This window comes from Pseudoalteromonas mucoides, assembly GCF_049257175.1.
Classification (GTDB): Bacteria; Pseudomonadota; Gammaproteobacteria; order Enterobacterales; family Alteromonadaceae; genus Pseudoalteromonas.
Genome location: NZ_JBMMUC010000022.1, coordinates 1 through 57,671, shown reverse-complemented (window position 1 = coordinate 57,671; position 57,671 = coordinate 1). Strand labels below are relative to the sequence as shown.

Below are 57,671 nucleotides of genomic sequence, written 5' to 3'. Positions count from 1 at the left end.
AGTATTTACAGTCTTCTGGGCAGGCGCCTGTTTTAATAGAGAGCAGAGTCGATATTTGCACTTCATTCGGGTTAAAGTTAGCGCGATGAACTGACGCAGCTTTAAATAATAAATCATTAAATGGCATCTCAAAAAGTGCTTTTACCTCTTTGTGTGTCCAATCGTGGCGAACGGCTGCAAACTCCATAATTCTCTCTTTTTATTTTCATGACGGTGGATATTGGCTTAGTCTACGACTTGGCGTAACATTGTCAACGAAACGAAGCGCAAATAAGTTTACCAATGAACAAAAAACAAACGATAGACCTTGATTTTGATCGTCAGCACATTTGGCACCCCTATACATCTATGACGCAGCCTTTGCCGGTATATCCGGTAACCCACACTCAAGATAATAAAATTTACTTAGCAACCGGTGAGTGTTTAATTGATGGTATGGCATCGTGGTGGAGTGCTATTCACGGCTACGGTCACCCTGTATTAAAAGCCGCTATGCATCACCAAATCGATACAATGAGTCATGTTATGTTTGGTGGTATTACCCATCAACCTGCTATTGAGCTATGTAAAAAGCTGGTAGCAATTACGCCAAATAGCTTACAAAAAGTATTCTTAGCAGATAGCGGCTCTGTAGCCGTTGAAGTTGCCATCAAAATGGCCTTACAGTATTGGTTAAGCCAAGGCATTACAACAAAGCAAAAACTCATGACTCCGCTTAAAGGCTATCACGGCGATACCTTTGCTGCGATGAGTGTGTGCGACCCAATAAATTCAATGCATTCCTTATACAGCGGCTTTTTACCTGAGCATGTATTTGTACCAGCCCCTGTTAGTCAATTTGGCCAGACTTTTGATCACCATGAGGCACATCAATTAGCTGAGTACTTCGCTGCTCACCACCAAGATGTAGCAGCATTTATTATTGAGCCTATTGTGCAAAATGCTGGAGGCATGAACTTTTATCACCCTGAGTATTTAAAAACAGTTCGCCAATTATGCAGTAAGTATGACGTTTTATTGATTTGCGATGAAATAGCCACAGGATTTGGCCGTACAGGTAAAATGTTTGCCGTTGAGCATAGCCAAATTGAGCCTGATATAATGTGCATAGGTAAAGCACTTACTGGTGGCACAATGACGCTTTCAGCGACACTCACCACGGACAAAATTGCTATTGGTATAAGTGAAGGAGAAGCAGGTGTATTAATGCATGGCCCTACGTTTATGGGTAACCCACTGGCCTGTGCGGTCGCTTGTGCAAGCATTGACTTATTAATCGAACAGGATTGGGCAAAGCAGATTGCACTTTTAAACGATGCATTAAGCTCCTTGCATAAATGTACTGAGCTAACTCACGTTAAAAATGTACGTACACTAGGTGCTATTGGTGTTGTTGAATTAACAGATGCTGTGAACGTTGAAAAAATTCAAGCTTACTTTATCAGTCAAGGGGTATGGGTACGGCCATTTGGTAAACTTATTTACTTAATGCCACCGTATATCAGCACAAAAGCAGACATAGACACCCTCAGCAACGCTATTTATTGTGCGATAGAGGGCAGCCACTTTAAATAGCTTAAAATTATCATGTTTGAATGGCTTACCATTCAAACATGTAAGCCATTTTGCTGATCATACGAAGTGGAATATTATGTTCATTGCGTTTTGCATATAAGTGTTGCATCGATTTATCTTTCACCTCGCCTACAATCACTTCTTTGACTTGATACCCAAGGGCTACCGCAGCTTGACTATAGGCGATGAATTCCCATTTTTTTATATTGGTGTTATCTACAATAACCAAGGGAATTGACTGCGAAAGCGCATTTATAAAGCGCGCTAAATTTAAATTATGAAATTGTGATAATTTAAATTTATCAAACTTATACTCACCCTGCTCATTATAAAAATAATCGTCAGTTGAGCATATCAAGTATTGGCTTTGATCGCCCAGCACGAGCTCATCAGCAAGGTTTTGCGCATAATAAGACTTACCTGAGCCTGGTAGTCCGCGTAAAATAAAAACTTGTTTCATGGAACCTATAATTGTTAGTTGGTTAATTAGCTAGATTATCAAAAACCTATAATGCCACAAAAGCGACATTAATCGCACATTTAAGAGACATTAATTTACAATGGTGATTAATAATCCGCCGCTTTATAAAAAAATATCAAATTTCGACAAAAAAAGCATAAAGAAACGACAAAGAGTTGCATCCACATGTTTTTTTATTTTCCGTTCAAAGGTAAGATACATGGTTCAAGTGCAACAAAGCACACATTTATTAATGTAGGCAACTTATATCATTGGAGTGAAGATGAGCCACTTAGCGATTTCAGAGCTATTAAAAGGCAAGGTTGCGGTAGACAGCCAAGTAACAGTAAAAGGCTGGATCCGTACTCGCCGCGATTCAAAAGCAGGAATTTCATTTTTAGCCGTTCATGACGGCTCATGTTTTGACGCAATTCAAGCGGTAGTGCCTAATTCACTGAATAATTACGAAGAAGTGACCCGCTTAACAGCAAGCTGCTCTGTATCAGTCACTGGTGTACTGGTTAAATCTGAAGGCAAAGGTCAGTCATTCGAAATCCAAGCGAATAAGGTTGAAGTATTAGGTTGGGTAGAAAACCCAGACTCATACCCTATGGCTGCTAAACGCCATAGTATCGAATACCTACGTGAACACGCCCATTTACGCCCGCGTACTAACATTATTGGTGCCGTAACACGTGTACGTAACTGTTTAGCACAAGCTATTCACCGTTTTTATCACGAACAAGGTTTTTACTGGATCAGTACACCTATCATCACGGCAAGTGACTGTGAAGGTGCTGGTGAAATGTTCCGCGTGTCTACGCTTGATATGCAAAACTTGCCGCGTACAGATAAAGGCGATGTTGATTACAGCGAAGATTTCTTCGGTAAAGAAGCATTCCTTACCGTATCTGGTCAGTTAAATGGTGAGACCTACGCATCTGCGATGTCTAATATTTATACATTCGGCCCTACTTTCCGTGCTGAAAACTCAAATACATCTCGCCACCTTGCTGAGTTTTGGATGGTTGAACCAGAGGTTGCGTTTGCAGACCTTGAAGATATTGCAAAGCTTGCTGAAAACATGCTGAAGTATGTATTTAAAGCCGTACTTGAAGAGCGCCGTGATGATATGGAATTTTTTGCACAACGTGTAGAAAAAACAGCTATATCGCGCTTAGAAGAGTTTGTCGAAAAAGACTTTGCTCAAGTTGATTACACTGACGCTGTTGAAATACTAAAAGCTTGCGGTAAGAAATTTGAATATGCCGTTGAATGGGGTGTAGATTTACAATCTGAGCATGAACGTTACCTTGCAGAAGAACACTTTAAAGCACCAGTAGTTATTAAAAACTACCCGCGTGATATTAAAGCATTCTACATGCGTCAAAACGAAGACGGAAAAACGGTTGCTGCTATGGACGTCGTTGCACCTGGCATCGGTGAAATCATTGGTGGTTCACAACGTGAAGAACGACTAGATGTACTTGATGCACGTTTAGACGAAATGGGCCTTAACAAAGAAGACTACAGCTGGTACCGCGACCTACGTAAATACGGTTCAGTGCCACATTCAGGTTTTGGTTTAGGCTTTGAGCGTTTAGTTGCTTATGTAACGGGCATGGGCAATGTACGTGACGTTATCGCCTTCCCACGTACCAAAGGCAGTGCAACTTACTAAATAAGTAATTTGTTTATTTTAAAAACCAGCTCATTCAGCTGGTTTTTTTATATTCAAAATTCAGATTTAACCAAACGGCTAATCAGCATGGTACAAAAAAGTCACCTTAGGTGACTTTTAAAATAATAGCTTAAACATCACTAACCAATAATTAAATCATCTTGCTGTAATAGCTTAGCCGTGTTTCCAACAATGTCTTCAACAGATAGTGCATTGATCAGCTCAATACCTTCAGCTTGTTGCTGGGCGCTTAATGGTACATACGGTAAACGAAATACTGGGTTAACCGCCGCTGTCATCATCAATGCAGTGTTGATTGCAATTGGATTAGGCTCACAGAATAACCAATTCATTAATGGCTGTAATGAATGATTGAGCTCAACGTTTTTTGTATCCATTAATTGGCGGAACAACCCTGGTATTAGGTTCGATGTGACTGAAATTACACCATGTGCTTTATAAATATGACGAGCATCATGAGCTTCATCATCATTACCTGACCAACATGCTATTCCTTGTTGCTCATAATGTTCGATACGTTCATTACCACCACACTCTTTAACACCAATAAAGTGCTCATGCTGAGCTAAAGGTTCAATAATATCGGGGGTCAAGTCTTGCCCTGTACGCCCTGCAACATTGTAAATAAATGCAGGTCCAATCGCCAACACTCGTTTAAAGTGCTCTTTAACACCCGCAATTGATGTACGACCATAATAAGGGTTAATTTGCAGCGCTGCATCCATACCGCTAGCAAAACCATACTCCGTTGCTTTTATTGCTTCACGGGTATTATTGCTTCCTGTATTACCTACAATAATTAACTTATCTGAATATTTATTAACGCTGTGCGCAATAAGCATCAAATGCTCTTCCCAATTCATTAACTGGCCTTCACCGGTTGTGCCACCAACAACAATGCCATCAACGCCACCAGCAATTTGCTGCTCAACTAATTGATCATAGGTTGCAAGGTCAATTTCACCCGTTGATAAGTAAGGGGTTTTAATTGCTGTGATAAGACTTGCTTGTTTAATTTGTTCTAGGCTGCGCATAAAAATATATTCTTAAAAAAACTTGCCGTATTTGTAACATAAATGAACTTATTTTGGGAGTTTTGCAAAGCCTAATTAATAAAATAACTTGTGTTATGACCAAGTGTAAGACAAAATAAAACAACTGTACAAATAAATAGTACCATTGTTTTTTTACTTCGAGTATCAATTTATGCGTTTATCACGATTTTTAGCAACCCATTTTTATCACAGTGAAGAGCTTTGTCAGGCCCTAGCAATCGACGAAGACACGCTCTTACTATGGCAGGAGTCGGGACTATTTCCTAAACCCAGCTATTGCATTAAAAATCAGCTAAGTTGTAGCTCATATTCCGGCCTTTATGAATGTGAAGAGTACGACGACTATTATCCGCGCGGATGTGTTAATTGGGGCCAAGGATTAGCAAAACAAAAAATAACGTCATCCAGCCAAGCATTTAATTACTTTGCTCAACAATATATGGCCGCACTGAATAAGCTTGCGCAGCAAGGTTTTGAGTTTAACGAGGAATTATTTGGTAGTGAAATTGAAGAACACTTGCAACAAGTGTGGCAACAGTTTTTATGTAGTAAGTATGGTGTGTTAACACAAAACGGTTTAATTGACGAAATAGCGGCTGTTGATATTGGCCGTTTAGTGGTAGACGACATAACCGAGCTTCGTACTAAAGCGTGTCTTAATCAAGATGAGCGTACACAACTCCACCCCGCTATGAAGTTATTAAACCGCGCATTGAGCCATGGTGCTGATCATGAAAAGCAACATACTTTGCGCACGCGATATATTGATGCGCTCGTGCTCAAATACGACTTATCAGTAAAATAATTATAACCAAATAATAGTAAAGCAAATAAGAGTGCATGGCGTTAAATCATGGTTACCTTTTCTTAATGATTAGTTTATTCACAGTCGCTTTGTTTAAGCACTATTTTGCCTTAATTTTTGAGTACAACCAATAGTCTAAGCTGACAAAGCGGCCGCCACCGGTAAAAAATAAACTGAGCAACATAACAAAATAAATTGCTGAAAATTCGATACCATTATTCAAAATAACAGGGGTTCCTGTTTCGTAAAGGTACTCAGGATAGCCATGTTCGTTAACTAAAGTTTTAATACTCTCGATACGTTGCTGTGCCTCGAGAGAATTGGCTAGACTGTCTTGTGCACCAGGTATAGACAACCAGTCTAATACTTGTGCTGCACTCGTTTGTGGGTTTGTCGGGGTTATAGCAAACCAACCATTGCTCCAATGTACTGTGGTTGCTGCTACCACCATTGTGAACATAAGTGGGATTGTAATAACGCGAGTAAATAAGCCAAGTAATAATAGCCACCCTCCTAAAAACTCACTCCAACCGGCTAAAAAAGCAAGTAAATCAGGAAACGGTAAACCGAGACCCCATTGTTCATTACCAAACCATGCAACCACATCTGGCGATGCTAAAAACAAGTCACTAAGCCCGGCAGAATCACTACTTAGGTTAAGTTTAGAATAGCCGGCGATGATCATCACTGGAGCGAGAATTAATCGAAATAATAATGAAGGTATGCCATCCAATATAGCTAGTTTTTTAATTGAATAATTATAGCTGTTGAGAAGTGTATTTATCATAGCGGTCGCGCCTTTTTAACTTGTGCTAATAACAAGACCGCTATGAAGGAGAGATTATTTCAGTTAAATTTTACGGGCAACCTGCAATGCTTCATAGATTGCACGTTTTGCATCTATAGCGGCAGCCAACTTTGCACCACCAATAACATGCACCTTGGGGTTTTCACTAAGCGAACTTAATTCTTCATTATTCGAAACCTGCCCTATACAGGCAATAACAGTGTCAACAGCTAATACTTGCTCTTCACCTGCGACACTAATAGTTAAGCCATGCTTATTGAAGCTTAAATATTGGCAATCCGCAATTTGTTTTACGCTATGCTGTTTAGCAACTTGGCGATGGATCCAGCCGGTTGTTTTACCTAAATCACTGCCAAAGCGCCCTGCACTTCGTTTGAGCATATACAATTGACGACTATCTTTGTGCGGCGATGGTTCACATTCAATACCCCATTGTGACTTAAACTCACTAATAGATTGCTCGCGTTTTTCTGTTAAAAAAGCGACCATATCAAAACCAATACCTCCAGCGCCTAATATTGCAATTGATTGACCTAACTCTACCTCACCTCTGATCACTTCATCATAGGCATAAACACGTTTACCATCAGTGCATTCAAAGGAAGCTTCTCTAGGTCTTACACCTGTTGCGAAAACAATATCATCGTAATCTTCTAGCATCTGCTGAGAATATGCTTTTCCTAATTCAATTGTGACGTTCAAACGTTCAAGCTCATTGATAAAATAGGTCAGTGTATGGTTAAAGTCTTCTTTTCCTGGGATACGCATTGCTAGGTTAAACTGCCCCCCCATGTCAGCCTTCTTATCAATAAGGGTTACTTGATGACCTTTTTGCGCTAAATAACAACTAGCAGATAGTCCTGCAGGTCCCGCTCCAACCACCAACACATTTTTTGCTTTACTGGTTTTGTGCAGTGGGTAATCTAGCTCAAATCCGGCTTGTGGATTCACTAAACACGTTGCGCGTTTACCTTTAAACACATGATCCAAGCAGCCTTGATTACAACCAATACAAATATTTATTTGCTTGCTTTGTTGGGCTTTATATTTATTAAAAAAGTCAGGATCAGCAAGTAATGGTCTTGCCATGGAGATCAAATCAGCCTCACCTGCATTTAAAATATCATTAGCTATATCAGGAGTATTAATTCTATTTACCGCGATTACAGGTAAGTTAACAGCTTCTTTTAAACGTTTAGATGCTTCTTTAAAGGCGCCTGCTGGAACCATGCTAGCAATGGTAGGTACCCTTGCTTCATGCCAACCAATACCTGTGTTTAATATGTCTACACCCGCTTGCTCTAAAGCTTTTGCTTGAATTACTACTTCATCAGGAGTCGAGCCATTAGGAATTAAATCAACCACAGATAACCTAAATATAATTAAAAACTTATCACTCACTTTTGCTCGTACAGCTTTTACGGTGTCGATTGCTAATCGCATTCGATTTTCTAAGCTGCCACCGTATTCATCAATGCGTTTGTTTGTATGAGGAGCCATGAATTCATTAATTAAGTAACCTTCTGAACCCATGATTTCAACACCGTCGTAGCCTGCTTTTTCAGCAAGTTTTGCTGAGTGAGCAAAATCTTTGATGGTTTTTTTTATTGAGCCCAATGACATTGCTTTTGGCTTGTACGGATTAATAGGCGCTTTAATTGCACTCGGTGCTTGATTAAAGGGATGATATGCATAACGCCCTGCGTGTAATAACTGTAAGCAAATTTTTCCACCATGTTGATGCACAACATCGGTGTATGCTTTGTGTTTGAGCACATCATAAAAATTATTAAATGAAGACGATATAGGTGTTAATTTACCTCTTAGGTTAGGGCTGTAACCACCAGTAATGATCATACCTGTGCCGCCTTTCGCCCGTGCTTCGTAAAACGCTTTTAAACGCTTTCGATTGTGCCAACCTTCTTCAAGGCCTGTGTGCATCGAGCCCATAACTAAACGATTGCGTAATTGTGTGTGCTTTAATTGTAATTGTTGTTCTAACATTCTGTGCCCCAATCAACTGGTCTAACCTCTATACATTAGTGAATTCTGCTTGATTGGCAAGCAATAAGCAACAAATCAGGTAATAAATGTAAAATTTGTCAATAAGTTTAGGTTAGTTTTGCCTTTCATAAATACTTAGTTACGATTTAACAGTTAAATTATTTTTTATTCTGAGCTAAGATGGTGCTAGTTATAAGCTGTACCAAATTAAGGATTTATTTTGATAGCAAAGGTATTTAAAGGACTTTGGACTGGGTTAAATTTTTCCCGCCGTTTAGTTCTCAATTTATTATTCGTATTACTTGTTATTCTTTTTATCGTTGCAATAACAAGTGATGAGGATGAAATTAAAGTTGCAGATACGTCTGTATTACGGTTAAACCTTAACGGACCAATCGTTGAAGAGAAAACCTATGTCGACCCTGTTGAAGCTGCGATTAATGATGCCACTCTGGGTAACGAAGCTCCGGCTGAAATACTACTCGATGACATTATTGAAGTCATTGATCAAGCGTCTAAAGACGAGCGAATTAGCGTAATGCTGCTTGATCTTCAAAAAATGCCCAGTGCACACCTTAATAAGTTGAAACAAATCACTGACGCTATTGAACGTTTTAAAGCGCAAAATAAACAAGTTATTGCAACAGGTTATTATTACACCCAAGCGCAGTATTACATTGCCGCTCATGCTGATGAAATTGCTATGCACCCTTATGGTGGAGTAGCAATTGAAGGTTATGGCATGTACCCACTGTACTTTAAAGATGCCTTAGAAAAACTTGCCGTTACCCAACATATCTTCCGTGTTGGTACGTTCAAGTCAGCTGTTGAACCCTTTATTCGTAATGATATGTCTGATGCAGCAAAAGAAGCTAACCGTGTATGGTTAGGTGCTTTATGGCAAGAATATAAGCGTGATGTTGCAGCAGTACGCCCTTTTGATGAATCAAATTTTGATGAAACGATGGATGAGTTACTTACAAAAATGCAAGCGGTCAATGGTGACTCTGGTAAATACTCATTAGAAAATCAGTGGGTTGATTCATTAAAAACCAATCAGCAAATTCGTCAACAGTTAATTGATATTGTAGGCGCTGAAGAAACCGGTAAGACATTCAATCAAGTGTCGTTCCATGAATACTTATCGTTAGTTAAACCACCTATGGAGTTTGACAATCCAATTACTGAAAAGGTAGCCATTGTTGTTGCTAAAGGGACTATTGTGGATGGTGAGCGAAAAGCGGGTGAAATTGGTGGTGACTCAACAGCTGCCCTACTTCGCAAAGCACGCTTAGATGATAAAGTAAAAGCAGTTGTGCTACGAATTGATTCAGGTGGTGGTAGTATGTTTGCCTCGGAAGTAATTCGTGCCGAGGTACTTGCTCTTAAGGCCGCTGGCAAACCTGTCATCGCTTCAATGAGCTCGGTTGCTGCATCTGGCGGTTACTGGATTGCCTCTGCCGCTAATGAAATTTGGGCTGCACCAAGTACAATTACTGGATCAATTGGTGTATTTGGTAGTTTTATGACATTTGAAAACAGTATGGCTAAACTTGGCGTATATTCTGATGGTGTCGCAACCACTGAGATGGCTGGTTTATCAATCACTCGCCCACTAAACGAAAAAATGGCCCAGGTCATTCAATTAAGCGTTGAAGATGCTTATCGTCGCTTCTTAGATGTTGTAGCCGATGCACGTGACATGACACCTGAACAAGTTGATAGTATCGCACAAGGGCGTGTTTGGATTGCCTCACAAGCACAAGAGCTTGGCTTAGTAGATAAGCTAGGTAACAAGCAAGATGCCATTGAAGCGGCTGCAGCTCTAGCAAAACTCGACTTTTATGAAGTTAAAACGATTAAACATAGCTTAACACCACAAGAACAAATGATGCAGGACATCTTTGGTAATGCCTCTGTTAAAGCATTTATTGGCAACTCAACTACCACCCAAAGTGTGCTGGCGAGTCAAACGGATCTAAACTCGATTGTGAAAAAGTTAAGTGCCGAACTAAATGACTTAAAAGATTACAACGATCCTCAAAATATTTATTCTCGTTGTTTAGTGTGTAACGTTATTCAGTAAATCAGTCCTTCTCGACTGTACTCTATACCAACACAGGTTATACTAAGCCCAGTTTTTTTACTGGGCTTTTTTATGAAACGTAAACGTATTTATATCGCTTACACTGGCGGTACCATAGGAATGAAAAAATCAAGCCGCGGCTATATTCCTGCAGAAGGCTTTTTGACCGAAACAGTGGCTAATAACGCAGAATTTAACCGTGATGAAATGCCTCTTTTTGACATTCACGAATATTGCCCTTTGATAGATTCCTCTGATATGTCTCCTGAACATTGGCAGCTCATTGCCGATGATATTAAAAATAAATACCAAGACTATGACGGTTTTGTTGTACTTCATGGTACTGACACCATGGCTTATACCGCGTCGGCATTATCTTTTATGTTTGAAAACCTCACGAAACCTATTATTGTGACCGGCTCACAAATTCCATTGTCACAACTTCGCTCTGACGGACAAGTTAATTTACTTAATGCCATGTACTTAGCAGCTAACTACCCGATTGCTGAGGTTAGCTTGTTTTTTAACAACCAGCTTTTTCGAGGTAATCGAGCTACCAAAGCACACGCAGATGGCTTTGATGCATTTGCATCCCCAAATTTAGACCCTCTCGCGCTCTCTGGTATCAACATACAATTATTAAAAGGGCAACTTAGCCCCTATGTTGAAAATGAACTGCAAGTAACCAACATAACGCCACAGCCTATTGGTGTTTTATACCTCTACCCAGGTATCAGCCACGCTGTAGTCAAAAGCTTGGTTAACGACAACATAAAAGCATTGGTGTTATTAAGTTTCGGTGTAGGAAATGCCCCTCAGGACCCTGAGTTTTTAGACATACTATCTACTGCCAGTAAACGTGGTATGGTCATTATTAACCTGACTCAGTGTTTAAAAGGTCATGTCAATATGGGGGGCTATGCGACAGGAAACGCCTTATTAAATATTGGGGTAATAAGCGGCTATGATATGACATTAGAAGCATGTTTAACAAAGCTACATTACTTATTTAGCCAACAACTTGAAGTGGAAACCATTCGCCATTTAATGCAAGATAACTTACGTGGTGAACTGAGCCGTTAGATAGCACGGTTAGAGACACAAAAGGCACGCTAAATCGCGTGCCTTTTGTTTTTAGTACTGGTTAAAATTAGCGAAATACGCGGCGCAAACCAACCAGCGGAAGCAATAATAACGTATACCACGGGAAGCTTGCAGATTGACGCTCATAGGTCTCTGTTTCAGGATCTGAACATTGATCTATCTCCCCATCAATTGGGGTTAGCTTAACCGCAACAGCAACACTTTCGTATTCAATGTCACCATTAATATCTGTTACAACACCGCCTAATGAATCCGTTTTTTCAACCGTTTTGGTTGCAACACCAAAGATTTCATTGTTGTTGTTGATAGACTTAGCTTCAGAAACCACATATTTATAACGTGTCTCACCGTCGTCCTCATAACAAGGGAGCAAGTCGTTTATATTTGTGATTGAGTCTTCACCTATCTTATACAAGAAACCTTCACGGCGACGAGAACCAATATTAAATACATCAGTCTCGCCTTCACCTACAATATATCCGTTATCATTTATATCATTAGCAAATGAGCTTGAACTATTAAAGTAATCGGTAGGAAATACCGTGCTACCCGATGCGATATCATGATAGAAAAATTTATAACGATTAGCGCCTTCTATAGGGCGCACACCATAGCCAACCACAACATCATTTTCATTTATTGCTAACGCTTTACCATTAAACCAATCGTCTTCCTGGTCAAGCATTTCGACGATTTTTCCATCTTTATAATAAACTGGCAGTGTTCTAATCGTGCTAGAGCTATCGTTGTCTCGGACATCTGAAGTACCAGCGACTGTACCATTGCTATTCACTGCGAGTGCATTACTTGTGAAGGCAAAGTCATCATCTTCTTCTGGTGTAAGGCCTAAACCCAGTTCTTGCGTATCAATCACATTAAAATTAGAGTCTAAAGACCATTTTACAGCTCGTAAATCAAATAAACGTGATGAACTTCCTCTATATAGTGCTTCAATACATACACTGACTAGTTCATCTTCACCGTCACAGTTATCATCGATATCTTCTTGCCTATCAACTGGGATCCCCGTTGAAACCTGACCTACAACTGTATAACCTGTATTAGTTTTAACAATATCAGTGGCAGTACTAATACCACCATATTCGTCAAACCCTGGCGCTAGTGGAAATGTAACACCCGAGTCAGACACAACGACACCTCGTGAAATAAACTCACGCTCAAAATGAGTCTCTTCATCATTTTCACCATCAGGTGTAAACAATACTTTTTCATAAGGCGCGCTGCCCCAACCGACTGATACACCATCTTCTGCAATGGCGTTATAAATGTTACTGGTTGAACGGGTTAAGCCATCAAAATCTACAGAGCCAATATCAAACAATACTTGTTCTTGCGCTGGTGAACCATCCTCTGAAAACCTTATCGCAGCATGACTGGCAAGCTTTTGATATTCAGAATTAGTAGCCAGACCAGTCAAAAAAGAAAGCATGAAGCTGTTTGCATCAGGGTTCGTTGCCGCGGCGTTTTTATTTTGTATATCATCAAGTGTAAAAGTAATTTCTTTATCAATGTCCTTAAAGTAATCTTCTCGCTCACGATAAGCACTTTCAATTAAACTATCTGTAAAATCAATATAACTAACATCAATAGGTAAATTATATAAACCATTTACCCAGCCAATAATATGGCCGTTTTCACTTACGTCTGTAACATATCTATGTTTTGCTTCATCAAATGAACCAAGTTCAGTTAATTGGTAAGTAGCACTTAAAGCTGATGTGCTCATCGTCGCTAAAATACTGGCAGCGAGTAATTTATATTTCATTTTAGTCCTTACTACTGATTCTTTAAATCTTCAAGTTCTTCCCAGCGCTCTAACGCGGTTTCAAGGTCAGACTCAAGTTGTGCTAAATGGTTCAATGCTTCAGACGTAATGTTTGCGTCTTGTTTGAAAAAGTCTGCATCATTAACAACCGCTTGCTGATCATCTATTGCTTGTTCAAGTTGCTCAAGCTTACTGGGTAATTGTTCTAATTCAAGCTTTAATTTGTAAGAGAGTTTATTGCCCTTACTTTCGTCATTTTTAGCTGTTTTAACCGCAGGCTTTTCTGCTTTTTTAACGGGTGCCGCCGCTTGCTTTTTTTGTTCTTGCGCTAGGTAGTTTACATAAGCTTCATAATCACTATAACCACCCACCATATCAGTAATAATACCGTTGCCTTCAAACGCCCAAACACTGGTACATGTATTGTCAATAAACTCACGGTCATGGCTTACAATAAGCACGGTACCTTGATATTGATTAATAATATCTTCTAATAATTCGAGTGTTTCGATGTCTAAATCATTGGTTGGCTCATCCAGTACCAAGATATTTGATGGTTTTAAGAATAACTTAGCAAGCAATAATCGGTTTTTTTCGCCACCAGACAATGCTTTAACTGGTGTACGAGCACGCGCAGGTGGAAATAGAAAGTCTTGTAAGTAACCCAGTACATGACGCGAACGCCCGCCCATCATAACTTCCTGCTTACCTTCAGCAACGTTATCTTGCACTGTTGCTTCTTCATCAAGCTTTTGACGATATTGGTCAAAATAGGCAAACTCTAAGTTTACGCCTTGTTTGATATCACCACTATCAGCAGCTAAATCACCAAACAATAATTTTAATAGTGTCGTTTTACCAATACCATTTGGACCAACCAGTCCAATTCTATCGCCACGCATTACCAATGTAGAAAAGTCATTTGCAATTACTTTATCTTTGAAAGCATGATGAATGTGCTTCGCTTCAAATACAAGCTTGCCTGATCTATCCGCAGTTTCGATATTAAAGTCAGTTTTACCTACCTGCTCTACACGTTGCTTTCGTTCAACACGTAATTGCTTAAGTTCACGTACTCGCCCTTCATTACGCGTACGACGTGCTTTGACGCCTTGTCGGATCCACGCTTCTTCTTCAGCTAAACGCTTATCAAAAAGCGCATTTTGTGTTTCTTCAACTTTTAAATCATGCGCTTTTTGCTCAAGATAAGTCGCGTAATCACCTGGGTAAGAGATTAATTTACCTCGGTCTAAATCTAAAATACGCGTCGCAACAGCACGAATGAATGCACGGTCATGAGAAATAAATACAATTCCGCCCTTAAACTCTTTTAAAAATTGCTCTAACCACATAACACTGTCCATGTCTAAGTGGTTAGTCGGTTCATCAAGTAATAATAAGTCGGGCTCACTTACAAGAGCGCGAGCTAATGCAACTTTACGTAACCAACCGCCTGAAAGCGATTCAAGTTTTGCTTCAGGTGAAAGTTCTAAACGAGTGAGAACAAGCTGAATACGGCTATCGAACCGCCAACCGTCTGCTGCTTCTAACTGATTAGATAAGCGCTCTAATTGATTTAGTAACTTATCGGTGCATTCAGTTTGTAGTTGAGTACTGACATGATGATAATCAATAAGTAAGTTTGCAATTTCAGGCATACCTTGAGCAACATAATCAAAAACAGTGCCACTGGCGCCCTTTGGCGGATCTTGCTCTAAACGAGAAATTTTGATGCCGCCTAGCTGGTTAATTTCACCATCGTCTAAAATAACTTGGCCATCTAACACTTTTAATAAGGTTGATTTACCTGCACCGTTACGACCAACTATACACACTCGCTCACCGGTTTCTATCACCGCATCAGCATCATCTAATAATGGGTGTGTACCATAAGCTAATTGCGCTTTTGAAATTCTGATTAAATCCATGTTGTTTATGTACTCTTTTATGCTGTTCGCGTAAATAACTGACGCACTTGTTGCGCAGTAAATGGCCAAAATAACATTTGACCTTTTTCGCTTTTTAAAACGGGTATACTGATTTGATATTCTGCAATGAGCTTTTCGTCACTCATTATATCCACCAGCTTTAAATTCTGCTCGTCTTGCAATAATGGGACGATTAACTCATGGGCTTGCTCACACAGGTGACAGCCATCAGTATGGTATAAAGTCCAATTAGCCATGCGTAATTAACCAGCTATTATGAATTTGCTTATTACGTTTAAAGTCTGGCGATAATGTTTGCTCTGAAATATTAACCGCTTTGAGCCCTAATCCGATTAAGCCAACCTCATCCATCGCAAAACCACGTTTGTTATTTGAAAATATAAGCGTGCCTGATGGGCTAAGAATCTTTTTCACCCAGGTTAGTAACTTGATATAGTCTCGCTGTACATCAAATGCATCTTTCATACGCTTAGAGTTTGAAAATGTAGGCGGATCTAAAAAGATCAAATCATACTGGCTTGTTGCATATTCTAACCATTTTAGACAATCAGCTTGCTCAAAACGGTAGCGAGTATTACTAATATTGTTCAACTCAAAATTATCTTGCCCCCACTTTAAGTAAGTTTTAGATAAATCAACAGTCGTAATCGCTTTAGCACCACCAAGTGCGGCATGCACAGAAGCAGTTCCGGTATAGGCAAATAAATTCAAAAAGCGTTTATCTTTGGCATTTTGTTGAATATAGCGACGCGCTAATCGGTGATCTAAAAATAAACCTGTATCTAAATAATCAAACAAATTAACTTTAAACTTAGCACCAAACTCTTCAATTACTTGAGTCCGGTTTTGCTTAGCCATTGGGGTGTATTGCTCTTCCCCTTTTTGTTTTTTACGAACTTTTACAGCGATATTTTCTGGGGCAATTTTAAGTTGCTGAGCGGTTAAAGTGATCACATCTTGCAGGCGCTTATGCGCTGTTGCATCATCAATCTCTTTTGGTGCGGCATACTCGAAAATAACAGCTGAGTCACCATATACGTCTACAGCCACGTTATATTCTGGGATATCTGCATCGTAAACGCGGTACGCTTGCACATCATTTTGCTTGAGCCAGTTTTTTAAGGCTTGTTTATTCTTTTTAACACGGTTTGCAAAAGACATTGAGCCTTCAAAATTAAGCGCAGGCTTATCTTCACTTGTTTGACTGACTTGTTTGTCGTCTAACTGATATAAATTTAGTACCACATCAAGCGGTCCATTTTTAAATTTATAACGTTTAAGTTTAACTAATTTTAAAAGCTTAAACAGGCTTTCATCCATGCCCAAAAGAGCCAGCTTCCAATTATTAAAGTGCTTTTTAAACCCTGTGCCTAAACTACGATGTAAATCAACCAACTCTGCCATTGAACCTATACGTTCACCATAAGGTAAGTTTGAAATCACTACACCAGGTAATTTTGCAACAGATGTCAGCTTAGTGGCATCACTTTGCTTAAATTTAATTATATCACCCAGCTCTGCGCGTTTTGCATTATCGACGGCTTTACTTAACACCTGCCCGTCGTAATCATGACCAATTAGCCATAATTTAGGATCTGTAATTTGAGCAATCAGCTCTTCTCTTAATGCATTGAATTTCGCAACCCGAAAACTGGGTAATCTTTCAAAGGCAAACCCTTCACGAAATAAGCCAGGGGCTTCATTTCGAGCCATACCTGCGGCTTCAATTAAAATAGTGCCAGCACCACAACATGGATCAAATAAAGGTTGTTGCACATTATCAAGCCAACCACTGCGCTTAATAAGTGCTGCAGCTAAGTGCTCTTTAATAGGTGCTTTACCCTGTCCTTCACGGTAACCACGTTCAGACAAACGCGGACCAGAATAGTCGATGTACATTGCCACACCTTGGCGAGATAAACGCGCTACCACACGCACGTTAGCATCTTGCTTATCAACATTAGGACGCTGTTCATATAAATCATTGAAATAATCAACAATCGCATCTTTGATCACAAGGCCAGAGAACTGTGTGTTTTTCAATGAATCATTCGTGCCATTAAAATCAACAGCAAAAGTCTGAGTCGGCCCAAACCATTCTTGCCATGGTTGTAAACGGGCAAATTTGTACAGGCTATCTTTGTCATTAACGCCTTCTTTTTCTTCAATCAACATCATAACGCGGGTCGCGAAACGGCTCATTAAACATACTTTTTGTGCTAGTGTTGTATCCGCGTCAAAACGCACAGAGCCCACTGTTTGCTTGGTGACAGTAGCCCCAATTTCAGTAAGTTCATCAACCAATAAATTTTCGATTCCGATAGAAGTAAGCGCGATAAATTGCAAAGTAAAAACCCTTAGTAGCTAATTACGCGGGATTATAACATAGGTTGGCAGACAAACACGTGATAAAGGGGTTAACAGTAAAAAATTTGCTTAGGCTGTTTTACTATTTTGTGCGTGGGTATAAATTGGGTGTACTCGATTATTAAGAACACGAATAGCTTCAAACTGGTTCAAGCTCAGATTTTCATCTAGTTGATAATGCTCAGACAAACTAATACACAAGGATGCGTCATCACTGTGGTCGATTATTAAAAACTCACCCACTTGAATACGAGATTGTAATTTAATTATTGCCTCTACACTTGGCTCATGGCCTGTGTAAGGTTCAAAAAACCAACTTTTAGCAAGAACAGGTTTTAAATGAAATTTTGCCGCTGTCGCATTGAGTGCTATCTGACAAAGCTGAGCTGCTTGCCATAAATTAAAACCCTCAAGGTATTGGTAGACTTGCTGATAAAAAGCAGCATCTTCTAAACTAAAATTAGGCTCAGATAAAACGCTGTCGGTAAGCTGTCGGAGTTTATAAGGCGTGCACAGTTGCATATCTTGGTCTAGGTCGACCAATAAGCGATTATTTGTAGGACAAGCTATCCATTTCCATTGTTTTGATGCTTGTAACATGTGCTTCCCCATTGCTCCTAAAATTTACTGCATGAATGAGGATTATAGCGGCTTTTGACCATTTAATAAATATTTTATTAGAACATTTATTGAACGATCAAAAGCTTAGATAATTGATCCTTATAAGCCTGAGAGGATCGTTTTTACCAATTGTGGGCCTTTATATATAAATCCTGTGTATACCTGTACCAGATCAGCCCCGCTGCTAAATTTCTCCTTTGCACTGGCAGCATCGTCAATCCCACCTACCCCAATAATAGGCAGTTTCCCTTGTGTAAGACGCTTAAGCTCTTTAACCACGTGGGTTGAGCGTTCACGTACTGGCTGGCCAGACAGACCTCCAGCCTCATTAGCGTATTGTTGTCCTTGCACTGCTGTACGCTCAAGAGTTGTATTTGTGGCAATCACACCATCGATCTTATTATTGATCAAAGACTCACTAACTTGACCAATTTGCACCTCATCCAGATCCGGTGCAATCTTAACTAACATAGGTACTTGCTTATTATGTTTCGAAATTAAATCAAGCTGCTCGTTTTTAAGACTTTGTAATAAGTCATCAAGTGCCTCACCATATTGTAAATCACGTAGCCCTGGGGTATTCGGTGAAGAAATATTTACCGTAATGTATGAGGCATGTTCAAAAACTTTACGCATACAGTGAATATAGTCGTCTTTACCTTGCTCATTTGGGGTATTTTTATTTTTACCAATATTGATCCCCAAAATTCCATCGTATTTAGCGGCTTTAACATTGTTCACCAAGTTATCAACGCCTTTATTATTAAAACCCATACGGTTAATAATTGCGTTTGATTCAGGTAAACGAAAAATACGTGGTTTATCGTTACCCGCTTGCGGGCGAGGTGTAACAGTACCTACTTCAATAAAACCAAAACCCATTTGCGCAAATGCATCAATACACTCTGCATTTTTATCAAGTCCTGCTGCTAAGCCTACAGGATTTTTAAACGTTAAACCCAAAAAATCAACTGGGTGATCAGCCACTGATTGCGACCACGCTGCACTAAATGGTGTATTAGTAAAGCGGCGTAAATTATGTAATGCAAACTCGTGGGCCCATTCCGCATCACGGGTGAACATAAAACGGCGAGCAAGATCATAAAACATTAAAAAATCCTCTATATAAAAAAATACCCCAGACTAGGCTGGGGTATTGTAAGCTATTAACTCATTATTATCACGTTAGAAAACGCGTAAGTTATTTTGCCGGTGTATCACAATTATGGCTAAGTAACATAAGTTCACGCAATGCGACTGAGAACTTGGCAAAATCATGACTTTGCGAAGTTTTAAACTCAGCTAACATTTGCTCCCAACGTTTAAGTAATAAATCTTGACTGTCCATCCAATGATCAATTTGACTATCAACGTCTTTGTCATCACCTTCAAAGCCATTAAGTACCACTTCAGCAAGTGTACGTTGTTGCCAATCAAGCTCTTCACGGTACGATGCACGAGCAAGGGCTTGCCAATGATTTGCCACAGGCTGGTTGGTTATTTGGTCTAAGAACCAATGTAATCCCATACGCGCACCTAGCTTGAAGTAAGTGTTAGACACCATATCAATATTGCGTCCAGAATTATTCGCTACCTCTGCTAAATCCATCACAGAGAACAAGCTTGATAGTGCAACAATACGTGTTGCTAAATCAGCAGGTACGCCACTTTGGGTTAATTTTTCTGCAGATTGAACTAAACGCTCGCTTTCTTTTTCTACCATATAGCTATTTAAATTTTCGCTTAAATCGCTAAATGTAGGTGCAAAGAAGGCAATGGTTTGTTCAATATTTAACGCTTTATTACGATGACGTAAGAACCAACGTGTAGCACGGCGAACAGTACGGCGAAGTTGGTATAACATTTCTGTTTGCACCGCCGCAGGGATCTTATTATCAAGCGCTACAATTGCATCCCATGTATCACTCATTTGGAAAATTTCATTCGCAACAGAATAACACAAGGCAATTTCAGCTTCGTTTGCACCTGTTTCTTCTTGCATGCGCACCATGAAATTCAAGCCCATATCGTTAACAATATTGTTGGCTAATTTAGTGGCAATGATCTCTTTACGAAGTGGGTGATTATCCATTGCGTCATTAAACTTCTCTCGCAGTGGAGCTGGGAAAGAGTTAACTAAGAGTTGACGATAATACGGGTTTTCAGTGATCTCTTCTGTTACTAGCGATTCTTTTAGCACCATTTTAGAATATGACACTAACACTGATAACTCTGGACGGGTTAAGTCTTTTCCAGCGGCCGCGCGCTCAGCAAGTTCTTCGTCTGTCGGAATGAATTCAATAGCACGATTAAGTTTGCCATCTTTTTCAAGGGCATGAATAAAGCGTACTTTCTCTTTAAGAGTTGAAGAACCTTTAGATTGAGTAATCGACAGCGTATGTGTTTGGCGATAACAATCTTCTAATACTAATTCAGACACCTCATCGGTCATAGAGTAAAGTAATTCATCACGTTGTTTACGTGTTAAATCACCCGCCGTTACTAAACCATTCAGTAAAATTTTAATATTAACTTCGTTATCTGAGCAAGCAACACCGCCAACGTTATCAATAAAGTCAGTATTAACACGACCACCTTTAGCTGCAAACTCAATACGCCCTAATTGGGTCGCGCCTAAGTTACCGCCTTCACCCAATACTTTAGCACCTAATTCACCACCATTAATGCGCAGTGCATCATTGGCGCGATCGCCTACATCTGCATCACTTTCTTTGCTACTCTTAATGTAAGTACCGATACCACCATTCCAAAGTAAATCAAATTCCATCATTAGTGATGCTTTGATCAACTCATTCGGTGTCATGCTGGCTTTTTTAGTGCCCAACATTTTTTTCATTTCAGGGCTTAGGCTAATTGATTTAGCTGCTCGAGAGAATACACCACCACCGGCAGAGATTAAATCTTTATTAAAGTCTTCCCATGATGAACGTGGTAAGTTAAATAAACGCTCTCGTTCTGGGTAAGTAGCAGCTGCATCTGGCGTAGGATCCACAAAAATGTGCATATGGTTAAATGCCACTTGCAAGCGGATATGCTTAGATAACAGCATACCATTACCAAATACATCCCCCGCCATATCACCAATGGCAACCACTGTAAAATCGGTTGTTTGGCAATCAACATCCATTTCGCGGAAATGACGTTTAACCGACTCCCAAGCACCACGGGCTGTAATACCCATTTTTTTATGGTCATAACCTACTGAACCGCCTGATGCAAACGCATCACCCAGCCAGAAGTTATATTCATTCGCAATGCCGTTTGCAATGTCAGAGAAAGTTGCTGTGCCTTTATCAGCAGCAACCACTAAATATGCATCATCTTCATCATGACGAGTTACATCAACCGGCGGCACAATTTCACCTTGAATGATGTTATCTGTGATATCTAATAAACCACGGATGAAGATTTTGTAGCATTCTTGGCCTTCTTTGAAGAATGCCTCACGCTCGCTCGGCAATTGCTTACAAACAAAACCGCCTTTAGAACCAACAGGTACAATCACTGTATTTTTAACTTGTTGCGCTTTAACCAAACCAAGTACTTCAGTACGGAAATCTTCACGACGGTCTGACCAGCGTAAGCCACCACGAGCAACTTTACCACCTCGCAAATGAACACCTTCCACGCGCGGTGAGTAAACAAAGATTTCGAATGCCGGTAATGGTAATGGCATATCTGGGATCAAGCTAGGTTTCACTTTAAACGAAACATAGGATTTAAACTGACCAGTCTCATCTTTTTGGAAATAGTTAGTACGTAACGTGGCAATAATCATATCAACATATAAACGTATAATACGGTCATCATCTAGGTTAGCGACATTCTCAAGTTCAAGGTAAATTTGCGCAGCAAGCTTCTCGAGTGTTTTTTCACTCGCAGGACTTTTAACAGAAAACTTTTTAGCGAATAGATTTACAATCTGCGTAGCAATATGCGGGTAATTTGCAAATGTACTTTCAATATAAGTTTGCGAGAAAGTAACACCAATTTGGCGCATGTATTTAGCGTATGCACGTAAAATAGACGCTTCACGACCTGTTAAACCACCCATTAGCACTAAGCGATTAAAGCCATCATTTTCTAAACGATTACCCCAAACATTTGTTAATGCTGCACGAAAACGCGCAGAAACTTTATCAAAATCTGCAACACCTTGACTATCAAGTAACATTGAGAAATCCATGATCCAGTTTATACGACCATCACTGGTTTTAACTGAATAAGGTGTTTCACCAATTACACGAAGGCCAAAGTTTTCAAGCATTGGCATGACATCTGATAAATGGATAGGTTCATCTTTATGGAATAAGCTTAAACGTACAATGTTACTATTAGCTTCTTCTTGAGGACGATAAAACAGCATTTCTAACTTGTTTTCGTCGTTTAATAATTCAAGCTTTTCGATATCGACGACCGCAGCACTGGGTAATACTTCATCTTTATAGGCACGTGCAAAACCGCTGCAGTATTTACGATTTAGATCATTGCCACGAGCTTCGCCTGCAGATTCTAATAATGCTGCTTGTAGTTTATCTTCCCAAGTACGGGCCGCTTCAATTAAATTGTTTTCGATGTCTTTCACTTTATATTCGATATTGTTGTTAGTCACACGCACAGTGTAATGAGTTCGTGCTAATGTAGACTCAGAGAAGAAAGTAGTAAATTCGACTTTATCGTCAGAATTAAATGCGTTAGCTAATATTGATTGTGTCTCACGTCGTAGTGCTGTGTTATAACGCTCACGTGGTACATAAACCATGCACGAGAAAAAACGCCCGTATGCATCTTTACGCACAAATAACCGACACATATCACGCTCTTGCACTTGTAATACGCCCATTGCAACTTCTAACAATTCGTGCTCGCGAGCCTGGACTAATTCATCACGTGGATAGGTCTCTAAAATATTTAATACTGCTTTGTATGCGTGAGTACCTTTAGCAAAATCACACATATCCATAATGCGATTTATTTTGCTTTTTAGTACGGGCACATCAACTGCACTGTTATTATAAAAACTTGAAGAAAATAAACCGATAAAGCGGTCTTCTCCAATCACATTGCCGGCGTCATCAAAGCGTTTAACACCCACATAATCAATATAGGCAGGACGATGTACACGAGATATCGAATTAGTTTTTGTTAAGATAAGCTGATTGCTGCTACGCGCCTCAAGACGAGCGGCCTCAGGCAGCTCTGATAATAAACGCGCATGCTCATCAGTGGTGTTTTTCATTAAGCCCAGGCTAGTATCCATTTTGCCTTGCAGTTTATAGTCGCCTTGTACAGGTTCTAAGTCGTATTGGCGGTAACCCATTAAAGTGAAATTATCTTTCACTAACCAATCTAAAAACTCGACGGTTTCTTCAACTTCAACTTTGTTTTCAACATTTTTACGCTTTGCTAGCTCTTTACTTACTGCAATTAGCTTTTCGCGGATTGGCTGCCAATCTTCCACAGCAGTTGATACATCAACCATGACCGATTCAAGCTCTTGCTTAAATGAGTCAATCACTGACGAATCCGTTTGACGATCAATTTCAATAAAGAAAACAGTTTTAGTAGACGTTGATTCTTGATCGGCTTTTAAACTGGAGATAGCAGATATTTTACCATTTTTATCACGTTTTACTTTTAATGGAGAGTGTAAAAGTAAGTGAGACGCGATATTTGCTCGATTCATGGCCATACGCACAGAATCAACCAAAAATGGCATGTCTTTAGCAATGATTTCAACAATCGTGTGAGACGATTGCCAACCATCTTTTGCTACTTCAGGATTGAAAACACGGATCACCGCATCATCAGAGTTATTTTTTTCTAGCGAGTTCCATAGGCTAAGTGCAGCGCCATATAAGTCACTATCGTTGCGATGTGCCAAATCTTCTCTAGACATATTGCTGTACAAGGATTTGGCAAATTTCTCAACGAGTAACACATTATCAGCGTGAACTTTTTTCTGGATTAGCTTGCAGACATTATCTAGGATAACCGAGGCTTGCCCTTCATTTTGTGTCATTACATGTTCCTTAAATCTATACCCTTCTAAAATAGAGGGGAAATTTGTACAGCAATTTATATTGTGTGGAGTCAGCTAAATTCTAACCCTTTTACAACTAATAAACAGCCCTTTCGATGAAAACATTTTAAGCATTTCAGCTATTTGGTCATCTATTCACAAATTATAGATATAAATGGCCATTACTGGCCATTTAGGAGCAAAACTATTCACATTATTTTTTCTGGTCAGTCCACAGTAGACTGCCAATAGCGGGTAATAACAACACTGCACCCAACATATTCACCAAGAACATGAAAGTTAGTAAGATACCCATATCGACTTGGAACTTCAAATCAGAGAAAATCCATGTGCTCACACCAATCGCTAACGTTATGCCGGTGAATAAAACAGCACTACCACGCTCGGCTAATGCATTGCGATAAGCAATAGGTAACGCGACACCTTGCTTTAATTGCCCCATCATTGATGACAAGATATAAATCCCGTAATCAACCCCGATACCCACACCTAACGCGATAACAGGTAATGTTGATACCGTTAACCCTATTTGTAATTGCACCATTAACGCTTGCGCTAGTGTCGATACAACATACAAAGGTAAAACAACTGCAATTGTTGCTTTGACGCTCTTGAAGCTGATCAAACATAATATGATGACCGCACCATAAACATAAATCATCATTGGCAGTTGGGCAGCTGAAACCGATTCATTTGTTGCTGCCATCACCCCTACTGGGCCAGAGGCTAATTTAAACTGCAATTTATCTGTTTTCTCTTCAGCAGCAAATTGTTTAACACGGGCTATTACGTTATCAATCGTTTCAGCTTTGTGATCATCTAAAAAGATAATAACCGGCATAACTGAGCAATCACCATTTAATAAACCCGTGCTTGTTTCAACCCGCGCGCTAGCTTGAACTAAGCTTGCGGTATTACGCGGTAAAGTTTGCCATTTTAAATTGCCCTCGTTATACCCGGCATTTACTGATTGTGCTACCGAACTTAAACTGACCGCAGATTGAACGCCACTTAAGTTCTCAACCTTATATTGGAATCGACTAATACGTTCCATTACATCATGCTCAGTACAAGCTGCTGGGTACGCCTCAACAATAACTTTTAATATATCCGAGGAAATCGTGTATTTGTCCGATATTAAAAAGGTATCTTGGTTGTAACGAGCATCCTGATGTAACGACGGCGCACCAGCATGCAAATCCCCAATGCGCATTTTGTCTGCTTGCCAATAACCAACCGCAAACAGCACCAAGGTTAAAGCGATGATAACTTTTGCAATTTTAGGATCCGTCGCTTTTACTAACAACTCACGCAGAGCATCTAATACATTTGGTTTTGCTGTATTGCCCGCTTTAATTTTTACTGTGTTCTCAAAGCGCATGTAAGACGCCCAAACAGGGAGTAAAATCAAATTTGTAAAAATAATAACAGCAACGCCTAAACTAGCAGTAATCGCAAGCTCACGGATAATGCCAATATCTATAGTGAGTAACGTTAAAAACCCTACCGTATCGGAAAGCAAAGCAATACCACCTGGTACCAATAACGCCCTAAAGCTTGATTGGCAACAAATTCGTGTACTACGGCCCTCTGCAACTTTCTTACCTATGGCATTTATCATCTGCACACCATGGCTTACACCAATAGCAAAGACTAAGAATGGCACTAAGATTGACATAGGGTCTAGACCAAATCCTAAGCTTGAGAGCAAGCCTAATTGCCACACAACAGCAATTATTGAGCAAGCAATAGGCAATATAGTCAGTTTTAAGCTGCCACAAAACAACCAAACCATAATGAAAGTAAAGGCAATTGCAATAGCAAAAAACAGCACAACCCCTTTTGCGCCCTCAGCTATATCACCCGCCATTTTTGCAAAACCGATAATATGAATACTGACTTTATCTGTGCTCAATGGTTCACGAATTTGCGTTTCTAGTTTTTGTGCAAATGCCAATGTATCGAGCTTTTCTTGTGTTTGCGGATCAGTTTCTAAAAGTTGCGCACTTACCATGGCACACGAGTAGTCAGACGCTATCATTCGGCCAACAACTTTTGCTTTTTCGATGTTTTCTTTTACAACACCTAAGCCTTGTTTGTCAGCTTTAAAATTAGCGGGAATGATTGGCCCACCGGCAAAACCATCTTCAACAACTTCAACAAACCGAGCACTTGGAGAGAATATTGAGTTAACCAACGGACGGTTAACGCCAGGAATGAAATATAATTGATCGTGTACAGCTTTTAATTGAGTAAAAAACTCAGGATTAAAAATGTTACCACTGTCATCACACACCGATATTAAAATACTGTTGGCACCACCGAACTGCTTTTCATGTTTTAAATACACTTTCATGTAATCATGATTTAGCGGAATATTTTTGTTAAATGATGCATCAAGCTGAATCTGTGTTGCCTTAAATGCCAGTACACAGCTGATCACAACAAAAGCAATAATCATCATGAGACGATGACGAAATACTGCCTTTTCTAAAAAGTCTAATAAACCCTGCATTATGGAGTCATCTCCTTCACTTTAATGCCATTTTCTGATGCCATAACGAGTTGTTTTTTGAATAAAACAGCATCAAGTATTGATTTACCATCTGGTAATTGTTCTAAATTAAGCGAGCCATCTTTATAGTGAAAAATGACCCCACTATTTGCTAATAGCAACCAGCCATTTTTGCCAGTATCCAAAATACTGTTTATTGTCGCGGTTTTATCATTGCTAATATGCTGCCAATGAGTTTGTCCGGTACGAGTAAAAATGTTACCTCTTAAACCAGCAACAAGCTCTTCACCTTGCGTGTTTTGTCCGTATGCAAAAAAAGACCCTGGGTAAATTTCTTCATCTCGTTGCCAAGTTTTACCGTTATCTACACTGTGTGCTAATAAACCCATTTCACCCACCAGCATTAATTTATTGTCTGCTTTAAAAATTCGATTAAAATGGGGGAGAATAGAAGCCGTTTCCGCCTCATACCCTTGTGGGTCTGTTTCTTTTAGGTCATTGAGATAATCACGATCCTCGGCAAAAAGCAGGCTATCTAAAAATCGTTTGTTCCAATTTAAGCCACCGTCAAAAGTTTCATAAAACATACCATAAGCACCAACCGCAAAGCCGTGCTGCTTAGTATTAAATAATATGTCTAGGCATGGTTTATCAAGCGACTCTTTGACGTGTTGAAGTTGCCATTGTTCCCCACCATCGGTGGTGTTAATAATGGTGGCATCATGACCGCATGCCCAACCTTGTTGCGAGTCAATAAAATTGACTGCGGTAAGTAAAACTTGTGTTGGCACTGTAGCTTGATGCCACGTTTTAGTATCAGTACTTGTAATAACCGTACCATGCTTGCCGACTGCAACAAGTTTGTCACCATTAAATTCAATGTCAGTTAACAGTGTTTTATCAGCTTTTGTTGCGCTTATTGCAGGCAGTGGCTCTGCTGCCGACAGTACAAAAGTAAGACTTGCTAAGGTACTTAACCCTGCATAAAGCAAATACTTCATAGTTTAAAATCGCCTTGAGGAGAGTGTGTTTGAAAAAGACATGCAAATGGAAAAACCAGAGCGTGTCAGAAAGACAAACGCGGCTTGAAAAAGGCACCTAATTTATTAGGTGCCAGTTAAATTTTAACGACCTGCGCGACGTAACGCGTTAGACGTAAATTCATTATCATTAAACGATTTAGAAAAATCGTACATTTTTTCTTGGTTATCCAAACCAATTGCTAGATAACGGCGAGAGTTCAAATCATGGTATACGTCAAGCGTACTCCAGTTTGTTAATGCATCATAATAGTTAAGACCATGCGCCATAGCCACACGATACATTTGGTCACGATTATCATAAATATCAGTTACATGAATTTGCCAGCTGTCTTCATCAATATAAAAAACACGCTTTTTATAGATGTGACGAGTGTCTTCTTTTAAATCTGCTTCTACCACCCAAACACGGTGTTTTTCATAACGCACATGCTCAGGGTTAATGTGACCGGCCATTAAAATATCATCATACTCTAGCTTATCACTGTGTAATTTATAGCTGTTGTAAGGAATATAAAGCTCTTTTTTACCTTTAAGCGTCCACGAGTAACGATTAGGTGAGCCATTAAACATATCAAAATCATCGGTAGTACGTAAGCTATCAGCTGCTGTACCCGGTGCGTCATAAGCAACATTTGGCGCACGACGAACACGACGTTGGCCAGTATTATAAGTCCAAGCTTGGCGAGGAGTTAATATTTGGTCCATGGTTTCATGCACTAACAGTGCAGTACCGGCAAGGCGCGCAGGTTGCGTCACTTTTTGTTTAAACTTAAACAGAATATTAGACTCTTGTAGCTCGGCCGGCGTTGCTTTTGGATCAGAGTACTTAACCAGTAGCTGCTCATCAAAACCAACCATATTATAAGAGCCCGATGCGGTTGGGGCTGCTTGACCACCAAAACGTTCAATCGACAAACCACGATAACGTAATAAGTGGTTCCAAATAGCCTCTAAACCATCTTTTGGAATGGGAAAAGGAATACCAATTGCAGTATTTTTTATACCATTACCGCCTTCAATTAACTCCGCAGTTGGCGCATATTGCTTCGTTGCATCATACACAAATTGTGGGTTAGACGCGCTACGGTGAGTTTTGTAGATATTCATTTTAAATGTATCTGGGTAGGCTTCAAACAAAGCAACTTGCCCAGGACTTAAATTTTCTTTGTACTTATCGACATTTGATTTATCTATTGTAAAAAGTACTTTGTCATCTGCATACGGGTCAGGGTGATGCATACCTGGTGTATAACCAGCTGGTGCCTTAGTTATGCCCCCCGTCCAAGCTGGAATTGAACCATCGGCATTTCCGGCTTTTTCGGCGCCAACAGGCGTTAAGTCTTTACCTAAACGGGCAACTTCTTCTGCAGACATTTTTGCAACAACTGCCGTAGTCGAAAGTAAACCACAAACAGCTAATGCGATGAGGGTAGGTTTTTTTATCATAATGATACCCTTAAATTGAATATTTAATATTGAAAGAAACGTAATCACGGTCAGAGAAAGTATTTGTTTCGCCACCACCCCAAAACGAGTTGTAGCTAAAGTCAAACGACCATGCATTTTGATAGTTGAAGTTAGCAGTAACACCTAAAGACTTACGATCTTCTATAAATAAAAACATCGGATCAGGTGTAATACCATTTACATCATGTGAAAACACAAAGCGAGGTGAGAAGTTAACCCCTTTAAAGAAGTTATAATAATCACCCTTTGCAATTAAACGATAACCCCAAGCAGATGCAGTCGGGAATGGGTTCGTTTCTGGGCCATTTGATAAGCCTAAATGCAAGGTAGAATAATCATCAGTACCTGGCCCCGTAATTACACCACTACGCCCAGTACCAGAAACATTTAAACGCAATTCATCGTACTCTGGCATATCATTAATTCTAACACCACCTACTTCACCCACAACAGCCCAACTATCAGCACCAAGCGATGGGCCAAATAAGTGTGTTGCTGTAAATTGAAGCTGTGCTGTGTTTCTTAAAATATAACCTGCAGCAACTTGCCCTGGTGCAACAGCACTAGTTACCACGGTTCCATCAGATTGAGTGGTTTGTGCATTACCTGGCACTTGTGATATACGCTCAAAGTCAGGCCGTAAGCCTGCCACAGCTAACTGTTCAGGCATACCTGCGTACAATAACTCCACGTCATCAATTTGCAATGGTTCATCTTGGCGAAACGCAAATTCACCAGCAAAAGCAGTTTCACCTAATGATGTATTAAAACTAAGCCCATATAATTTGATATCTTCGGGGTATTCTAAAACACCTTGGGTGAAAGCATTTAACTGGGTAATGTTATCTTCTGTGATTTCGCCCGACAAAATAGTCGCGATATCTTGGCCAACAGCAGCTGTAGAGAAATCAGATACCTTACCAGAAATTAAAGGGCGACGACTGTGATAATTAATATGATAAAGCGCAACTTCAGTATCATTTAGTTCAGGTAAAAACATACCTAGGCGTAAGCCATACTGACCACCATCTTTAGGATCAGTTTTACCGGCACCACCTTTGCCTTTCAAGGCAACTTTAGTCGGATAAGCTAGATACATCTGGCTCATCATTGCTTTACCTTGCTCACTGGTTGGATCGACACCTTGTGAACGAACAATATCATCTAAGCTGTTTAAACTATTTGTTAAGAACTCCAAATCAATATCAGGGTTTGAAGTAAAACCTAATTGGATATTCTGCTGATAACCATTTTCAGAAGCAAAGTCATTAGTTGAAAAATAACTACCAGCGGCAGGCAAGCGTGTTTCATGCCATTCATATTGATAAAACGCTTCAAGGTTTAAATTTTCAGTTATGCCTAAAGACGCCCATAACATCCCTACCGGGATAAACGCTTCTTTAAGTTCCGCACCAGGCGCTTTTAAACGATCTATATCAACAGGGTTAACGTTAATACCATGAGAGATTAAAGTACTTTCCCCCCAGTTAACCACTTGCTGACCAAGGCGGATTGAAAGCGGGTTATTACCATCATTCAAATCAAAATTGGCCCAAACATAGGCATCAAGTAAACGCAGATCAGCACACACTTGCTCTTTAGTGTCGTCGTCATCACATGGATCGACGCCACCACCTGATGTTGGATTAACATAGGCGCGGTCGCCATCCATTAATTCAAAATCATAAAAATACATAAAACGAGTAAATAAGCCAAAATTGTCTTTGCTTATAGATAGGTCATGTGTGCCTTTGAGTAATTTAGAAAATGATTCACCGCTATCAAAGTTTAAATCTCCTGCATCACCATTATTAGAATAAGCACCGGGTTGTGCCCACACATCTTGTGAAGAATAAACAATGTTGTTAATTGAAGGGTTATAACCACTCCAATCAAGTGCAGGGCTATTACTTTTACCAATCAGCGCAAAGTCACGGTCTTCTATACGTATGCTTTGTCCATAAGAAAAGTTTGAATCGAACGTAACGTCAAAGCCACCAACATCAAAGTTAGCGGCTTGAGCTACGCCAGTGGATAAACCTAACGTAGCAGCTGCTAGGCCTAAAACTATTTTGTTTTTAACAAAAAGCGATCTTCTTATCATTGTGTGTTTCCCCCTGTCGCGGGTCATTTTGTGATCAAGTTGTTGTTTTTAGTGTAGTAGTAACGATAGAACCGAAACATAAAAATTACAAATAGAACGCGTTGAAACAACCATTAATTTACAATTTAGTTGGCGTTTACGTAATGGTAAGACGTCCTACCAGATAATTTATACACGTAAATTAACAATAGGACAAATTTAATTAACAAAAAGATAATATAAATGTGGAATTATTTTAAATTTATTAGCTTACTCGTTCTAGCCTAATAAATTGATTTTCAGCTGTAAGGAGTAACCGAAACCGCCCTCTAACTCCCAAAGATGAAATAAAAGGTCGTAAATGATGGGCGGCAAAACGTACTGTTTTTCCGCCATCCTCAGTTACTTGTACTGATGTATATTTACCATCGTAATAATCCATACATTGCTTATACGTCAAGTTTAGTAAAAAGTAATACTCGCGCATGCTTAATCTAATGCTTTCTCAACTTTCTCAAATAAATCATCACTGAGATTTTCCAGTTTTGACAAACGTTCTAGCTGAGCTTTCATTGCCATTGAACGTGTATCATCGTAACGCCGCCATGACATAAATGGTGTAAGCATTCTTGACGCATTTTGCGGATTTATCGCATTGAGTTTAATCAGCAAATCGCCTAATAGCGCATAACCTGCTCCATCAATACGATGAAACTGTGCAATATTAAAGTGACTAAAACTGCCAACCAGCGCACGTACACGATTAGGATTCGAAAAATCAAAGCACGGGTGTTCATACAAGTTTTGAATATGTTTTATGGCATCAGGCTTACTTTGCATAGCTTGTAATGCAAACCATTTATCCATAACCAGGACGTCATGGCGCCATTGGCCATCAAAGCCATTTAACAATTCATCTGTTAATAGGTGCTGTGCTTTGACTGCTGCACTTAATGCCGCTAGTACATTAGTCATATTTGTTGACTGAGCAACTTGCGATAGATACGTCGTTACGCGATTATCTTCGGTTTTAGCCAAATAATGTAAACATTGCCCTTTTAAAGCTCGAACTGCAACTGCATTGGCATTAATTGAGCCATCATCATGAAGTTGATTATAACAATTATGTAGTGCTGACTGCAGCTCTTGAGCAAGCTGTTGCTCGAACCTCTCAGTGACATCTAAGATGCTATCTACAGGGATAACATCAAACTCTGCAGCTATTGTATCAAAACTTGGCAACTTTAATAGTTCTGCTGTCAGAGCTAAATCTCCCTCTAAATTATTAATTAATGCTGTAAATACACTAATAACAGCATCACTTAACTTCACTTCAGTTGGTGTCTCTATAGCTTGTTTGACTGCCATAACAAAGAGTTTTTGCTGTGCATCCCAGCGCGAAAAATCGCTACGCGCATAACGCATGATATGCAATAAACTCGCTTCATCTGTTGTGTGTTCAACAATACAAGGGGCTGAAAAGTCCTCTAATAACACAGCAACTGGCTTTTTAGTTAAACCATCAAACTTAAATTCCTGCGAGCACTCGGTAACATTAAGGACAGAATCAAGCTCTTCACCATTAAATGATAAACCAATGCTCTGCCCATTATCATCAAGCAACTCGATTGCAAATGGAATATGTAAAGGCGCATTATCGGGTTGATTTACTGGGGCAGATTGCACAATAGATAAGGTCAAAATACCCTTATCTTTATCAAAAACTTGCTTAACGCTTAATCGAGGTGTACCTGCTTGGCTGTACCAACGCTTGAACTGGGTTAAATCAATGTTTGACGCATCTTGCATTGCTGCTACAAAATCATCACACGTGACCGCTTGACCATCATGACGCTCAAAATACAGCGCCATACCTTGTTGGAACTTTTCTTCTCCAAGCAAGGTATGCATCATACGAATAACTTCAGCGCCTTTGTCGTACACAGTTACCGTGTAAAAGTTATTCATTTCAATAACTTTCTCTGGACGAATTGGATGAGACATTGGACCTGCATCTTCACTAAATTGATGTGTGCGCATTACTTTTACAGCATCAATTCGATTAAGTGCTCGTGACCCCAGATCACTACTAAATTCTTGATCACGAAATACCGTGAGCCCTTCTTTTAACGATAGCTGAAACCAGTCTCTACAAGTAACGCGATTACCAGTCCAGTTATGAAAGTATTCATGACCCACAATAGATTCAATTGTATGGTAATCTTTATCTGTGGCGGTTTCTTGATTGGCTAATACACATTTAGAATTAAATATATTGAGGCCTTTGTTTTCCATCGCCCCCATATTAAAGAAATCAACCGCAACAATCATATAAATATCAAGATCATACTCTAGATTAAATCGCTCTTCATCCCATTGCATAGACTTCTTAAGTGATGCCATTGCGTGTGGCGTTTTAGGTAAGTTCCCTTTATCTACAAACAAAGCTAGCTCAACATTACGACCACTTTTGGTGACGTAGTTATCGGTTAAAACATCAAAACTACCCGCCACTAAAGCAAAGAGGTAACTTGGTTTTTTGAAAGGGTCTTGCCATTTTGCAAAGTGTCGACCATCATCCAGTACACCCTCATCAACTTTATTACCGTTAGATAATAGATGCTCAAATTTCTGCTCTGCAATTATTGTTACATCAAAGCTAGCCAACACATCAGGGCGGTCTAAGTAATAGGTTATTTTTCTAAATCCTTGCGCTTCACACTGAGTGCAATATGCCCCTCCTGATAAATACAGGCCTTCCAAGGATGAATTAGTATCCGGCGAAATGTTCGTCACAATCCTGAGCTGACAACTCTCAGGCAAGTTTTTAATTATTAGTTGTTCGTTCTGTTCTTGATAATCAGCGTAATCATCCCCGTCAACTTGAATAGAGAGTAAGGTTAGATCAATACCATCTAGGATTAAATCAGCGTTACTATTATTGGCTCTGACAAGTTGTAATACAGACGTCACTTGTGTATCTAATGGGCTGAGTTTAAATGTCAGATCGACATGCTCTATATTAAAATCGGGTGCTTGGTAATCTTTTAGATATTGCGCTTGAGGTTTATTGCTTGCAGTCATAGGTAAACTCCAAAGAAGCTCCCCATAAAGAGGAGCACTAAATTTAAGCTTGTTGTTTAGGTTTGATGCGTAAAATTTTAATACCTAAATAGGCGTAAACAACGGCTAAGAATGGGTTGATTAAGTTAAAAAACGCATAGAATAAATAATCAAATGGATTAACATGCAATACACTTTGCATGTAAGCTCCGCAGGTATTCCAAGGGATCAACGGGCTGGTAATAGTCCCACCATCTTCAAGTGTTCGAGATAAGTTAACAGGCTTTAAACCTCGTTTTTCATATTCGTCTTTATACATGCGCCCAGGCACAACAATCGCAATATACTGATCGGCAGCGATTACATTTGTACCAATACACGTAGCAATAGTAGCTGTAATTAAAGAGCCTGTGCTTTTGGCTATTTTTAAAATGCTTTTAACAAAAATATCCAGTAAACCGGTTTTCTCCATAATGGCACCAAACATTAGTGCTGTCATGATCAGCCACGTAGTAGTTAACATACCAGCCATACCACCACCGCTGAGTAAGGAGTCCATTTTGTCGTCACCTGTAACAACTGAAAAGCCATCGAAGAAGGTGCTCCATATTAATTTAAAGTAACCAATGATTTGACCTTGTGATACATCAATTTGGCTAGCGATTAAGTCTGACTGGAATAACATAGCCCAGATTGCGCCAATCACAGCTCCAATTGAAATAGCTGGGAATGCGGGCATTTTTCTAATCGCTAATACGAGTAAGACAATTAATGGCACAAGCATTTCAATGCCAATGTTAAAATTTTGCTCTAGAATAAGGGTAATTTCATCAATACGACCAGCTTCATTTTCGGCACTGGCATTAAAACCCATCACAATAAATATGATTAAAGCGATAATAAAGCTGGGTACTGTGGTCCATAACATATGATGAATATGTTCAAATAAATCAGCGCCAACAACAGCAGGAGCCAAATTGGTTGTTTCAGATAAAGGGCTAAGCTTATCACCAAAATAAGCCCCTGATATAACCGCACCAGCAGTAACTACTTGATCTAATCCTAAACCGGTTGCAACCCCAAGTAATGCAGTACCTATGGTTGCCGCTGTGGTCCATGAGCTGCCTATACTCATCGCAACAATGCCACAAATTAAACAGCTAGCTGCATAAAACCAACTCGGATCGATAACTTGTAAGCCATAATAAATTAATGTTGGCACGGTACCAGAAAGCAACCAAGTACCAATTAAAGCACCTACCATAAGTAAAATTAGTATCGCCCCCAAAGATAAAGTGATGCCTTCTATCATTGCATCTTCCAGCTTTTTCCAGGTATAACCGTTTTTAAGGCCTATTAAAGCTGCTGTGAATGTTGCAAACAATAATGCAATTTGGTTCGGCCCTGATGAAGAGCTATCACCAAATAAATAAACCGCTGCACCTAATAAACAAATTAACACTGAGATTGGTATCAGTGCATCCCAAAAGCTGGCTTGTTGCACGGTTTTTTCTTTTTGTGGTATCAAAATTGGAACTCCTACACGTAGCAATGTACGCGCTTAATTATTATTTTTTAGCACTGTTAACCATTTAAAACATAGTTTTTATCAGCGTTTAATCGTCGATTATAGCAATTCATGTTGCTTTAGGCAGCAAAAAAGGCGCTAATGCGCCTTTTTAGAGGTAATATTCTCGCGGTTATTTTTTCGCGATTCGGCCAAATTTAATATAGTCTTGGGTAATTAGTGCCGCTTCTTCTAAAAACGGGTCTAACTCGTCAAGTATTTCTGGTAAATCATCCAAATTTTCAACTGGCTTTTCACCTAAGCGTGCTAACCGCTCGTTAGTTCTTGCTAACGCGCGAGCTTCATTTTCATCCTTTTCTTTAATCCGTGCTGCCTCAACTAAAGAAATAGTCTTACGATCTTTTTCTTCTTTGTAGCGAGTAATGTCTTCAAACACATAATTAAACTCAGGTTCGCTTTTAATACGCTGCGCATGTTGTGTAGCAATGTAACTAATTGCAGGTTTTAAATTATCGACCGAATTATACTTAGCACGAATAATACTGTCCCAAGGCAATGCATTATCTTCTTGGCTTTCACCCCAGTCAGCAGGGTCTATCGCTGATGGAAATGAAATATCGGGGATCACACCTTTGTGCTGAGTACTGCCGCCGTTAATGCGGTAAAATTTAGCAATTGTATACTGTACGCTGCCTAATGGGTTGTCGTACAAGTCATATGCTCTACCCAACCCTTTATGTTGTTGTACAGTACCTTTACCAAACGTTTGCTCACCTATTACCACTGCACGCCCATAATCTTGCATTGCAGCAGCAAAAATTTCTGATGCCGATGCACTGTAACGGTCAACTAATACAGTCAAAGGACCATCATAAAATGTAACGCCGTCTCTGTCTTTTTGCTCTTCGATGCGATTGTTAAGAGTATGAATTTGCACCACAGGGCCTTGATCAAAAAACAAGCCTGAAAGTTGTGTTGCTTCATATAGTGAACCACCACCATTTTGACGTAAATCAATAATGATTCCATCAACTTTAGCTTCTTTAAGTTTAGCAAGTTCAACTTTTACATCTTTGGATAAGTTATTGTAAAAACCAGGTATTTCGATTACACCAATTTTGCTGGTTAAGTCTGAATACTTCGCTTCAAAGACCTCTGATTTAGCAGCTCGATCTTCTAAACGAATTTTATCGCGGGTAATTTCTACAACTTTTGGAGTGCCGTGTGCATCAGCGCCTTTTAGGTATTGCAAGCGAACTTTAGTGCCTTTAGGCCCTTTAATTAAGTCAACTACATCATCTAAGCGCCAGCCAATTATATCGACAAATTCTTCGCCGTCTTGTGCAACACCAATAATGCGATCGTCCGCTTTGATTTGCTCAGATTTATCAGCAGGACCACCTGGTACTAGGCTGCGTATTACAGTGTAATCTTCATCATAACTTAGTACAGCACCAATACCTTCTAACTCAAGATCCATGTCCATCTTGAATTGTTCAGCGCGGCGCGGCGAGAGATAAGATGTATGAGCTTCAATGCTTCTAGCAAATGAATTCATCACTATCTGGAATGCATCTTCGCTATTGGTTTGCACTAAACGCTTTTGTGCATTGTGGTAACGTTTGGTCAGTACTTCTTTAATACCTTGCCAATCTTTACCCGTCATTTTTAAACGTAGCGCGTCATACTTAACGCGTTCACGCCAAAGCTCGTCAAGCTCTGCTTGAGTTTTCGCCCATGCAGCATCTTCACGATCAAAATAATACTCATCGTCTTTATCAAATGTCATTTCTTTTTCAAGCAAGCTAAGCGAATAATCATAACGCTCAAAACGACGTTTCATACTTAAATTAAAAATATCAAACGTAAAATCTAGCTTACCTGTAGTTAATGCATTATCAAATTGGTTGCGGTATTGCTCAAACGAGGCAATATCCGCAGCCAAAAAGACGCTTTTATTAAAATCAAGGGATTCGATATAACGGTCAAACACTTTACTAGAAAGTTCGTCGTTAAAACGAATGGGTTTGTAATGTGCACGAGTAAATAAGTTCGTCACCCGTTTGCTAGCCGTACTATGTTGACTTTCTTGCTTAAGAACCGGCAAGTCTTTTTGTGTCAAAACATCAGCGACTTCAGCTGATGCAAATAATGAACCCGAAAACAGGGCCGCGACTAACGGAATGAGCGTAAACTTCTGACTCATACACAACTCCTTAATTTTATATACAGCTTAAATGATATACAGGCTGTCTGCTTTTGTTTTAACTTGCATACCCGTTACTAATTCAACATGAACATCATCTTTGTTCACTTCAGTAATAGTGGCATTAACAAGGGCTTGGCCAAGTTTAACTTTAACTTTGTTATTAACCTTGACCTCACTCGCTGGTAAAGGTTCAATTTTACCTGAACGTTTTGCCGGCGCAGCTTTAGCTGGTGTATTGTTACCTTTAGCGTTTTTATCACCATTTTTGGCAAAGTGGCTAGGTTTCTTTTTGTAAGATTTTGTATCTGAATCATTGCGAGGGCGTTGTGGCTTTTTACGTTTAGCCATTTTTGCACGGCTTTCTTCAAGCGCTTTTTGCGCGTGATCAATGTGCTCTTGCTCTACTTTCTCGCCTTGATTACCATCAAGATCAATACGGAATTCAGACTTAGTGACAGCTTCAAGGTAACGCCAGTTTGAAGTATACTTTCTAAGCGCTTGACGCACTTGAGTTTTACTTACTTTTTCTGACCCTTCAATACGCTCAGCAATATCTTTAAAGATACCTACTTTCAGCGGTTTGATACCGTCTTTTTGTTTAAAACATTGTGGAAATTCTTGGTATAAGAATTCCAATACTTCATTAATATCTTTTAGCTTGTTTGTGGTTTCCATCTTAGAACCTTTTGTTACATCTTTTCATCGATTGATGAATCGACATAGTGTATTACCCAGTCGGTTAACTCTTCGAACTCAGCCTCAACAAGCGCCATATCGCCACGAAGGTGTTCCCAAATACCATTAATTATTTCGTCGATTAATTCACATTCTAGGTCATCTGGTAGACGTTCCCATGCGATGTGAATTAAATCATTTAGCGTTTCCGCTACGTGTTCTTCATCTCCTTCCCAGTCACCTACATCGGCGATGGCAAACAGATAATCCTGTACATTTAGTAAGTCTTTCATGCAAGCGTAGCCTCAAAACAGGCAACCAACGCTTCTAGACCTTGCTTATCTTCAGCATCAAACCGAGCAATACTCGGACTGTCGATGTCTAAAACAGCATAAACCTCACCATTTTTATGGATAGGTATCACTATTTCAGAATTTGACGCAGCATCACAGGCTATATGGCCTGAAAATGCATGTACATCTTCAACGAGTTGAGTTTCTGCAGTCGCAGCGGCTGTTCCACAGACCCCTCTTCCAACTGGAATGCGTATGCACGCAGGGTTACCCTGAAACGGACCTAGTACTAATTCTGATGGGGAATCCATTAAATAAAACCCCGCCCAATTTACATCGTCTAATGATGTAAACAACAGCGCGCTTATATTTGCCATGTTGGCTATAATGTTAGTCTCACCAGTAATTAGCGACTCAGTTTGTTTAACTAATGACTGGTAAAATTCTTGCTTTTGCATACCAAACTACTTCTTATCAAACATACAGTAGCTAAAGGTACTCTTTGTGGCCAATAATTGAAACCTTTTCAGGGCAAAAAAAAACAATTTACCCTAAATTTCAGTATGCTTGGTTAATAAATCTGCTATTGGGCTCAGTCTTTTTTTAATGCGCCTTTTCTTAATCCATATAAAAATAAACCCGCGGCAACAGCAGACATTGAGGTATTAACTAAAAAGACCATTCCTTGTGTTGCACTAAGTAAATAACTAAAGATAGCACCACCGAGTAATCCAAGTGTTAGCACACCTGAATAATTTACCTTAGCGTATTTAAACATCAATAAATAACCGGGCACCACAAATGCTGCCATGGTTAAACCGACGATATGAGCATTGGCAATGGCACTCATGAGTAAGTTAAAGAAGATAGTGAGCGAATCACCATTTAAGGTCAGTGCGTAATAAGCACCTAATAAACTACCGATAATAATGGGAGAAAGTAGCGACAACGCAACGCTCTTTGCAAGTTTGTGTTTCATTAAGCGTCCTAAAACATGAAATTAATTAAGTTAATCATGCATCATGTTTTGGTAGTTCGAAACAGAGACTATGGTCGTAATTATGTTTCATCAGATATAAAAAAACCCGCTAAAAGCGGGTTTTGATATATGGTGGAGAGATAGGGATTTGAACCCTAGAGGGGCTACAAACCCCTGCCGGTTTTCAAGACCGGTGCATTCGGCCACTCTGCCATCTCTCCGAAACTACTATAAGTCACGAGTAAGAGTGTACTCATAACTATTTTAAATTAGGTGGTGGAGAGATAGGGATTTGAACCCTAGAGGGGCTACAAACCCCTGCCGGTTTTCAAGACCGGTGCATTCGACCACTCTGCCATCTCTCCGACGGCGTGCATAATAGATAAACCCATGCTCTTTGTGAAGCTTTTTTTGCAAAAAACTTTTCAAGTGCTTAAAAAACAATTAATTTGCGTGCTCTTTGCACAAACTAGCTGAATAAACGTACATATTGGAACTTTTATATTTATTTAATGGTCTATTGAACTACAAACATTTGCCCAAATATATAAGTCTTGATAACCTAACTCTAGTTAATTATCGGAACTACAACAAGTTTCACTTAAAGGAGCTCTACAATGGCATTTAATCATTCGTACAATACCGCTAAACCGGTTATGTCGACCATTGAAACAAACAAGGTACTTAAAAATACCTATTTCTTACTGGCCATGACATTAGCATTTAGTGCAGTGACGGCTGGTATCTCAATGGCATTACAACTACCTTATTTTATGGGGTTAGTTTTTACGCTTATTTCTTTTGGCTTGTTATTTGTAGTCAATAAAAAAGCGGATAGCGCATCTGGCGTAGCTTGGGTATTTGCATTCACAGGCTTAATGGGCGCAGGTTTGGGTCCAATGTTAAACTATTACGCAGCGATGCCTAATGGCCCTATGTTAATTATGCAAGCATTAGGTTCAACTGCGCTGATTTTCTTTGGTCTATCTGCTTATGCACTTAACACCAAAAAAGACTTCTCATTTATGGGTGGTTTCTTAACTGTTGGCTTACTAGTGGTGATTGTTGCAAGTATTGTTAATATTTTCATCGGCAGTTCACTGATGTTTATGGTACTTAATGCCGCAGTTGTATTAATTATGTCAGGCTTAATCCTATTTGATACAAGCCGAATCATTAACGGTGGTGAAACAAATTATATCCGCGCTACAGTGTCTTTATACCTAAGCGTGTATAACTTATTTACTTCATTACTGGCCCTGCTTGGCGCAAATAATGACTAATTAAAAAGTTCTGTTAAAATAGCCCCTCTTTAGGGGCTTTTTTTTGGATTAGTTTTGGCACGATTCGTACTTTCGCTACATAGCGCACCGTCCGACCACGACACCACACAACGATTATATAAATTTGCATTAGCCTGTCTGGCACAGGGCCACGCTATTGATGCTATTTTTTTGTACCAACACGGTGTTTTCCATGCCAGTGAACACATTAACCTTGCTACAGACGAACTGGCAATTAAATCGCTATGGCATCAATTACATCAGCATAATATAAATTTAATGCTCTGTGTAACGGCTGCTGAGAAACGCGGACTCAATTTAGCTTCCACGGGTGTTTTTAGCGTCGCAGGGCTTGCCGAATTTGCCATGCTTGCCAGTGAAGCCGATAAGTGGGTGCAATTTAAATGATCAACGTACTGGTATTAAGTCAGCATGCTCCATTTGATGATATGCATATCCGTGATGCACTCGACATGACGTTAATATTTGCTGCTATTGAACAAAATATTAGTTGGCTATTCACAGGCCCTGCTGTTCTTGCTTTGAAAAAAGGCCAAGAAGCTGAATCGCTTGGCTTAAAAAACTACTTTAAAAGCATTAAAACGCTCGAAATTTATGATGTAGAAAATATCTACGTATGTGAAAAGTCATTAATCGATTACAATTTAGATATTAACGACTTGATCATTGAGGCAAAAGCGTTAGATTTTAAAGCACAGCGTAATTTAATTGCTCAACAGCAACAGGTGATTAATTTATGAGTACTTTACATATTTTTTCTAAACCAATTAGCTATTATGATAATGCCAGACTGGTTAACTTGATTCAGCCCCAGGACAAAGTTTTGTTGGTAAGTGATGCTTGTTATTCAATAAGCCTTTATCGCCAACTATCAGCATCTCTTTTAGTATTAGCTGAAGACTCAACTGCACGGGGTATTGATATTGTAAAACCCGATGAAAGCCTAAATTATGCAGATTTTGTTGCATTAACTCTTTCCACTTCGCAATCTATTACTTGGTAACACATGCTAGAATTTAATCAACAACAGATAGAAACAGATAAACAAGGTTACCTACTCGATCACCAACTTTGGACACCTGCCCTCGCCCCTATTTTAGCAGAGCAAGAGAACATTGAACTCAGTGAACAACATTGGGAAGTAATTAATTTTGTACGTGATTTTTACCTTGAATATAATACCAGCCCAGCGATAAGAATGCTGGTAAAAGCCATGGCTAAGGCACTGGGTGAAGATAAAGGTAACAGTATTTACTTGTATAAGCTCTTCCCTAAGGGCCCTGCCAAACAAGCGACCAAAATTGCCGGTTTACCCAAGCCTGCTCGGTGTATTTAACAATGACATCTAATAAGCCAATAAATAGACGTAATAGCGGCCGAAGTTTTAGCCGTGATCTTACTCGAAAAAAACCGACAAGAGCTCATAATAAACGAGAAGTTAAACAACAAATCCCCTTAGCTGAGCGCAAAATTGTATTGTTTAATAAACCATTCGATGTGTTATGCCAGTTTACTGATGAAAATAACCGTAAAACCTTAGCAGACTTTATAGATATAAAAGGTGTATATGCGGCGGGAAGGCTCGATAGAGACAGCGAAGGGCTATTACTATTAACTAACTGTGGTAAATTACAAAATACTTTAACAGCTCCGCATAAAAGAACCAGTAAAACATATTGGGTTCAAGTTGAAGGAGAGCCTACAGATGAGGCAATTGATGCATTATGTAAAGGTGTAGAACTAAAAGATGGTATGACATTACCAGCCAAGGTCGAGCGTTTACACCCCCCCCATTTGTGGCCGCGGACTCCCCCTGTTCGTGAGCGAAAAAACATTCCTACTAGCTGGTTAAGTATTACACTCAGCGAAGGTAAAAACCGCCAAGTTAGACGTATGACAGCACATATAGGTTACCCTACACTTCGTTTAATACGCTATCGAATTGGTCAATATACGCTAGATAACATTAAAAATGGCGAATACCAATCACTTCAAGGTGAGTAGCTTATGCGTCGCTTAATCAATATAAGCGATGCTATTTCGTCCTTGCTGTTTGGCCTTGTATAAAGCCTGATCTGCGCCTTCTAAAAACTGAATATAATTTGCTTTAAGTGCGTTTGAATGAATCGTATTTATTCCTATACTGACAGTAATTTCGTTGGTTTGCCCAAACTTATGCGGCAAACTCAATGTTTTGAGCTCTTGTTGTATCTTTACAGCTACTTGACGCGCCCTTTCTCGTTGACTTGTTGGTAATATAACCACAAATTCTTCGCCACCATAACGCGCTACAAAATCGTCATTTTCACTGGCTGCACTACATATAGATTGCGCGACTTGAAATAGGCATTCATCACCCGCTAAATGACCGTAAGTATCGTTATAGTTTTTAAAGAAGTCTATATCAATTAACAAAATAGAGAGTGGCTCGTTATTCTGAATAGCCTTATTAAACTCTTGTACTATTTTCTCATCAAAACGCCGACGATTCGCTATTTGAGTGAGTGAATCTAAAAATGCCATATCACGAAGAATATCCTCAGCGGCAATCTGTTGAGTTGCATCTTTAAAAATCGCTAGAAGCTCATTTTCAATCACGATACCGGAAATTTCCATGGTAATTGTTTGACCATTTTTACAGGTTACTTGGTAATGTTTTGGTTGAATATCGGTGGCATGATTTTTTGCATATTCAAGGGCCGATTGCCACGTTTCTAGTACCCACTCACGATATTCAGGATCTGGATAAGCTTTTTGCCACCAAACTTTAAGAGTCGGTACGTCCTCAATTGTATAACCAAATACATCTACGAATCGTTGATTAATCCTGATTATGTCACCCGTTGCCATACTGACATTACACAATGGGATCGGCACCTGTGTAAATAGATTCGCGTAATGGCTCAGTTCATGTTGTCTAAGTGGCTGCATACTCCCATGGGTAAGATGAGTGATATTTTGAATTTCAACAGGTGAATTAGTGACAACTTTACTTTGCATCAGATATACATAAGCCCACTCATGCCACCAGTTATGCAGTATATCGGCTAGTAGCCTGTGCTGAGGAGACTTGTTCATCACTTGTTGCTTTAAACCATTGAATAATGAATTAATATTATGAATTAACTCTTTATTGTATAAACTACTTGTTATACGATTTTCAAATAACGAGTATGCTTTGTTTCTCAAATCACTATTAAGGTTGGTGGCATTGAGCTTAATTTTTTCACAATCATCTTCACAAAAGTACTCAATTAATGCACACAGTGACTGTTTAATAAAGATAGAATCCATTTAATACCCTTACATTAAAAATCCCATTTAAGGGTCTAAATCCAACTTAACCACGCTACAGACAAATTAAAAAATAAACCTGAGGATAGAATTTACCAAAATTCTTGAAAATAAAGTTTAATTAACACCAACCCTACAAAACTTTGCATAAGAAAATCAACAAATAGATGTAATACCTGTGATTTATTACCTTGAAATATCCACAATATGGTTAATCATTAAGCTATTACGGTTACGTATTTACTCTTCTTTTTATCATAAAAATTTAAAACAAAGTAAGAAGAACAAAGCAAATATCTATTGTACATATATTCATAACTACAGTGCCATTTATATAACCATTTTAGATAACTATCGTGATTTAACTAACTAGAAAATTAATTATCAATCAAACTCACTCTTTCTCATTTAAGAAATACACCTTAAAAACCACACAATGTCCTTTACAAACTTACATTTTGGGTGGCTAGATTTCCTCTTTGCATGCTATAATCGCGGCCTTTCTTAATCTATGAGCTGTGCGTACTGAGTTCTAATCTCACTCTCGTTCTAGCTTACTGATTAGTAGTGTAATGACAGCAACCTGTATAAGCGAAATTATTCATGAGCGAAAATAGTCACATTAAAGTCATCGTTGGTATGTCCGGCGGTGTAGATTCTTCAGTATCTGCTTATTTATTAAAGCAACAAGGCTATCAAGTTGAAGGCCTGTTTATGAAAAACTGGGAAGAAGACGATAATGATGAGTATTGTGCAGCGGCTGAAGATTTGAAAGATGCACAAGCTGTGTGCGACAAATTAGACATTGAGCTACATACAGTCAACTTTGCGGCTGAATATTGGGATAACGTATTTGAATACTTTTTAGCAGAGTACAAGGCTGGACGTACTCCTAACCCTGATATTATGTGTAATAAAGAAATCAAGTTCAAAGCATTTTTAGAATTCGCCGCAGGTGCGCTTGGTGCTGACTATATTGCCACTGGCCACTACGTTCGCCGAGAGCTACGTGATGATAAACACGTCATGTGCCGAGGCCTTGATGACAATAAAGACCAAAGCTACTTTTTATATACCCTCAGTCATGAACATATCGCGCAAACACTTTTCCCAGTGGGTGATATAGCAAAACCAGAAGTACGCCGCATTGCTGAAGAACAAGATTTAATAACACACGACAAAAAAGACAGTACGGGTATTTGCTTTATTGGCGAGCGCAAGTTTAAAGATTTTTTACAAAAGTTTTTACCCGCGCAACCTGGTGTCATCGAAGACACTGATGGCAATAATGTCGGTGAACACGAAGGTTTAATGTACCACACTTTAGGTCAACGAAAAGGCCTATTAATTGGTGGTATGAAAGAAGGTTCTGGTGAGCCATGGTATGTGGTTGATAAAGACATTGAGCGTAACGTATTAGTTGTTGGCCAAGGTAAAGACCACCCTCGCCTGTTCAGTAACGGACTAAATGCTAACCAGTTACATTGGGTTGACAGAGTTGGGCCTAAAGGCACTACCCGCTGTACAGTTAAAACACGTTATCGCCAAGAAGATATCAGCTGTACTTTATTAGTAGGCGATGATGGACTTGCTCGTGTGTTGTTTGATGAACCACAAAAAGCGGTTACACCAGGCCAGTCTGCTGTATTTTATGCCAACGAAGTATGCCTTGGTGGCGGGATCATTGATTCGGTGATCAAATAATGAATGAACACCAAGTAATGGCACTTGCGGCAATGTGTCAAGTTGCAAAACAAGTGCAAAAAATTGCCCAATACGGCAGCAGTAATGATTATGAACTTGAGAAATTATTTTCAAGTATTGTACAGACCACACCTGACACTCCTGCTGATGTTTATCAAGGCACAGCCAATTTAAGAGTAGGTTATCAGTGCTTATTAGAACAATTAAGCGCGGGTGAAAAGAAAGATGTTGAAATCGTCAAATATGTTGGCGGTTTAATGCAGCTAGAGCGAGCGCTGAGCGCAAAATCAAGTAGTTTAGCGCAGCTTGGTAAAAGTATAGATGATATAAAGCGTCGCCTTGATCATTTTGCGATTACAGATGACACTGTGATTGCAGCACTTGCAGATATATATTCAAAGGTGCTTAGCCCCCTTGGGCACCGAATACAGGTTTATGGCAAACCTGATTTACTAAAACAGCAATTGATACAACACAAGATACGAGCGCTTTTATTAGCTGGTATTCGCAGTGCTGTATTATGGCGACAAATGGGCGGTAAACGCCGTCATTTTTTCTTGGCTAAAAGAAAAATTATCGCTATTGCAAAAAAACATATTTAATTATCGTTCAAAACTAAAATTTAGGAGTTATTATGGAGCTTTCAGCGTTAACCGCTATCTCTCCGGTGGATGGTCGCTACGGCAGCAAAACCACTGAACTACGCAGTATTTTCAGCGAATTTGGCTTAATCAAATACCGTGTAACAGTTGAAGTTCGTTGGTTGCAAGCACTTGCTGCTGCTGATGCCATTAAAGAAGTACCGGCATTTAGCGATGAAGCGAATGCTTTACTTAACGCAATTGTTGATAACTTCTGCGAAGCAGACGCACAGCGTGTAAAAGACATTGAGCGTACTACTAACCATGACGTTAAAGCCGTTGAATATCTTCTAAAAGAAAAAGTTGCTGACAATGCAGAGCTTCATGCTATCAATGAGTTTATTCACTTTGCATGTACATCTGAAGACATCAATAACCTATCTCATGGTTTAATGTTAACTGAAGCGCGTGATAGCGTATTATTACCTTATTGTGACCAGCTGCTTGACGCAATCAAAGAAAAAGCGATTGAGTATAAAGCTGTTCCAATGATGACACGTACTCATGGCCAACCTGCTACACCATCAACTATGGGTAAAGAGTTTGCAAACGTGTATATGCGCCTTAAACGCCAACGTGACCAAATCGCGCAAGTACAAATGTTAGGTAAAATAAATGGTGCTGTAGGTAACTACAATGCTCACCTTAGCGCATACCCTGATTACGATTGGCATAATCATGCAGAGCAATTTGTAACTAGCCTAGGTTTAACGTTCAATCCATTTACAACACAAATAGAACCGCATGATTACATTGCGGAATTATTTGATGTAATTGCACGTTTTAACACTGTTTTATTAGATTTTGACCGTGATGCTTGGGGCTATATCGCGCTAAATCACTTTAAGCAAAAAACAATTGCTGGTGAAATTGGCTCTTCAACAATGCCACATAAAGTTAACCCGATTGATTTTGAAAACTCAGAGGGTAACTTAGGTCTTGCAAATGCAATCTTTGGCCACTTAGCACAAAAGCTACCTGTTTCTCGTTGGCAACGTGACCTTACAGACTCTACAGTTTTACGTAACTTAGGTGTAGGTATGGGTTATGCACTTATTGCATACCAATCAACGCTAAAAGGTGTAAGCAAACTTGAAGTAAACGAACAGCGTTTATTAGAAGAGCTTGATCAAAACTGGGAACTCCTTGCTGAACCAATCCAAACAGTTATGCGTAAATATGGTATTGAAAAGCCATATGAAAAGCTAAAAGACTTAACTCGTGGTAAGCGAGTTAATCAAGAAATCATGGCTGAGTTCATCGATGGCTTAGATTTACCTGCAGAAGCAAAAGTTGAAATGAAAAAATTAACCCCGGCTAATTACATTGGTCGTGCTGTTGAATTTATTGACAACTTAGCATAAAGCTTTTAGCTAAAATGTTTACAAAGCGAAAGGTAGCCCTTTCGCTTTTTTTATCCCTAATGGTTTATAACTGGTGATCATCATGTATCAATTAACGATTAACAACCTAAGCGAACAAGAATTTCTATCTGAATACTGGCAAAAAAAGCCACTGTTGATCAAACAAGGTTTTACTGACTTTGAAGACCCACTTGATGCAAACGAATTAGCAGGCCTCGCTGTAGAAGAGAGTATTGAGTCCCGAATTGTCACTAATCATGACAACCAATGGAATGCTCACCATGGACCATTTGAAGATTTTGAATTACTCAGCGAACAAAACTCAACCCTATTAGTCCAAGCGGCTGATCACTGGCACCCTGATGCAGCACAACTATTAGAGCCTTTTAGGTTTATTCCTAATTGGCGGATAGATGATTTAATGATCAGCTTTTCTACACCCGGTGGCGGTGTCGGGCCTCATCTAGATCAATACGACGTATTTATTATACAAGGTGAAGGTAAAAGGCATTGGCGTGTTGGCATGCCTGACAGCAAGCTAAAGCAGTTTGCGCAAAATAACTCCTTACTACAAGTTGAGCAATTTCCTGCCGTTATTGATTGTATTTTAGAACCCGGTGATATTTTATATATTCCTCCAGGATGTCCACATGAAGGCTATGCAGTAGAGAATGCCCTTAACTACTCTGTAGGCTTTAGAGCACCCAACCAACAAGATTTATTCTCGAGTTTTGCTGATCATGTTATTGATACCGAAACGGGTAATGCACGTTATCAAGATCAAAACCTGCAATTGCGTGAATCTAAAGGTGAGTTAACTAACACAGAAGCGAACAAAATAAAGCAATTATTACAGTCACTGCTTGATGACGAGTGTTTATTCAAGTCGTGGCTAGGAAACACCGTCAGCCAGCCAAAACATGAAATGGATTTAATGCCGCCAGAGGAGCTATACAGTCAAGCTCAGGTTGAGTTATTAATAGCAGATCCTGATACTTTATTTGAACGCTTAGGTGGCACTCGCGCAATTTACCAAGCAACTGATAATAGTATTATTTTTAGTGTTAATGGACAAAACTATACTTTGCCACTCGAAGATTTAACAGCAGTAAAATGCCTCACAGATCAGATTCAAGTGACTGCTAACGAGTTAAACAGTTCAAAAAATAGTTTATTATTTATACAAACCTTTACTACACTGTTAAATGAGGGCATTTGGTTTTGCTAAAGGTAGGTTTCTATGAGCTATCATATCGACAAGGTAGAGTGGAATACAGGCAAGGATTTACTGCAACAAATTAGAGAGCGGGTATTTGTTTGTGAGCTACATATACCTAAGCACGTTGAGTTTGATAATTTAGATTGCAATGCCCTGCACGTGCTTGTAACTGATGAACGCAAAACTCCGGTTGCCACTGGACGATTATGTAATGATGGCTTAATTGGCCGTATCGCCGTATTACCAGAGCATCGTAACCGTTCAGTGTATAAATCTCTATTAATGTACATCGTAAATTTAGCGCAACAACAAGGCTGTGATATCGTTAGCATAAACTGCATATTAAACGAAGTAGAACGCTTTAAACGCAACGGTTTTGAACAACAAGGGGGTGTATTTATGGAAGCTGGTATCCCCCGCCAACGAATGCAATGCCCTATCAGCCAGTTCGATACTGAACCATTTACCTTAGTACATTAAAAAAGCGAACCAATTGGCTCGCTTATTCGTCTTGAATAACTCCAAGTCAGCTTGGCTCATTTACCCACAGCTCTTCTTTTTCATACATTTTATAAATACCGTGAGCGCGGTTAATTAATAGGTTTGCAAAATCGACCTTTGTTTTATCACCAGCGCCAGTTTGCATTATTTGATTTGCTTTCAATTGCCACTGTAAAGAAAAATAGCGTAAAGCATCTCTTGCATTTTCTACGGCATTTTCATGGGCATGGTCGGTTGGCAAACGCCCTGTAATAACCCAATATTTTTTTCCATCTTGTGCTTTAAATTTCCACAATGCGCAAAGTGGCGCAATAAAGCGGCTTTCTTTTTCAATTAAACTTTGCGGCATAACACCTTTTTCAGCTAAATGCTTTTGTGCATTTTGAAAGCATTCTCTTTGCCACATAACACTTTGCTGCTGCGCTTGAGCTTGCTCTTGTGCTGTTAGCTCTTTTACTTGTTTTTTTGGTGTTTGATTTGTTGGTTCTTGACTCATTTTACTTATTCTCTTTTACAACATTTTGACACTTTAAGTGCTAACCAGCTCAGGTGCAAGTGTAAAACGATTAACAAAGAGATATTAAAATTAAAACTGTCCCTCTAATACAAGGGTACAGAGGAACTATGTTGCTATCTCTTTATTTACATATTACCAATAAGTCTAATATAAGCACAAAAAAACCACAATTGGTTAACCTTTTGGTTGACAAGGTGCCATACCATTGGCTACATTTGATACAGTCACAGATTAAGACATCAATATTTAAATTGGTAATAACGTGATTCAACATGTTTCCACACACAACCTATAAGAGATCGGCATGAATATTAAATTAAATAAAATAAGTTCCGTACTTTACAATAAAAGCTTAATGTCAAACCGTAGCACTGCAATGTTAAGCGCTGCTCTAGTAGCTATGCTATCTACACCAACCTTTGCTGCTGACGAAAGCGTAGAAAAACAAGCAAGTGCCGAGAACGAATTCGAAGTAATCGAAGTTAGAGGAATTTTAGGCAGCTTAAAAGCAGCCTCACTTATTAAGCGTACCGATGGTCGCATTGTTGATGCCATCGTTGCTGAAGATATTGGTAAACTACCTGACAATAACATTGCAGAGGCTTTGCAACGTATTACCGGCGTTTCAATCAACAGTGATTTCGGTGTAGGTGACAGCGTATCTATTCGTGGTTTACCGCAAAACCGTGTTGAATTAAATGGCCGCTCTACAGTAGGTGATTCACGTGACGGTATTAGTTTACAAGACTACCCTTCTAGCTTCTTAAAAACAGTTGAAGTTGTTAAATCCCCAACTGCTGATATGATCGAAGGTGCCTTAGGTGGTACGGTTAGCTTAAAAACAGTACGTCCACTTGAGTTAGACAAATTAACAGCTGCAATGTCTATCGATGCAGAGTACGCAGACAAAACAGAAAATGTAGCACCTATTTTTAGCGGTTCGATTGGTGATAATTGGGATTTAGGTGATGCAGGCTCGTTTGGTGCTATCGCTATGATCTCTTATCAAGATCGTGAACTTCGTCAAGATGAACATTCAAGCCGTGTAAAACCACAAGATATTGAAATTAACGGTGAGCCAGGTAACACACCAAGTGGCAATGCTATTGTTCGTGATGAACACAGTATTGAACAATATGTTGAAAACCGTGAACGTACAGCACTTGCTTTATCATTACAATGGGCACCTGAATCAGGTAATGGTATGGTGTACCTTGATTTAAGTGGTACTCAACGTTCTGGTGAACAAGCTGGTAACTCTATTTTAGGTGTTGCAGGTTCAATTTCAACAGATGCAAATACAACTCAAGATGCAAACGGTGTTAACAATTATACCTTAACCAATGAATTTGGTATTCCTAAAACATACAGTGACTTCCGTGAAACTGATTCATTCTCAAATGCTTTAGGTGCTGAGTGGAACTTAACTGATACAATTAAAATTTCAGGTGAAATTGCCGTTGCTTCTTCAGAAAGTATTCGCCCGGATTCTGAGTTCACACTTCGCCCAATTGAAAAATCAACATATGAAGCAAGTGGCGGTGTTGATTTAGTCAATCACCTGTATGACGGTGCATTTTCTCAATCAGGTAACCAATTACCTAGCATTGTTCATTCAGATCCAACAGCATTTACAGATCCACAAAATTTAGCACTTCGTACCTTTAAAACTGAAGATAGAAAAACTAAAAATGATGAAACAGCAGTACGCTTTGACATCGAGATGTTCGAACCACTTGGTGTAAGCTGGGTATCTAAGGTTAAAGCGGGTGTTCGTGCAACTAATCGTGATTTTGAATACGAGCAATATAAAGTTGAAATCAAAGATATCTACAAAAATGCGTTTAATACTTCTGATGGCTCACAAGCAACTATCTGGGTAGATGATTATAACGAATTATTCCCTGAAAGCTTTACAGTGATGAGCCACGACAACTCGTTTGACCAATTAGGTCAATCTGGTCAAAACGACCTATTAACGTTCTTAAGTTATAACGGCCTTTCAAATGCTTCTAATACATTTGATCAGTTACAAACTTTACTTGCTGGTACAACCCAAGCAACAACAGGTTCACTTGCTGATAATAAAGAATTCCAAGAAAGCGCATACCGCAACGTAGTAGAAGACACTGCTGCCATTTACGTATCTGCTTATTTAGACTTTGATTACATTACTGCCATTGTTGGTGGTCGTTATGTAACAACAGATTTAGAGTCAAGCGTTTACTTAAATGGTGAAAAAATCACAGGTAAAAATGACTACAGTGACTTTTTACCAAGCGTAAACGCAACTTATAATTATTCAGAAGATACATTATTCCGCTTTGCTGCTGCGAAAGTTATGCGTCGTGCTGACTTTAACCAATTAAGCCCTGCATTTGATGTGAATAATGATATGACTGGTGCAACCCAAGGTTCTATCGACTTAGAACCATACCGTGCAACACAATATGACTTGTCTGTAGAGCATTATTTTGGTGAAGGTAACGTTTTATCTTTTGCCGTATTCTATAAAGATGTTGAATCATTCCTTAGTAACGAAAGTAGCTGCGTTGCAGCATCAGGTACTGCTACTGGTCAAAACGTAACTCAGTGGAACCAAGTTTGTCAGCTAGACACAGCTGGTGTATCACAATCTAACATGGTTTACTCTGATGCAACTGACTACCCTGTTGATGCAGATGGCTTTGCTCATGTTGAAGGCTTACGTGACCAAGGTTTAACGGGTATCGATACTGTTAAAAACGTAAATGGTGAGAACGGTACAGTTAATGGTTTTGAAGTTGGATATCAACAATTCTTTACCAGCTTACCAGGTGCATTTTCTGGCTTAGGTATTAATGCAAACTACACTTATGCAGACAGTGAACAACCAAATGGTAACCCACTGTTAGATATTTCTAAAAACACTTATAACATTCAGCTGTTTTGGGAATATGAAGGTGTATCAACTCGCCTTGCTTACAACTATCGTGACAGTTTCTTAGATACTGAAAATGAAAAACGTGTTGAAAACATCAACTCTACCGGTGGTATTTCTGAAGATGGCACTGTATATGGCAATAACTACCGTGATGACCGAGGTCAACTAGACTTCTCTGCTAGCTGGGATATCAACGAAAACTTCACTTTAGTTGGTAGTGCTACAAACTTAACAGGTGAGCCATCTATCTACTTATCTGAACTAGGTGGTGCATGGAAATACACTGAAGCTGACCGTCGTTATAGCTTAGGTATTCGCGCTAAGTTCTAATACACAATTAATACGTAGTTCTTCTCCCTCTGCGTATTAAAAATATTGAGTGTGAGTGCAAAGGCGAAGTCTAAAATTTAGGCTTCGCCTTTCTTTATTTCTTTAATTGAATTTTAGTGAGTAATTATTAAACTATATTTAGGTCTCCCCTTTAGTTGTATATTAGCTTTCGCCACTCCCGTACAAGCAAAGTCAACATGGTTACTAATTGACAATTTTGAAAGTAATGCGCTTAATTGGACTAAAGCAGATACTCAAAACGACACGAAGCCCTATATTAAAAATCCGCAAATTACCGAAATACGAGCTGAAAAAACGGGACATGACACTAATCATTATTTGATTAAAAAGCCAGCTGAAGAAGGAGTCATAGGTAATCGTAAAGCACTGAGTTTTTACCCGTTACCAAAAGCCGTTGCTGTGGGCGAAACTGTGACCTTTTACACCCGAATAAATGTTGAAAGCTTTCCGAACAATCACGCTTTTGGCCTTAGTAATTTAGAGCCAGCACAAATAAAGCAACACGGTTATGATGCCTTTGAAGCCACATTACGCGTGACTGATAAAGCAGAATCGAACGGGATTATAAATGATGGTGCTTTAATGGTTAAAACAGATGCTGGCTATAGCAATATTCAGAACTACTCAATGGCCCAATCAGCAAAACCATTAAAGCCCGGTAACTGGTACGAAGTTTGGTACGTGGTAAACAATGCTACAGTCAATAATGGTGGTCAGCAATACGATGTATATGTAAAAGGCGGTGAATTTACTCAGCAAACCCTAGTATATAAAAGTGCTACATTTAGAATGAAACGTGAAAAACCACTCATCTACTTTTTAGCTAACTGCAATACTGGACCAAAGAAAAAGCCTTATGGTAATGGTGGCCTCAAATACGATGACCTTTACATGCGCACAGGCAAGGACTTATCTAGGCCATTTTAGAACATAAGTAATAGTGTGAATGAAGCATTTATTACAATTGTTTACTTTTAAACATGCAACCTAATTGATTTCTATTTATATAAAATGAATAATGCCGAACCCAATATGGGAAAATCATAATTATAAAATGGAAACTATATGAAAAACCTAATAAAAATAACATTATTGGCCACAACATTTGTTGCTATTCAAGGCTGTGCACCGAGCAGTTACAAAATTACTGCGCCAGTAACTTCAACGAATCAATACCATGTTGAGAATGCGCCTAGCCACACACTTCACTTTTCAGATAAACGAGACACCTCAAAAAAGTTCAATCATGGTGTTCTAAAAGCTGATTTAGTACTCAACGACAAGCCATTGCAGCCTATATCGTTTTTACAAGAACATGTTGTTCTAGAGCTACAAGCTAGAGGCTTACCTGCAAGTGTACTTGATACCAGTGATACTGAAATCCGTGTTAACACTCTTAATATGCGAAATCATAGAACAAATGCTTACACGCCGTTTATTACATTTACCATGCTAAGTGCTGATATTGTTACGCCAGAACAAACTAAACGTATTGCTGTTTATGTTAAGCGTGGAAAAGTACCTGTATGGAGCTTTGATGAAATCATTGAACCTACACTTAATCAACCTATTGATGTTTTAGTAAAAGAGCTATCAGCCAAAATTAACCAAACTTTGTATAAACAGCAATTGGCAGATAAAGACGTACAAGCACTGATTGCAAAAATCAAAGCAAACCTTGATAAAGACATTACCTACCTTGATGTCTACCAGCTTGGATTTTCAAATAACCCCTCTGCTGTCGACTATCTTGTAGAGTTAACAAAACATGATGGCGAATACATTCGCTTAGCTGCAATTTCTTCGCTGGGTACTATACACGCTGTAGAACATTTTCAGCTACTCAAAGATTTGTATAAGAACAGCCGAACATGGTCTGATCGCGCAATGGCGCTAAAAGCAATTGGTGATTTAGATACAAAAGAAACTAGAACATTTCTTTTAAATGTAAAAGAAACGTTGAGTGCAGGCGATGATAAAGAGTCAATTTGGTCAACCGAGTTAATAGACTTATATTTATAATTGCATAGTGAGATTAGGAGTAACTAGCTCAGGTTACTCCTTATTTATAGTTTGTTTTTGCTGTTAAACGGTTAAAAATCCCAGGGAAAAAACGTTTAATTGTCGGTGCCCAACCACTCAAGCCCTGCCCCACAACAACTTCATCCTTTTGCTTAGCAATAGCCTGTATCACCTTATTTACCGCTATTGATACATTCATGCCGTTTTCTATCGACTGCTCCGGCTTATTTTGAGCGACGCCCTGCTCATTAAGTGAGTTATGTGCAATTGCCGTTTTAATTGAGCCCGGGCATATTGTTAAGCAGTGGATATTTTTATCTGCTACTTCAGCTCGTAAGCAGTCCATAAAACCAACAACAGCATATTTACTGCCAGAATAACCTGTACGAAATTTTGATCCAACTTTACCTGCAACACTACTAATTGACACAATAGAGCCGCTGCCTTGTTCAACCATAGAAGGCAATATCGCCTTCGTCAGCGCGACTAAGCCAAAGTAGTTCACTTCCATTAGTTGACGGTACACAGAAAAATCGTTTTCTAAAAACAAACTACGTTGAGACACCCCACCATTATTAATTAGAATATCAACCTGACCAATTTCATTAATAGCGCTTTTAACGTGCTGTAACACTTGCTCCGGCTTTGCTAAATCAAGTGCAATGACACGGTGCTCTCCTTTTGCTAATCTTGTTTTTAATTGCTCTAACTTATCGACACTACGTGCACTTAAAATTATATTTGCACCTAAGTTTGCCAATTGAATAGCAAGTTCTTGACCAATACCTGACGACGCGCCAGTGATCCAAACTGTTTTATTTTTAAAGTCCATACACCCTCTTTAAGGCCTACTAGCACCTGCAATGTCAATTACCTGCTGTTCAAGTGAACTGTAAAATCCCATTAAAAATAATGCTTCTGCAAGCACAAATAGCGGACCTATAATTAAGCCTACAATGTCATCAACAAATGCTGGTTTTTTGCCTTCATAGTAATGCCCTATAAATTGCAATACCCAACCCACTGCAAATAGACCAACACTAATAACCAGCCAATCACTAAGGCTTAACTGTGCAATCACAAGAGCGCCTAAACTAAGCAGCACAAGAATAACCGCCATAATTAACCCAAGTGATACACTGAGCATTAAGTAATAGACCACGCTTGCAAAAACAACGATTTGCGCAGCATTTATTACATAGCCAGCAACAGCAAACTCAATACGCGCACATAAGCACAAGACGGCAAATACAATTAATGGAATACCAAAAAAATGAGTAAGTACATTTCGTTTCGAGCGATGATAAAGGGCGTATTGACCTAGTTGTTGCTGAAGTGTTTTCATGAGCTACTCTTTTAATTGTGAGGATTAAATTAACTGTAGCAAATAACACCAGGCAAAAATGTCGGCTACCCGACAGTTAGTTATACTAAAATAAATTTAAACGAATGCACTGATAATTTTACGGTAGTGTTCAAAAATCTGTGTCATTTCAGTAAACTGATAAAAACAGGAATGACACATGACAAATCAATTCAACTTCGAAGATGCAGTTAAGGCACTTCAAGCAGGTAAAAAACTTAATGGTA

General features: G+C 39.3%; 47 protein-coding genes and 2 tRNA genes (1 of these 49 running past the window's edge). 19 read left to right on the top strand and 30 right to left on the bottom strand.

The features are described from left to right. A protein-coding gene (gene bioB, locus AAEU30_RS19760; protein WP_421962032.1) for a biotin synthase BioB crosses the window boundary here: on the bottom strand, positions 1 to 187 show its 5' portion. Its footprint begins 854 nt before the window's first position; the window shows 187 of its 1,041 coding nt (coding positions 1–187); it begins with the start codon at positions 185 to 187; its stop codon lies off the left edge, out of view. Positions 188 to 282: 95 nt separating this feature from the next. Here bioB and bioA point away from each other — a divergent pair, with 95 nt between their 5' ends. Then, complete coding sequence (gene bioA / locus AAEU30_RS19755; protein WP_421962031.1) at positions 283 to 1,575, top strand: adenosylmethionine--8-amino-7-oxononanoate transaminase; 1,293 nt, start codon at positions 283 to 285, stop codon at positions 1,573 to 1,575. Between the two features lie 25 nt (positions 1,576 to 1,600). On the opposite strand, the gene AAEU30_RS19750 is transcribed toward bioA, so the two are convergent. Beyond that, a complete protein-coding gene (locus AAEU30_RS19750) occupies positions 1,601 to 2,035 on the bottom strand; it encodes an AAA family ATPase (RefSeq protein WP_290208522.1) in 435 nt (144 codons plus the stop codon). Positions 2,036 to 2,318: 283 nt separating this feature from the next. On the opposite strand from AAEU30_RS19750, the gene asnS reads away from it, so the two are divergent. Beyond that, positions 2,319 to 3,716, top strand: a complete 1,398-nt coding sequence (gene asnS, locus AAEU30_RS19745) for an asparagine--tRNA ligase (RefSeq protein WP_421962030.1) — start codon at positions 2,319 to 2,321, stop codon at positions 3,714 to 3,716. Positions 3,717 to 3,856: 140 nt separating this feature from the next. Here the strand turns inward: asnS and dapA are convergent, their stop codons facing one another. Further along, the gene (gene dapA, locus AAEU30_RS19740) at positions 3,857 to 4,771 is read right to left on the bottom strand and encodes a 4-hydroxy-tetrahydrodipicolinate synthase (protein ID WP_421962029.1); all 915 of its coding nucleotides are present in this window, start codon (positions 4,769 to 4,771) and stop codon (positions 3,857 to 3,859) included. 172 nt (positions 4,772 to 4,943) lie between these two features. Here dapA and AAEU30_RS19735 point away from each other — a divergent pair, with 172 nt between their 5' ends. Then, a complete protein-coding gene (locus AAEU30_RS19735) occupies positions 4,944 to 5,597 on the top strand; it encodes a DUF6058 family natural product biosynthesis protein (protein WP_421962028.1) in 654 nt (217 codons plus the stop codon). Positions 5,598 to 5,697: 100 nt separating this feature from the next. Here AAEU30_RS19735 and AAEU30_RS19730 read toward each other — a convergent pair whose 3' ends face one another. Together AAEU30_RS19730 and AAEU30_RS19725 are read right to left on the bottom strand one after the other, a co-directional pair. After that, positions 5,698 to 6,381 (bottom strand): HvfX family Cu-binding RiPP maturation protein, encoded by a 684-nt coding sequence (locus AAEU30_RS19730; protein ID WP_421962042.1) that lies wholly within the window; start codon positions 6,379 to 6,381, stop codon positions 5,698 to 5,700. Between the two features lie 66 nt (positions 6,382 to 6,447). Then, complete coding sequence (locus AAEU30_RS19725) at positions 6,448 to 8,409, bottom strand: oxidoreductase (RefSeq protein WP_421962027.1); 1,962 nt, start codon at positions 8,407 to 8,409, stop codon at positions 6,448 to 6,450. A gap of 220 nt (positions 8,410 to 8,629) precedes the next feature. On the opposite strand from AAEU30_RS19725, the gene sppA reads away from it, so the two are divergent. Then, positions 8,630 to 10,495, top strand: coding sequence for a signal peptide peptidase SppA (sppA, locus tag AAEU30_RS19720; RefSeq protein ID WP_421962026.1), 1,866 nt, complete (start codon positions 8,630 to 8,632; stop codon positions 10,493 to 10,495). 72 nt (positions 10,496 to 10,567) lie between these two features. After that, a complete protein-coding gene (ansA, locus tag AAEU30_RS19715; protein WP_421962025.1) occupies positions 10,568 to 11,578 on the top strand; it encodes an asparaginase in 1,011 nt (336 codons plus the stop codon). Positions 11,579 to 11,645: 67 nt separating this feature from the next. Here the strand turns inward: ansA and AAEU30_RS19710 are convergent, their stop codons facing one another. The 21 genes from AAEU30_RS19710 to AAEU30_RS19610 form a co-directional block, all read right to left on the bottom strand. Further along, positions 11,646 to 13,385, bottom strand: coding sequence for a DUF3466 family protein (locus tag AAEU30_RS19710; RefSeq protein WP_421962024.1), 1,740 nt, complete (start codon positions 13,383 to 13,385; stop codon positions 11,646 to 11,648). 11 nt (positions 13,386 to 13,396) lie between these two features. Continuing rightward, positions 13,397 to 15,313, bottom strand: coding sequence for an ATP-binding cassette ATPase Uup (uup, locus tag AAEU30_RS19705; protein ID WP_421962023.1), 1,917 nt, complete (start codon positions 15,311 to 15,313; stop codon positions 13,397 to 13,399). Positions 15,314 to 15,330: 17 nt separating this feature from the next. Continuing rightward, entirely contained in the window at positions 15,331 to 15,570 is a 240-nt protein-coding gene (locus tag AAEU30_RS19700) for a glutaredoxin family protein (RefSeq protein WP_421962022.1), read from the bottom strand. Beyond that, positions 15,563 to 17,680 (bottom strand): bifunctional 23S rRNA (guanine(2069)-N(7))-methyltransferase RlmK/23S rRNA (guanine(2445)-N(2))-methyltransferase RlmL, encoded by a 2,118-nt coding sequence (gene rlmKL, locus AAEU30_RS19695; protein ID WP_421962021.1) that lies wholly within the window; start codon positions 17,678 to 17,680, stop codon positions 15,563 to 15,565. The genes AAEU30_RS19700 and rlmKL overlap by 8 nt, the downstream gene beginning before the upstream one ends. Before the next feature lie 90 nt (positions 17,681 to 17,770). Then, positions 17,771 to 18,301 (bottom strand): cell division protein ZapC domain-containing protein, encoded by a 531-nt coding sequence (locus tag AAEU30_RS19690; protein WP_421962020.1) that lies wholly within the window; start codon positions 18,299 to 18,301, stop codon positions 17,771 to 17,773. Between the two features lie 120 nt (positions 18,302 to 18,421). Continuing rightward, on the bottom strand, positions 18,422 to 19,432 hold the full coding sequence (pyrD, locus tag AAEU30_RS19685) for a quinone-dependent dihydroorotate dehydrogenase (protein ID WP_421962019.1): 1,011 nt from the start codon (positions 19,430 to 19,432) through the stop codon (positions 18,422 to 18,424). 91 nt (positions 19,433 to 19,523) lie between these two features. Further along, on the bottom strand, positions 19,524 to 24,365 hold the full coding sequence (locus AAEU30_RS19680) for an NAD-glutamate dehydrogenase (RefSeq protein WP_421962018.1): 4,842 nt from the start codon (positions 24,363 to 24,365) through the stop codon (positions 19,524 to 19,526). Positions 24,366 to 24,579: 214 nt separating this feature from the next. Further along, positions 24,580 to 26,901 carry an efflux RND transporter permease subunit gene (locus AAEU30_RS19675; RefSeq protein ID WP_421962017.1) on the bottom strand — a complete coding sequence of 774 codons (2,322 nt, stop codon included), beginning with the start codon at positions 26,899 to 26,901 and terminating at the stop codon, positions 24,580 to 24,582. After that, positions 26,901 to 27,902, bottom strand: coding sequence for a YCF48-related protein (locus AAEU30_RS19670; RefSeq protein WP_421962016.1), 1,002 nt, complete (start codon positions 27,900 to 27,902; stop codon positions 26,901 to 26,903). Before AAEU30_RS19670 ends, AAEU30_RS19675 begins: the two co-directional genes overlap by 1 nt. Positions 27,903 to 28,025: 123 nt before the next feature. Next, on the bottom strand, positions 28,026 to 29,390 hold the full coding sequence (locus AAEU30_RS19665) for a DUF1329 domain-containing protein (RefSeq protein WP_421962015.1): 1,365 nt from the start codon (positions 29,388 to 29,390) through the stop codon (positions 28,026 to 28,028). A gap of 10 nt (positions 29,391 to 29,400) precedes the next feature. Beyond that, a complete protein-coding gene (locus AAEU30_RS19660) occupies positions 29,401 to 31,515 on the bottom strand; it encodes a DUF1302 domain-containing protein (RefSeq protein ID WP_421962014.1) in 2,115 nt (704 codons plus the stop codon). A gap of 244 nt (positions 31,516 to 31,759) precedes the next feature. Beyond that, entirely contained in the window at positions 31,760 to 31,981 is a 222-nt protein-coding gene (locus AAEU30_RS19655; protein ID WP_087532280.1) for a DUF2835 family protein, read from the bottom strand. A gap of 2 nt (positions 31,982 to 31,983) precedes the next feature. Beyond that, on the bottom strand, positions 31,984 to 34,578 hold the full coding sequence (pepN, locus tag AAEU30_RS19650; RefSeq protein WP_421962013.1) for an aminopeptidase N: 2,595 nt from the start codon (positions 34,576 to 34,578) through the stop codon (positions 31,984 to 31,986). 43 nt (positions 34,579 to 34,621) lie between these two features. Continuing rightward, positions 34,622 to 36,085, bottom strand: a complete 1,464-nt coding sequence (nhaC, locus tag AAEU30_RS19645) for a Na+/H+ antiporter NhaC (protein WP_421962012.1) — start codon at positions 36,083 to 36,085, stop codon at positions 34,622 to 34,624. Positions 36,086 to 36,257: 172 nt separating this feature from the next. After that, the gene (gene prc, locus AAEU30_RS19640; RefSeq protein ID WP_421962011.1) at positions 36,258 to 38,291 is read right to left on the bottom strand and encodes a carboxy terminal-processing peptidase; all 2,034 of its coding nucleotides are present in this window, start codon (positions 38,289 to 38,291) and stop codon (positions 36,258 to 36,260) included. Between the two features lie 27 nt (positions 38,292 to 38,318). Continuing rightward, on the bottom strand, positions 38,319 to 38,969 hold the full coding sequence (proQ, locus tag AAEU30_RS19635) for an RNA chaperone ProQ (protein WP_421962010.1): 651 nt from the start codon (positions 38,967 to 38,969) through the stop codon (positions 38,319 to 38,321). Positions 38,970 to 38,983: 14 nt separating this feature from the next. Then, complete coding sequence (locus AAEU30_RS19630) at positions 38,984 to 39,262, bottom strand: hypothetical protein (RefSeq protein WP_421962009.1); 279 nt, start codon at positions 39,260 to 39,262, stop codon at positions 38,984 to 38,986. Beyond that, a complete protein-coding gene (locus AAEU30_RS19625; RefSeq protein WP_421962008.1) occupies positions 39,259 to 39,720 on the bottom strand; it encodes a free L-methionine (R)-S-oxide reductase MsrC in 462 nt (153 codons plus the stop codon). Before AAEU30_RS19625 ends, AAEU30_RS19630 begins: the two co-directional genes overlap by 4 nt. A 134-nt stretch (positions 39,721 to 39,854) precedes the next feature. Beyond that, positions 39,855 to 40,241, bottom strand: a complete 387-nt coding sequence (locus tag AAEU30_RS19620; protein ID WP_421962007.1) for a hypothetical protein — start codon at positions 40,239 to 40,241, stop codon at positions 39,855 to 39,857. A gap of 130 nt (positions 40,242 to 40,371) precedes the next feature. Continuing rightward, positions 40,372 to 40,462, bottom strand: a tRNA-Ser gene (locus tag AAEU30_RS19615). Positions 40,463 to 40,515: 53 nt separating this feature from the next. Continuing rightward, positions 40,516 to 40,606, bottom strand: a tRNA-Ser gene (locus tag AAEU30_RS19610). A gap of 252 nt (positions 40,607 to 40,858) precedes the next feature. Here AAEU30_RS19610 and AAEU30_RS19605 point away from each other — a divergent pair. From AAEU30_RS19605 to AAEU30_RS19580, 6 genes are read left to right on the top strand one after another with little or no spacing between them, the layout of a single operon-like run. Further along, positions 40,859 to 41,524 (top strand): Bax inhibitor-1/YccA family protein, encoded by a 666-nt coding sequence (locus AAEU30_RS19605; RefSeq protein ID WP_421962006.1) that lies wholly within the window; start codon positions 40,859 to 40,861, stop codon positions 41,522 to 41,524. Positions 41,525 to 41,578: 54 nt separating this feature from the next. Then, a complete protein-coding gene (tusD, locus tag AAEU30_RS19600; RefSeq protein WP_421962005.1) occupies positions 41,579 to 41,932 on the top strand; it encodes a sulfurtransferase complex subunit TusD in 354 nt (117 codons plus the stop codon). After that, entirely contained in the window at positions 41,929 to 42,285 is a 357-nt protein-coding gene (gene tusC, locus AAEU30_RS19595) for a sulfurtransferase complex subunit TusC (RefSeq protein ID WP_421962004.1), read from the top strand. The genes tusD and tusC overlap by 4 nt, the downstream gene beginning before the upstream one ends. Continuing rightward, a complete protein-coding gene (gene tusB / locus AAEU30_RS19590; protein WP_421962003.1) occupies positions 42,282 to 42,548 on the top strand; it encodes a sulfurtransferase complex subunit TusB in 267 nt (88 codons plus the stop codon). The genes tusC and tusB overlap by 4 nt, the downstream gene beginning before the upstream one ends. 3 nt (positions 42,549 to 42,551) lie before the next feature. Then, positions 42,552 to 42,881 carry a TusE/DsrC/DsvC family sulfur relay protein gene (locus AAEU30_RS19585; protein WP_421962002.1) on the top strand — a complete coding sequence of 110 codons (330 nt, stop codon included), beginning with the start codon at positions 42,552 to 42,554 and terminating at the stop codon, positions 42,879 to 42,881. Positions 42,882 to 42,883: 2 nt separating this feature from the next. Beyond that, positions 42,884 to 43,549, top strand: coding sequence for a pseudouridine synthase (locus tag AAEU30_RS19580; RefSeq protein ID WP_421962001.1), 666 nt, complete (start codon positions 42,884 to 42,886; stop codon positions 43,547 to 43,549). A 12-nt stretch (positions 43,550 to 43,561) separates the two neighbouring features. Here the strand turns inward: AAEU30_RS19580 and AAEU30_RS19575 are convergent, their stop codons facing one another. Then, the gene (locus AAEU30_RS19575; protein WP_421962000.1) at positions 43,562 to 44,839 is read right to left on the bottom strand and encodes a diguanylate cyclase domain-containing protein; all 1,278 of its coding nucleotides are present in this window, start codon (positions 44,837 to 44,839) and stop codon (positions 43,562 to 43,564) included. Between the two features lie 603 nt (positions 44,840 to 45,442). On the opposite strand from AAEU30_RS19575, the gene mnmA reads away from it, so the two are divergent. The 5 genes from mnmA (at position 45,443) to AAEU30_RS19550 (ending at position 50,247) form a co-directional block, all read left to right on the top strand. Next, positions 45,443 to 46,543 (top strand): tRNA 2-thiouridine(34) synthase MnmA, encoded by a 1,101-nt coding sequence (gene mnmA, locus AAEU30_RS19570; protein ID WP_421961999.1) that lies wholly within the window; start codon positions 45,443 to 45,445, stop codon positions 46,541 to 46,543. After that, positions 46,543 to 47,145 (top strand): high frequency lysogenization protein HflD, encoded by a 603-nt coding sequence (gene hflD / locus AAEU30_RS19565; protein WP_421961998.1) that lies wholly within the window; start codon positions 46,543 to 46,545, stop codon positions 47,143 to 47,145. The genes mnmA and hflD overlap by 1 nt, the downstream gene beginning before the upstream one ends. 32 nt (positions 47,146 to 47,177) lie before the next feature. Beyond that, on the top strand, positions 47,178 to 48,548 hold the full coding sequence (gene purB / locus AAEU30_RS19560; protein WP_421961997.1) for an adenylosuccinate lyase: 1,371 nt from the start codon (positions 47,178 to 47,180) through the stop codon (positions 48,546 to 48,548). An 82-nt stretch (positions 48,549 to 48,630) separates the two neighbouring features. Continuing rightward, positions 48,631 to 49,776 (top strand): JmjC domain-containing protein, encoded by a 1,146-nt coding sequence (locus tag AAEU30_RS19555; protein WP_421961996.1) that lies wholly within the window; start codon positions 48,631 to 48,633, stop codon positions 49,774 to 49,776. A 12-nt stretch (positions 49,777 to 49,788) separates the two neighbouring features. Then, entirely contained in the window at positions 49,789 to 50,247 is a 459-nt protein-coding gene (locus AAEU30_RS19550) for a GNAT family N-acetyltransferase (RefSeq protein WP_421961995.1), read from the top strand. A gap of 46 nt (positions 50,248 to 50,293) precedes the next feature. On the opposite strand, the gene AAEU30_RS19545 is transcribed toward AAEU30_RS19550, so the two are convergent. After that, positions 50,294 to 50,764, bottom strand: a complete 471-nt coding sequence (locus tag AAEU30_RS19545; protein ID WP_421961994.1) for a DUF4826 family protein — start codon at positions 50,762 to 50,764, stop codon at positions 50,294 to 50,296. Positions 50,765 to 51,095: 331 nt separating this feature from the next. Here AAEU30_RS19545 and AAEU30_RS19540 point away from each other — a divergent pair, with 331 nt between their 5' ends. From AAEU30_RS19540 to AAEU30_RS19530, 3 genes are all read left to right on the top strand, one after another. Next, complete coding sequence (locus AAEU30_RS19540; RefSeq protein ID WP_421962041.1) at positions 51,096 to 54,038, top strand: TonB-dependent receptor; 2,943 nt, start codon at positions 51,096 to 51,098, stop codon at positions 54,036 to 54,038. Between the two features lie 159 nt (positions 54,039 to 54,197). After that, positions 54,198 to 54,986 carry a hypothetical protein gene (locus AAEU30_RS19535; protein WP_421962040.1) on the top strand — a complete coding sequence of 263 codons (789 nt, stop codon included), beginning with the start codon at positions 54,198 to 54,200 and terminating at the stop codon, positions 54,984 to 54,986. A gap of 138 nt (positions 54,987 to 55,124) precedes the next feature. Then, positions 55,125 to 56,081 (top strand): HEAT repeat domain-containing protein, encoded by a 957-nt coding sequence (locus AAEU30_RS19530; RefSeq protein WP_421961993.1) that lies wholly within the window; start codon positions 55,125 to 55,127, stop codon positions 56,079 to 56,081. Between the two features lie 40 nt (positions 56,082 to 56,121). Here the strand turns inward: AAEU30_RS19530 and AAEU30_RS19525 are convergent, their stop codons facing one another. Next, positions 56,122 to 56,913: an SDR family oxidoreductase gene (locus AAEU30_RS19525; RefSeq protein ID WP_421961992.1), complete on the bottom strand. Its 792-nt coding sequence runs from the start codon at positions 56,911 to 56,913 to the stop codon at positions 56,122 to 56,124. Positions 56,914 to 56,922: 9 nt separating this feature from the next. Continuing rightward, positions 56,923 to 57,426 carry an Mpo1 family 2-hydroxy fatty acid dioxygenase gene (locus AAEU30_RS19520; protein WP_421961991.1) on the bottom strand — a complete coding sequence of 168 codons (504 nt, stop codon included), beginning with the start codon at positions 57,424 to 57,426 and terminating at the stop codon, positions 56,923 to 56,925. Between the last annotated feature and the right edge of the window lie 245 nt (positions 57,427 to 57,671).

Excerpts from the sequence above, each read along its gene's own strand:
- AAEU30_RS19710 (WP_421962024.1), bottom strand. The coding sequence starts at position 13,385 with ATGAAATATAAATTACTCGCTGCCAGTATTTTAGCGACGATGAGCACA.
- proQ (WP_421962010.1), bottom strand. The coding sequence starts at position 38,969 with ATGGAAACCACAAACAAGCTAAAAGATATTAATGAAGTATTGGAATTC.
- AAEU30_RS19680 (WP_421962018.1), bottom strand. The coding sequence starts at position 24,365 with ATGACACAAAATGAAGGGCAAGCCTCGGTTATCCTAGATAATGTCTGC.
- AAEU30_RS19580 (WP_421962001.1), top strand. The coding sequence starts at position 42,884 with ATGACATCTAATAAGCCAATAAATAGACGTAATAGCGGCCGAAGTTTT.
- purB (WP_421961997.1), top strand. The coding sequence starts at position 47,178 with ATGGAGCTTTCAGCGTTAACCGCTATCTCTCCGGTGGATGGTCGCTAC.
- AAEU30_RS19735 (WP_421962028.1), top strand. The coding sequence starts at position 4,944 with ATGCGTTTATCACGATTTTTAGCAACCCATTTTTATCACAGTGAAGAG.
- AAEU30_RS19675 (WP_421962017.1), bottom strand. The coding sequence starts at position 26,901 with ATGCAGGGTTTATTAGACTTTTTAGAAAAGGCAGTATTTCGTCATCGT.
- uup (WP_421962023.1), bottom strand. The coding sequence starts at position 15,313 with ATGGATTTAATCAGAATTTCAAAAGCGCAATTAGCTTATGGTACACAC.
- pyrD (WP_421962019.1), bottom strand. The coding sequence starts at position 19,432 with ATGTTTTATGATCTTGCTCGCCGTTTTATGTTCACCCGTGATGCGGAA.
- AAEU30_RS19525 (WP_421961992.1), bottom strand. The coding sequence starts at position 56,913 with ATGGACTTTAAAAATAAAACAGTTTGGATCACTGGCGCGTCGTCAGGT.
- tusC (WP_421962004.1), top strand. The coding sequence starts at position 41,929 with ATGATCAACGTACTGGTATTAAGTCAGCATGCTCCATTTGATGATATG.
- ansA (WP_421962025.1), top strand. The coding sequence starts at position 10,568 with ATGAAACGTAAACGTATTTATATCGCTTACACTGGCGGTACCATAGGA.
- AAEU30_RS19550 (WP_421961995.1), top strand. The coding sequence starts at position 49,789 with ATGAGCTATCATATCGACAAGGTAGAGTGGAATACAGGCAAGGATTTA.
- tusB (WP_421962003.1), top strand. The coding sequence starts at position 42,282 with ATGAGTACTTTACATATTTTTTCTAAACCAATTAGCTATTATGATAAT.
- hflD (WP_421961998.1), top strand. The coding sequence starts at position 46,543 with ATGAATGAACACCAAGTAATGGCACTTGCGGCAATGTGTCAAGTTGCA.
- AAEU30_RS19655 (WP_087532280.1), bottom strand. The coding sequence starts at position 31,981 with ATGCGCGAGTATTACTTTTTACTAAACTTGACGTATAAGCAATGTATG.
- AAEU30_RS19530 (WP_421961993.1), top strand. The coding sequence starts at position 55,125 with ATGAAAAACCTAATAAAAATAACATTATTGGCCACAACATTTGTTGCT.
- AAEU30_RS19670 (WP_421962016.1), bottom strand. The coding sequence starts at position 27,902 with ATGAAGTATTTGCTTTATGCAGGGTTAAGTACCTTAGCAAGTCTTACT.
- AAEU30_RS19625 (WP_421962008.1), bottom strand. The coding sequence starts at position 39,720 with ATGCAAAAGCAAGAATTTTACCAGTCATTAGTTAAACAAACTGAGTCG.
- mnmA (WP_421961999.1), top strand. The coding sequence starts at position 45,443 with ATGAGCGAAAATAGTCACATTAAAGTCATCGTTGGTATGTCCGGCGGT.
- AAEU30_RS19620 (WP_421962007.1), bottom strand. The coding sequence starts at position 40,241 with ATGAAACACAAACTTGCAAAGAGCGTTGCGTTGTCGCTACTTTCTCCC.
- AAEU30_RS19545 (WP_421961994.1), bottom strand. The coding sequence starts at position 50,764 with ATGAGTCAAGAACCAACAAATCAAACACCAAAAAAACAAGTAAAAGAG.
- AAEU30_RS19665 (WP_421962015.1), bottom strand. The coding sequence starts at position 29,390 with ATGATAAAAAAACCTACCCTCATCGCATTAGCTGTTTGTGGTTTACTT.
- bioA (WP_421962031.1), top strand. The coding sequence starts at position 283 with ATGAACAAAAAACAAACGATAGACCTTGATTTTGATCGTCAGCACATT.
- asnS (WP_421962030.1), top strand. The coding sequence starts at position 2,319 with ATGAGCCACTTAGCGATTTCAGAGCTATTAAAAGGCAAGGTTGCGGTA.
- AAEU30_RS19700 (WP_421962022.1), bottom strand. The coding sequence starts at position 15,570 with ATGGCTAATTGGACTTTATACCATACTGATGGCTGTCACCTGTGTGAG.
- AAEU30_RS19660 (WP_421962014.1), bottom strand. The coding sequence starts at position 31,515 with ATGATAAGAAGATCGCTTTTTGTTAAAAACAAAATAGTTTTAGGCCTA.
- AAEU30_RS19555 (WP_421961996.1), top strand. The coding sequence starts at position 48,631 with ATGTATCAATTAACGATTAACAACCTAAGCGAACAAGAATTTCTATCT.
- AAEU30_RS19750 (WP_290208522.1), bottom strand. The coding sequence starts at position 2,035 with ATGAAACAAGTTTTTATTTTACGCGGACTACCAGGCTCAGGTAAGTCT.
- AAEU30_RS19575 (WP_421962000.1), bottom strand. The coding sequence starts at position 44,839 with ATGGATTCTATCTTTATTAAACAGTCACTGTGTGCATTAATTGAGTAC.
- AAEU30_RS19605 (WP_421962006.1), top strand. The coding sequence starts at position 40,859 with ATGGCATTTAATCATTCGTACAATACCGCTAAACCGGTTATGTCGACC.
- AAEU30_RS19520 (WP_421961991.1), bottom strand. The coding sequence starts at position 57,426 with ATGAAAACACTTCAGCAACAACTAGGTCAATACGCCCTTTATCATCGC.
- pepN (WP_421962013.1), bottom strand. The coding sequence starts at position 34,578 with ATGACTGCAAGCAATAAACCTCAAGCGCAATATCTAAAAGATTACCAA.
- AAEU30_RS19690 (WP_421962020.1), bottom strand. The coding sequence starts at position 18,301 with ATGTTACAAGCATCAAAACAATGGAAATGGATAGCTTGTCCTACAAAT.
- dapA (WP_421962029.1), bottom strand. The coding sequence starts at position 4,771 with ATGCGCAGCCTAGAACAAATTAAACAAGCAAGTCTTATCACAGCAATT.
- prc (WP_421962011.1), bottom strand. The coding sequence starts at position 38,291 with ATGAGTCAGAAGTTTACGCTCATTCCGTTAGTCGCGGCCCTGTTTTCG.
- AAEU30_RS19630 (WP_421962009.1), bottom strand. The coding sequence starts at position 39,262 with ATGAAAGACTTACTAAATGTACAGGATTATCTGTTTGCCATCGCCGAT.
- AAEU30_RS19585 (WP_421962002.1), top strand. The coding sequence starts at position 42,552 with ATGCTAGAATTTAATCAACAACAGATAGAAACAGATAAACAAGGTTAC.
- AAEU30_RS19725 (WP_421962027.1), bottom strand. The coding sequence starts at position 8,409 with ATGTTAGAACAACAATTACAATTAAAGCACACACAATTACGCAATCGT.